The following is a 56756-nucleotide window of genomic DNA, read 5'->3' on the forward strand; positions in this document are numbered from 1 at the left end:
GGACGGGGCGGGACGGGAGCCCCGCTCTTTCAGATACCCAACCTACGAATCTCTCCCCCGCTCCCAGATCTTCCCGTGGTCGTCGAAAACGAATATCCCGCAAGCCTTCTCACCGCACTCCGTCTACACAGCACATCTCAGGAGATCACTCATGACCCGGATGGCAGAGCACACCCGTTCGTCCGTTGAAGCTGATCTGCTCTACCTCGCCGAGGGCTGGCCAGCATTGGTGCGACTAAAGATCCCCGGATCGAACCGTTCGTGGGTAGAGGCACCACGCAAGCAAGTTCTCTCGGAGTCCGACCTCGACCGCATGGGCAAGAAGGGTGTTCCGCGTCAGGCCCCGGCAGACGTCGGTGTCCTCGATCTCACGGCTCGAATCGCCACGGTCACACACGACGTGGCGCTGTCGGTCGTCTCGCTCGGCCCCGGTGCGTCAGCTCTGCATGATGCACTCGAACGGGGGGAACCGTGGGCGTGGACCGACGTCGACGCCTATAGGTTCGCGGCCGAGTACTTTGGCCGGCAGTTTCTGACGACGCGATCGCCGTCGGCTGATCCTCGTCCGTGGTTGATGACGATTCGGACGTGGCTCGGTTCGGCCAATGAAGCCGACCCGCATCTGGTTCCGTGGGTCGGTCGCAGGTTCGAGCCCATCGTCGAGCAGCTCAGTCGTCTGCTCGGTGACGTCCGTGACGGGCAGGCCATGAATGGTGTCTGCCCGTGGTGCGGTGGTCTCGTCGCCGAAGGCGTTGTGGGCGAGAAGACTATGCGAGTTCTCCACCCAGACCCGGACGACGAAACGGCTGAGCCGCTGATCGTGTGCTTCGGCCTCGACTGCGCACCACCGGACTCTGCTTGCGGACATCGGTGGGATGGCAAGCCCGCGTGGGGCAAACGAGAGTGGGAGTGGCTGGCTTCGCAACTGGTCGATCTCGGCGAGCTGGTTGCCGAGGCCGCCGAGGACTGGGCGTCGCCAGGTCTGCGAGCTGCCCACCGCGCGTACCGACATGGCGTTCGCACCGCAGTGGTCTGTGAGTCCGAGGCGGACTACCAACGTCTGGCGCAGCAGCGATTCCGCAAGCGCTCCAAGGAAGCGTTGATGTCGTCATGAGCAGCCGTCCCACACTGAACAGTGTGACGCTGGCTCGGCTGACGAAGGACACCCCTCACTGGCTGGTGCCGTGCGAGGGGTGTCGTCACATCAGTTACGTGCACGTCGAGCAGGCGGACGGCACCCGATCATGCTGGACCGGAGGGGCTTCCGGCTGGTGCGACTGCCCCGAGTATGTCGACCCACCCCACCTCCAACACGCACACACACCGTGACCAGTTGCGTTGCGGTTATCCACAGGCTACTGTCATCCCCGTCGAACCGTCATGCCCAAAGGCTGGCGGTTCGAGGTGTTTCCGGGGGTGTGCGACCCGCGGGTCATTGCGCAGACACCGCACCCTCCGGACAACACCACGCGGAGGTACAGCAGTGACCGACCGCTGGGCAACCTCCACTCGACGCGCTCGCCTGCCGAAGGACTGGAAGCAGCGAGTGTCAGCTACTCGACACCGAGCAGGCGGGCGGTGCGAGGCCCGCCTTCCTGACGGCACCCGTTGCACCGCAGCCGGTACCGACTGCGACCACGTCATCCCTAACGATGACCACAGGCTCTCGAACCTCCAGTGGTTGTGCGATCCACACCACGAGGACAAGACCAAGGGCGAAGCGGCCGCGGCTCGGCACAAGCACCGACGACAGCGACCGGCTCGACCCCACATTGGCCTACTGCCAACCACTGCACCTGCCGATCGGCAGACCTACTCGTGAGAGGAACCACGTCCATGCCCGAAGAGGTTGGATACTTCGCACTCGATGCCAATCAGCAGCTCGACGCCCCGATCGTGATCACCGAGGGCGGCATTGCCATTGGCGGCACTGCGGTACCGGGCATCATCCTCGACGGTGAGGTCGTCATCGATCCGGTGACGGACGATCCGTCCAAGCTGCGCACCGTGACAGTGAAGTTCGCGGCGGAAGGTGGCGTCGTTCTGAACCCCGCTCTCGGCCTGGACCCCCAGCCCGACGGATCGATCCGGATCAGGGCGAGCCGCCTGGTCTCGCACTTCGCGCCGGCCGTGGGGGGCGGGACCCCCTCCCCCTGACGTCTCGGAGACCTAGGGGCATAGTGACCGCCTGTATGTACGGGTTTCAGAATTTTTTACCAGGTCAGAGGGTATTTTCGAACTCGATCCACCATCTCAATCGAGACGGGTTTCCAGCGAAACCGAGGCATTTTCGGTGGTTCGCAGAAGCGCTTGTCTGACGGCAAATGAGCCGCCCTCCAATGAACGCCGTTCTGCTGCAACGTCATTCAATCTGCGCAGATTGACGGTCCGGCTGGGGCGTGACCACCTTTCAGAACTCGGAGGAACTGCCCAATGCAAAAACCGATCGTGTCGAATGACGACTTGGCGGCACCACGGCCCCACGAGCCGGGCCACCGGCTGTACTCGGAGCTGTGGAACGCAATCTCCGGCGTGCTCGGTCAGTACCACCAGGGCGACCATTTGCGATTCAGCGAACGCGACCGGATAGCGAAAGCTGCGTGGTTGCAGTACGTGCACGAGATCGGCCAGGCTGACAAGCTCCAGAATGCGTCCGCAAATGCGAGCACCTGAGCGCTATCCGGGGATGATCGGTCGCGGTGATCTGGTGGTCGACACGACCGAGCCGATGCGTAAGCGCGTCGTGTGGACGGTGCTGGCGATCGATCAGGACATGCTCTGGCTGAAAGATGCTGGCGCGTCGTTCCCGAAGTACCGGACGACGCATTCAGGGGATTGCTACATCGTCAGGGGGTGACGCTGGTGAGTGTGTGGGCAGAAATACTCGTCGGATTCGGCGCGGGTGTCGGCTTCTCGATCGCGGCACTCGTCGTAGTCAGCGTGGTCGTCGGTGATCCGCACATGATCCGCGACATGTGGGAGTGCCGGGCGCGCCCAATCAAGCGATTGCGTGATCGCCGTTCGCGACTGCGAGGCCGCTGATGGGCGAACGTGGTCCTGTACCGAAGCGCTCGGACAATCGGGTGCGCCGCAACGTCACTGACGAGAACGGCGTCTCGACGAAGATGGCCCCGGCCGCGATCAACGTCAAGCCTCCGGCCGAGGATCGGGCGTGGCATCCGGTGATCAAGGGCTGGTATCGGTCTCTGAAGGAGTCGGGCCAGTCGGTGTTCTACGAGCCGTCGGATTGGCAGGCGGCGCGGTTCCTGGCGCACTACGCGTCGAAGGTGCTGCGGGCTGCCGACGACAAGGATGACCCGACCCCATTGCGGGCGGCGTCCATCGGCCGCATCTGGTCGATGATGGGCGATCTCATGACCACGGAGACCTCGCGTCGTCGTGCTCGGGTGGAGCTGATTCGTCTCGGCCTCGATCCGGGCGAGGGCGACACGGGCGGTGACGAGCCAGGCACGGAGGTCGTTGATATCAGTGACTACCGGGCTGCTTACGAATGAGGCTCTAGCGCTCGAACAGGCCGAGATCCCTCCGGGGTACTACCTCGGCCCTACAGAACGCGATATGGGCGCGTGGCTGACGCTTCCGTGGCCCGGAGATCATGCTCTGCCGTTCGCTCACCCGTCGCGGCTGGAGCTGCTGCCCCTCTCGGTCGGTCCGCATCTGGTGCGGTGGGCCGAGCGGTGGTTGCAGCATCCGCTCACGGGCGGACCGTGGCGCTTCACAGTGGGCCAGCGGCGGTTCATGCACCTCTGGTACTCGATCGACGACGACGCTCGGAATCTGTACCGCTCAGGGGTCAAACGCGGCGCGAAGGGTACGGGTAAAGACCCGTTCGCGGCCGCGCTGGCGCTCTGCGAGCTGTGTGGGCCGGTTGAGGTCGCCGACATCGACGGATCGGTCGTCAAGGCGAAGCGGCGGCACTGGGCGTTGGTGCAGATCGGCGCGAACTCGCAGGATCAGGCAGCGAAGGTGCTGGCGGTCGCGAACGCGATGATCACACCGCGGATGCGGCTGGCGTACGGGCTCGATCCGGGCATCACCCGGACGGCGATGAGCAACGGCAGCAAGATCGAGCTGCTCAAGGCCTCGGAGAAGTCGTCCGAGGGTGATCCGCCGACGGCGTTGTTCCTCAACGAGTCTCACCACATGCTCGCCTCCAACGGTGGCCACAAGATCGCCAACGTGGCGCGGCGCAACGTCGGTAAGTCGCCGAAGGACATCGGCGCTCGACTGCTGGAGCTGACCAACGCGCACGCTCAGGGCGCAGACAGCGTCGCGGAGGGCTCGTACGACGCCTGGCAGACGCAGGTGTCCGGCAAGACCCGCAAGCGAGACATTCTCTACGACTCGCGGGAAGCTCCACCGGGACTGAACATGTGGGACGACGAGCACGTCATGCGCGGACTGCGCGCGGCGTACTCCGACGCCCCGTGGTCGGACCTCGAACGGCTCCGGGACGAAGCGCAGGACACGCGCACGCCGGTCTCCGAGTCGATCCGCTACTACTTCAACGGTCTCGCCACCGCCGAGGACGCGTGGGTCGATCCGGTGAAGCTGAAAGAGCTGGCGCGGCCGACGTGGATTATCGAGCCCCGCGATCGGGTGGCGTTGTTCCTGGACTGCTCGAAATCCGGTGACGCGACGTGCATCAGCGGATGCAGGCTGTCCGACGGTCACGTCTTCTCGCTCGGTGAGTGGTCACCGAAGCACGGCGAGAACCCGGAGGGCTGGCTCGCCCCTCGCGAGGAGGTCGAGGCCACCTGCCGGGAGAACCTGCTCAAGCTCAACGTCGCGTGGTTCGGGATCGACCCGTCCCCGGCGATGGACGACGAGAAGGAAACCAGTTACTGGATGCCGATGATCGACGACATTCACCGCGACTTCCGACATCGGTTGCCCCTGTGGGCAACTCCAGGGGCAGGAGGCCACTCGGTGCTGTTCGACATGAGGCTGTCCCAGAAGGGCGCGAAGGAGCGCAACCAGCTGTTCACCGAGGCGGCAATGCAGACCGCGCAGGACATCGACGAGGACGGCACGTTCACCTTCGACGGTGACCCGATCGCGATGCGGCACGCGATCAATGCTCGACGCCGGCCGAATCGCTGGGGTGTGTCGGTCGGCAAGATCTCGCGCTCGTCGACCAAACGGATCGACTACGCGGTCACCATGATCGGCGCTCGAATGGGTCGCCGAATCGCATTGAACTCGAACAAGGTTGGTTCGGGTTCGGGAACAGGACGAGGTGGTGTGTTGTGACCGTCAGCCAGATCACCGCTCCGGACCTGTCCGGGCAGGAACACGCCTATCTCATGCGAATGCTGACTCAGCTGGACGCGCGGCAGGCAACGAACAGGCGTCGTATCGAGTACTTCGGACGTGAGAAGCGGCTCCGCAAGTTTGGGTTCAGCGTTCCTCCGCAGCTACGCAAGCTCGCCCCGATCCTGGGATGGCCAGAGAAGGCCGTCACCGGTGCTGCGCTCCGAGTCAACTGGGAAGAGTTCGTCGTACCCGGTAAACCGAAGGGAGACGACCGCATTCGCCGCATTGTCGACGACAATGCTCTGGAAGTGGAGATCCCGCAGGCGCACGTGTCTGCGCTGCAGCTCGGTCCCGCATTCGCGTTCGTGACCGCGGGCGACCCGAGCCGCGGCGAACCTGCCGGGATGATCTCGTACCGGTCGGCGCAGACCGCGACGGCGCTGTGGGACAAGCGAAGTCGCAGGGCGATCGCGGGGCTGTCGATCGTCGATTGGTCGGACACCGGCCAGCCTGCGGTAATGAATATGTACCTGCCGCGTGTAGTGATCACGCTAACTCGCATGAACTCGGGTTGGAAGGTCACCAGGGTCGGTCACCCGATCAACGAGGCGCTCGTGACCCCCCTGGTGCACGATCCGTACCTCGATCGTGAGTTCGGTTCGTCGCGCATCACTCAAACGGTGATGGACCTGACGGACATGGCGGCGCGCACGATGCTGCGCGCCGAGGTGTCGGGCGAGTTCTTCTCGTCTCCGCAGCGCTACTTCCTCGACCTCACTCGGCAGCAGTACGACCGCATCGTCGAGGGCGGCGGGTGGCAGTCGATTCTGGGCAGCGTCTTCGCCACCGAGGTCGACGACTCGGGGCAGACGAATCCGACCGCCCCGCAGTCCAGGGTCGGGCAATTCCCGCAGCAGTCGCAGGAGCCGCACATCGCGCAGTTGCGTTCGATCGCAACGATGTTTGCGGCCGAGACGTCCCTTCCCCTCAATTCCCTGGGCATCGTGCAGGACAACCCGGCGTCGGCCGAGGCGATCCAGGAGGCCAAGGGCGACATGATCGGTATCGCAGAGCGTGCGTGCAAAGTGTTCGACTTCGGGCACCGTCGGACAATCCGACAAGCGCTCATGGTCGCCGAGGGTCTATCGCAGGTGCCGGACGATCTGCTCGGTATGCGGTCCCGCTGGACAAACCCGGCGACACCGACACTGGCCGCTCGCAGTCAGGCTGTCGTCGAGCAGGTGCGCGAGGGCATTCTGCCTCCGCATGATGCGATCACGTACGAGTTGCTCGGATACGACCAGATCACCATCGATCGTCTCGTCGAGGCTTGGGGTAATGCACAGCCTTCGGACGCTCAGCGGCTCGCTGACGCTCTGACACGGCAAACGCAGCCCACATTGCCCTCTGGCGGCGCGCAGACGGCGCTCACGGCCTGATGGCCGAGACGCGGCTAGGCGCGGCTCTGACGGACGCTCACCGGATCGCGCAGGTACAGCTCTCCGGTGAGGCGGTCGCTGCATCGCGATTGCTGTTCTCGACTCTCGACCCGAGTGACGTGCCGGGCACCAAGGCCGAGTGGTCGGCGTTGCAGATGACGCTGATGAAGTACTACGACGAGAAATCGGCCGGCCTCGCTGCGGCGTATCTGTCGGAGTATCGCAGCGCCGAGCTTGGAACCTCGGTGGGGCCGGTCGCGGGTGTCGATGAGTTCGACGCCGAGCGTGTTGCTCGGTCGATGGATGCGATGGGTCCGGGCAAGCTCGTGCAGTACTCGGGTCCCGACGTCGACCGGATGGGCGTTCGCTCGGCGGCGTTGGTGTCGGACAGGGCGTTCCCGCGGCTCGCGGGCGCTGTTCGGCGTCATGTGCTCGGTGGCGGTCGGCGCACTCTCGCAGAGTCCGCGCGGCGCGACAAGCGCGCTGGTGGCTGGCGGCGAGTCTCGGACGGTAAGCCGTGCGCGTTCTGCGCGATGCTCGTCACCCGCGGCCCGGTCTACTTCTCGGAAGAGACCGCGCTCGGGATGCGCAAGTACCACGACGACTGCGGCTGCGGTGCCGAGATCGTCTACGGCACCTGGACTCCGACGAAGCTCGAGCAGCAATTCATCGACGCGTACGACGACGCTGCGGACGCGGCGTCGGCCGGTGAAGGTATCCGGGTAGCGCCGACGGCGAGCGATCCTCGCGACACGGTGCTGCATCGGATGCGCCGGAATGATGCTGAGCTGTTCAGCGATTCGGTGATCCCGAAGCCTGAACCGTCGATCGTCGCAGCGCGGACTCTGACCGAGGATGAAGGTCGGGCGCTCGGCAAGCGCGTGTGGTTCGACTTCGCTGACAACGTCGAACCGGTTGACGCTCAGATGGTTCGGATCTACACCGGTAACTCGTACGGTGCGATCAACGGTGCCCTGCGTGAGGGCGACTTCGCATACCTGTCGCCCAATCAACGCGAATCGATCGACGCTCTCGATCGAGTGATCGACGCCGCGCCGCGTGTGCCGGAGAAGATCACGGTCTCGCGCGCGGTCGGTGCGGACGTGTTTGGGCTGAACAAGGACTCGGACCTGTCGACGGTGCTCGGTGTCCCGTTTCGTGACGATGCATTCGTCTCGACGGCGTTGCAGTCCAAGCTCACCTATCTCGAACGCAACGAGGTCGAGCTGCGACTCGACGTTCCTGCCGGGACGCAGGGCCTGTACGTCTCGGCGCACGAGCGCGGTGACAAGTCGCTCGCGGTGTTCGGGCCCGAAGAGAATGAACTCATCCTCGGCCGTGGTATCGAGTACGAGTTCGACGACGCGTTCGTCGAGGACGGCAAGCGTGTGCTCGTCGGTCGAATTCTGCGGCAGAACGGAGTCACTCGTGGGTAGTCTCAGCGATCCGTCGAACTTCGGTGCCGTACCGGTCGACCCGCTCGCCTACCGCTACTACGGCGGACAGCGGGTCGGCCGGGGCCGGTGGGCGCTCATTCCGGGGCTCGGAGTGCTGTGGACCGACGATGCCTCCGCATTGCAGCTGTCGCGGATCGACGGAGCGGATCTGGTGGCCGCGAATGCCCTCCGAAAGCTGCTCCACACACTCGCCCGTGACGGCATCACTGCCACAGCGGCTTTCGACTCGATCGTCGCAGACCGCGACGTCACGGTAACCAGCGGAGATCTCAGCACTCTGCAGTAGGCGCTGATCGATTCAGCGTCCCATTCTCCCCAGCCGGTGGCTACTCCGCGGCTGGGTTCGCTCACGGTCGGCGACAACAGACCGGCATCTCGCCCACGGCCAGCGATCAATGGCCGGACTTTGCCGACGGGCTCACGGAAAGAAGGAATCACGATGGGGATCAACACTCTTGCAGGCTCGACACCTCGCGCTCGACTCGTCCGCGGGATTGCGCCGCAGTGGTCGCAGCAACCACGACAGCAGCAGTTCGGGGCCGACGAAGGCGGCGCTGCTGGCGGCGCTGGCGGCGGTGAAGGTGGTGAGGGCGGCAAGAGCGGAGAGGCCGCGGGTGCTGCTGGCGGTGCGGGCGGCGGCGGTGAAGGCGGCAAGACGACCGAGTACACGCCACCTGCCACTCAGGCCGACCTGGACAAGATCATCCAGGAGCGAATCGAGCGGGCGAAGAAACCGTTCGCCGACTACGACCAGCAGAAGGCCGATGCCGAGAAGTGGCGACAGGCCGAGAAGGAAAAGTTGCCGGCCGAACAGCGAACCGCACAGGAGATCGAGGAACTCCGACGCGAGAACGAGACGTTGAGGTCGGCACAGATCCGGTCGGACGTCGCCACGGCCAAAGGCATTCCTGCACAGCTGCTCTCCGGCTCCACCAAGGAAGAACTCGAAGCGCACGCGGATGCACTGCTCGCGTTCCGAGGCCCGGTGGCAGGTAGTCCCCTCGTGAACAACGAGAACGCCGGTAACTCCGGCTCCGGCAAGACCAACTCCACTGACTGGCTCGGCGACGCACTGCGCGCATAGCCGTAAGCGAAAGGACAACTCTCATGGCGGGTTTCGCCAACATCCAGGGGCGCGCTGATATCGCCGAAGCGCACATGCCCGATCAGGTCATCCCCGAGATCATCCAGACGGCCGCGCAGTCGTCGGTCATCCTCGGCCGAGCACGGCGTATTCCGCTGTCGAAGAAAAAGGCCAAGCAGCCGGTGCTGGCGAGCCTGCCCGACGCCTACTGGGTCAACGGCGACACCGGTCTGAAGCAGACCACGAAGATGGGATGGAAGGACGCGTTCATCACGGCCGAGGAACTGGCCGCGATCGTTCCCATCCCCGACGCCCTGATCGACGACGCCGACATCCCGATCTGGGACCAGGTCAAGCCGTTGCTCGCCGAGGCCATCGGCCTGGCGATCGACCGGGCCGCGATGATGGGCATCAGCAAGCCCGACACATGGCCGACTGCAATCATCCCCGGCGCGATCGCCGCGGGCAACGTCGTCGCGGAAGGCTTCGGTGCCGACCTCGGTGTCGATGTCGCCGAACTCGGCCGCAAGGTCGCTCTCGACGGATTCGGTATCAACGGCTTCGCTGCCGAGCCGGGCCTGAACTGGCGACTGGTCGGACTGCGCAACGAGCAGGGAAACCCGATCTACGGACCGTCCATGGCACTCGGTCAGCCCTCCACCCTGTACGGGTACGGACTCAACGAGGTCACCAACGGATCGTGGGACCCCGCGGTCGCGACGCTGCTCGGCGCGGACTGGAGCAAGTTCGTTGTCGGTGTGCGCCAGGACATCACGTACGACCTGTTCAAGGAAGGCGTCATCTCCGACGCCGACGGCAAGGTCGTGCTCAACCTGATGCAGCAGGACACCAAGGCGCTCCGTGTGGTCATGCGCGTCGGTTTCCAGGTACAGAACCCGATGACCCGACTCAACAAGGTCGACGCCACCCGCTACCCCGCGGGCGTCCTCGTACCTGTCTAGGAGGCACGAGATGGCTCTCTACATCGATCCCGACGGCAACGAGGTCACCGTCACCCAGAAGGCGGGCAGGCGCTCGCTGGAGTTGCTCGGATACGTGCTGATCGAGGCCGATCCGGAGGACTGGGATGTCGACGACGAACCACCTATCGTGACGCCACCCGGTGCCGCCCCGGAGGCGCGCTACACCGACGTGCTCACCCGTGAGGATCTGCACGGCGCACCTCCGGCAGCGCCGGTCGTCAACGACACTGCCGAGCGCGGGGATCTCGACGGCGGTGTAGTCGAGGCCGAACAGGCACCACTCGGGGTGAAGCTGGACCCCGATCCGGAGCCGACCGGCGATCCCGCCCCGTGGGCCGACGACGTGGCCACCGAGACGGCTCCGGACGCTCCCGCCGATGACAGCGAGACGGCCGCTGTCGACGTGGAACCTGCTGTGACGGAACCGGAACCGAAGCCTGCTCCGGCGAAGCGCACGGGCGGGCGGCGTGGCAGCAAGGCTGCCTCGGACGACTAGAGCGGAGGCTGACTGTGGCTGACGACGACTCGAATCCGACGTACGCCACTCCGGTCTACGTGCTCGATCGGTGGATCGGCTCGGACAAGCCCACGTCGATAGAGCTGGTGCAGTTCTGGCTCACCGAGGCGCAGGATCTGCTGTTCTCCGATCGGGAGTTGGCCGACCTGGAGGATCGCCTCGCCGTCGACGTGAGCGGCAAGCTCGCGAAAATGGTGATGATCGCCGAACGGCGGATGGTGACTCGGGCGATGAAAAACCCGGACAACATCCGTCAGGTCAACTCCACCACCGGTCCGTACACCGACAGCAGCACATTGGCGACGGAGACGTTCACCGGGCTCGAAGTCACTGCCTCCGAACGGGATCTACTGTCCTCGTCGTCGGGGTCGCGTGCCGGTACCGCCAGCACGCTCCCGCACGACGTCCCGCTGCACCCGCTGGCCGGGGCATGGGTCAATGGCCCCGGCCAGTGGGCACCAGGAGAGCAGGACTGATGGGCCGGTTCCGACACCCGATCACGGTCGTGGCGTACGAGCCAGTCGTCACCGGGCGCAACGCCCACGGCGGCGAGATCGTCGGGTACCCCGTGGGCGAGGACATCGAGGACTGCGCGTTCGCTCCACTGCCGCAGTCCGAGGAGTCGCTCGAGCAGTTCCGCGACAAGGTCATCGACTACGGCCATCTATGGGGTCCGTTCGATGCTCGGATCGAGCGGCGCTGGAAGGTCGACGTGCCGGGGTACGGATCGTTCATCGTCTCCGACCAGGTGGAGCGGTGGAAGAACCCGCACAACGGCCGTGAGCCCGGTTTCGAGGCGCACCTGAAAGATGTGGAGGGATAACCGATGTCGCAGCAGCAGTCGATCGAAGATCAGCTCTTCCCGCCACAGGGGCCGCGCAAGCAACTGCTGGTGATGCACGCGCAGGGCGAAAGTCGGTACGACACCCGCAACTTCACCGTCGACGACAAGTCAGCGGTACTGCTGGTGCTGACCGACGGCCCGCCTGGCCGCGCGGAGACCATCGCGGCGTTCAATCGCGAGTTCTGGATTGCGGCGATGTTCGTCGATGCGGTCGAGGAGGTGGCTCACGATGCCGAGGGGCGGTGAGTTCGTACCTCACCCCGGCGCGTACGGCGAGATCCTGTCCTCGCCGGGGGTCCGCGACATGATCGACGGCGCGGCCGCGAGCGCGGCGCGGCGAGCCGGTTCGGGATTCGACTGGAACTCTCGGCAGGGCACGCGGCGGTGGCGAGCCATCGTGTATCCGGCGACGCACAGTGCACGCGCTCGCAATGCTCGGGACAACAGTCTGATCGTCGCTCTGAATGCGACGTCGGTGTGAGCGCCCTGGTGGTGCCTCACCCCGCTCAGGCGGTGGCGATCACGGCGGTGACGGAAAGGTTGCCGACCGAATACGCCAACGCGTGGGTAGCGGGTGAGATCCCGGACAAGCGTCGGCCGCTGATGGTGCGAATCACCCGCATTCCAGGTGGCGGTGTGCCGCACCACGGCGCGACCGATCACGCCAACTACATCGTGGAGTGCTGGGCCGCCGATGAACCTGCGGCCGAACGTTTCTCGACCTACATTGGCGCGCTCTGGCGGTCGCTGCCCGGTCAATGGGCTGCCGGTGCCTTCATCCGGTACGCGAAGTGCACGGCCGCGTACTCGTGGCCGGACCCCGACCAGTCCCGGCACGATCAAGCCCGGTGGCAGTTCACCGCGGAGCTGGACATCAAGGTCGACTGACTCGACCTGCTCGATCCTCTTTCCTCTTTCACGTGGCCCGGTGCAACGACGCCTGAAAGGGACCTGATTATGGTCAACGTTCGCAATTCCTTCGTAGCAACACCTCCCATCGACGGCGGTGTCGTTCACTCCGCAGCGCTCGGAGAAGCAGAATTCCCCGAGACCGCACTCACCGCACTCGACCCGATATTCAAGGCCAACGACCACGGCGCACTCAGCGACAGCGGTCTCTCGCTCAACAAGGCTCGATCGACTCAGAAGGTCCGCATGTTCGGTGGCGCGACGTTCCGCGAGCCGCAGACCGAGTACGACGAGACGCTGACGTTCGCGTTCCTCGAGGACGACAACATCGCCGTTCTCAACAGCGTGTTCGGAGAGGCCAACGTCGAGGTCGAGACGGCCACGGCCAACGGCCAGCACAAGACGATCTACCACACCTCGGAGCAGCTCCCGATTCGCCACTGGATCGCCACGGTGATCGACGGTGTCAAGACCAAGCGGTACCTGATCGAACACGGTCAGGTCACCACCACGGCCGAGGTCGTCGACGTGCACTCGAACGTCACCACGCACCAGGTCACGCTCACCACCTACGCCTCGACGAACCCGGATTTCAAGGGCGCGCATGTCGTCGAGCTGCGGCACGACGGCTCGATCGTCGCGGTCGCGGGCGGAAACCTGGTGCAGGGCATGCAGCTGCGCGCTGCCTCGGTCGACGAGAGCGGCGAGCCGGTTGCTCTCGACGCGCCCGACTCCGCGACCACGTCGGACTCCGACGAGGCCCCCGACACGGCGAAGGCGGCGACCACGGATACGACCGGCAGTGCTCAGGCCGCGTCGGTCGATCCCGCTGTGGCCGAGCCGAATTCGACGTCGAGCGCTCCCGCGCCGACGACCACGACCGCTACTGCTCCGAAGACGGCGACGGCGAAGTCCACCTCGACGTCGAGCAAGTAGCACGACTCACCCGGCAGGGGTGATCAGTCATCCCTTGCACCGGGCCTGCCCCTGTCGGGTGGGACCTAGTACGGGCTCGGTGCCCCCAATTTTTCGCTGTTCACAATCGATCGAGAGGCCTGGTGCACCATGGCATTTCAGTACACACCCAACAAGATTCCGATGTTTCCGGTGGAGGTTTTTCGCGAGGGCGTCAAAAAGCCTGTCGTGTTCGAGATCCCATTCCTCGGGTACGTCGCTCCGGAGATCCACGAGGAAGTCGACAGGGTCATCACCGACCGCATTTTCGAGGTGCAGAGGGTCCGCGACGAGCGCAACAAGAATCGCGAGCCGCTGCCGGAGATGGATAAGAGGATTCAGTACCCGCGCCAGACCGAGGTGATGCAGGAGCTGTTCAAGCGACTCAACCCGGAGCTGGCGGAGGAGACGGCGTCGTGGCCGATCACCCCGCTCAACGAGCTGTGGGATCAGTGGGAGAAGGCGTCCCTTCCGGCTGACCTGGAAAAATCCGAAGCCTCCGAGCCCTCCTCCGACGAGAAGGCGTAGCGGGGGCGATCCGCTCCGATCTGCTCCGCGCGGGCAGGTCACTCGACGAGGTCGGCCGCACACTTTCGTGGGCCGACCTCGACGCATTTCTGCAGAACCCCATCGGCGTCACGGCTTACGGGCTGCTCGACGAGCCGATGGCGAAGTTCGACGATCCGGTCATCGAGCGGCTGACGTCGATCGAGGATTGGCTCGAAATGCTGCACTGGCGTGAGATCGGTTCCCCCGAGAATCACACGCCGCTCGGAGCCCGTGGCTGGCATCGGCGTGTCTTGATGGCCGGTAAGGCCGATCCGGATGCACCGAAAAAGCCGACCGGCAACGACATTCGTGCCGAGATCGCGCGACGAGAGCAGCAGCACGCGGATGGCGTGGTGCCGATCACCGAGGCCAAGAGCAGCCGCAAGGGCAACCCGAAAGCGGCCGCGATCCGCGCCGAGATCAACCGCCGGATGGCAGCAGCGCAATAGCGAGTCCTACTGAAGGGGGCGAATCCCATTGACCGAGCTGGGCGTTGGATACATCAGCATCGTGGGCGAGACGTCCAAGCTCGGCCCCTCGATCTCGTCGGCTCTGAACTCCGCGCAGGCGGGCGCAGAGAAGTCTGGTCAGGGCATGGGATCGAAGCTCGCACGCGGCCTCGGTGCGTCGCTGAAAGTCGGTGCGCTGGCTGCCGGTTCGGTGGCGGGCGCGGTCATCGGTACCGCCCTGACTCAGGGTATGGGCCGTCTGGTCGCGATCGACGATGCCAAGGGCAAGCTCTCCGGTCTCGGCCACGACGCGCAGTCGGTGGCCACGATCATGGATTCGGCACTGGCCTCGGTCAAGGGCACCGCCTACGGCCTCGGTGACGCGGCGACCATCGCAGCGTCCGCTGTGGCTGCCGGTATCAAGCCCGGCGAAGAACTGCAGAAGTATCTCTCGCTGACCGGTGACGCGGCCACCATCGCCGGTACCTCTCTCGAAGAGATGGGGTCGGTCTTCAACAAGGTCCAGACCTCGGGAACGGCCTTCACCGACAACCTGAATCAGTTGTCCGACCGTGGAATTCCGATCTTCCAGTGGCTCCAGGACGAGTACGGCGTGTCGGCCGATGCCCTGTCGAAGATGGTCAAGGCCGGAGAGGTCGACTCGGAGACCTTCAAAAAGGTCATCGAAGAGAACATCGGCGGTGCTGCGCTCGAATCCGGTAAGACGCTGCGTGGTTCGTACGAGAACACCAAGGCCGCTCTCGGCCGCGCAGGCGCGAGCGCGATCGAGCCGTTCCTGCCGATGATCAAGGACGGCCTGAAGCAGGTCACCTCGTTCGCCGACAAGGTTGCGCCACAGGTGGAGGCCGGGGCGAAGGCTACGGCCGAGGGCCTGTCTCAGATGGGCACTGCCTTCGTCTCTTCCGGTGAGTCGATCGACGGTACGGGAACGAAGATGGAGCGGCTCGGTGCCCGGCTCCGGATGGTCACCGACGGCGTGCAGGGCGTGTGGTCGATCCTGGCCAAGGGTGACTTCGCGGGCTCGAAGATGACGTTCGGGCTCGAGGAGGACTCGAAGGCCGTCGACGTCTTGTTCGACATCCGCGAGGGCGCGATCTCGGCCTACGACGCATTGTCACGGTTCTTCTCGGGCTCGGCAGGCGAGCAGGTTGCATCGACGTTCGAGGCGATCCAATCAGCCGGCCAATCGGCGTCGACGTCGATCGACGACGTCGGCAGTGTCTCCGATCGCGTCGGCGGCATGGTCGACAAGCTAACGTCGTCGGCGGCGTCCCTCGGTGGATCTCTGATCGGTCTGGGCGGCGACACGGCCACCGTGGTCGCAGCCGGTGTCAACGTGCTCGGGTCCGCGATGGGCTTCGCGGCCGACAACGCCGATCTGCTCGGGGTCGCCCTCGGCGGTGTCGCAGTGTCCATGGCAGCGGCTCAGGTCATCGAGACCGGCTACCAGGCCGCTCGTATCGCCAACGCGATCATGATGCCCGCACAGATCGCGGCGCAGATGGCGCTGACGAGAGCGTTGATCAGCCATACGGCCGCACTCCGCGCCGATATCACCGCGAACGGTGGGTCTGTACCTGTCGAGCGAGCATCCATCGCTGCTCGCCTGCAATCCGCTGTGGCTACGAGATCGCAGGCCTTGGCCTCCGGCGTACGCACAGCGGCTCTACGAGGCGAGACGACTGCCCTGGGTGCCTTCGCGGCCGCGCAGCGCACAGCCGCAGCCTCGTCGACGGGGCTGGCTGGTGCTGCCCGGTCCTCGGTTGCCAGTGTTGCCACGCTTGGTGCGCGCGCTCAGGGTGTGGCCACCGGTGGGCTCTCAGCACTGCGCACAGGCGCGGGCAAGGTCTCATCCTTCATGGGTAGCGGCGGCGGGTTCATGATTGGCCTCGCCGTGGCTATCGGCGGCGTCATGGCATTCAAGTCGTCGTCGGACAAGATGTCGCAGGGCCTCGACGCCACCCGCTCTGCGGCGAGCAACTTCTCGAAGTCGATGGTCACGTTCCGCGAGGGACTCGACGACGCATTCGGCGAGTCCGGCGGTGTCGCGGACAAGGGCGTCAAGTCCGTCGTCACCGCTCAGATCGAGAAGATCGACGAGGAACTCGACGCGGCGGCGGATCGCCTACCGGGCAAGTGGGACAAGACGGTCGCGTTCTTCCAGGAGTCGTTCAGCTTCGGCCAGGGCAACCAGATCGGCGACCTCATGGAGGTCGGCGACTCTGCGAAACAGGCCGAGCGGGCGAAGTCTGCGCTCGACAAGCTCGGGCTCAGCAACCGCGATCTCGCGGCCGGTGTCACCGGCAGTGGCGCGGCGTGGCGTGATCTCGACCAGAAGTTGCGATCGGCCGGTGGGTCGAGCAACGGCCTGGTGGAGAAGTACTCGGCCATGCGGCGAGAACTCGTCGAGTCGCAATCCTCGGCCAGCCAGGTCAAGGATGCGTTCGCTGACATCGCGACGAGCTCGGTCGGAGCGGCCGGTGGCGTCGACGCACTGACGGGCGCGATGGGTCGGTTCCGCGGCGACCAGATGACAGCCGAGGAAACCCAGAAGCGGGTCAACGATGCGCTGCGCGGATTCACCGAGGCCTCGGCCGAAGGTGCTGCGGCAGTGGACGAGACGTCCGGCAAGATCGACACCACCACTGCGGCCGGTTCGCGTCTGTTCGACGCGATGAAGTCGGTCCAGGGTGCGTTCGATCAGGCCGGTGCGCAGGCTGCGCAGTCGGCGACCGAGCAGAAACTCTCGGCCGAGGATGCGGCGATCGCTGTCGAGCTGGCGGGCATGAAGGTCCGCGACGAGTTCATCCGTCAGCGCGTCGAGGCGGGTTGGACCGAAGAACGCGCAATCGCTCTGGCGGACGCGTACGGCCTGATCCCGATGGACAAGACCACCACGATCAAGATGATCGGCGATGACCAGATCCTCACTCGGATCGGTGTCATTCAAGGTGCGCTCGACAACCTCACTCGAACAACGCCGATCATCAATGCACCGCAGCCGAACATTCCGACTGCGGGCGGGATTCCGTTGCCGGGTGGGCGTGCGTCGGGTGGTCGGTTGCCGACCACAGGGCCGGGCACCGACAGGACCGATGGGTTCCTGGCGGTCTCCAGTGCCGGTGTGCCGGTGGCTCGGGTCGATGCTGGCGAGTGGGTCGTCAACGAACGCTCGTCGGACAAGTACGACCGCGAGCTGGCTCAGATCAATGCCGGCACTTTCCCGAAGCTTCCGGGCTACGAGGACGGTGGCAGGGTCGGTGTGAAGACCCAGCAGGAGCTGCTCGATTTCGTCAACGGCAGCGAGAGCGAGCCGCTGACGGGTGCGAAGTACGTCTTCGGTGGCATCAAGTGGGGTGACTGCTCGTCGGCGATGTCGGCGATCGCCCGGTTCGCTGTCGGCTTACCAGCGTTCGCCGCTCGCTTCGCGACGGCGACGATGGACACCGCCCTGGCATCGCTCGGGTTCTCTTCGGGCCGTGGCGGTCCGAACGATCTCCGGATGGGCTGGCGCAACGGCGGTCCGGGCGGCGGTCACGCGCTCGGCACGCTGCCCGGTGGGACGAACGTCGAGATGGGCGGCTCGTACGGCGGCGGCATGGTCGGCGGTGTCGACGGTGCGGACGCGGCCGAGAACACCGACTTCGCGTACCTGCCGATACCCGGTGGTGCCGGTCCGTCGTCGGGGTCGCTCTCGCGTAGCAGCAGTGGCTCGCGGAAGCGTCCGGAGTGGACCGACAAGCAGCAGTTGCAGCTCGAAGAGGCGGCGATTGCGATCACTCGCGCCGAGGAGGCGCGGGCGAAAGTCGAGGCCGAGTTCGCCGAGGGTAAGAAGTCCGAGGCCGATCTCGACATGGCGAACAAGAAAGTCGAGATCGCGCAGCAGAAGGTCACCGATCTCCAGGCCAAGAAGGACGAGGTGTCGACGTGGGTGGCCGAGGGTCCTGCTCCGCAGGCTCCGGAGCTGTCGCGGTCGTTCTCCGATGCGGAGAACGAGCGGATCGACGCTCAGGTGGCCCTCGATTCGGCGAACACTCGCCGCAACGAGGTCTACGACGATCCGGACTCCACCGACGTCGACAAGCTCAAGGCCGACGCCGAACTGGACAAGGCCCGTAAGGCTCTCGCGCTCGCGGGGACGAATACGGAGTCGGGTGACACCCCGTCGTCGTGGTCGGATCTCGCGGGTTCGTTCGCTCGGGACTTCATCTCCGGTCAGGTCGAGGAGGCCCTCGGGGTTCTGGGGATTCCGAACGAGCTGCCGTCTGCGGTGAAAGCCGCTCAGATGCTCGGTAAGGCCTTGGCCAATCGCGATGCGGTCGGTATGCCCTCGGAGCTGTCGTCGTCGATCGGTGCGTCGACTGCGGGGTCGCCGACGCGGCAGCAGATGCTGGCGGACTCCCCGGTTGTCTACGACCCGTCGAAGGGACCCGAGCAGTGGGTGCCGGTGGTCGACGAGGCGCTGCGGCGTGCGGGGTCGGCGTTGTCCACGACGGCGCGCACGGTCGAGCAGATCGGGGCTCGGTCGGGCGGTGATCCGGCGAACCTGTGGGCGCTCACCAACGAGGCGTTCGCGGCGAACCGTGATCCGTCGCTGCCGAACGATCCGCAGTTGCCGCTGTCGAATCTGGTGGCAGGTCTGCGGTCGACGAAGGGTGTGCGCGCCTACCACTTCGGTGGTGACGTCACCGGTCCGAGTGGCCGCGATCAAGTTCCGGCTCTGCTCGAAGCGAAGGAGTACGTGGTCAATTCACGATCGGCGAATGCGGCGGACAACCCGGCCATTCTCCGAGCGATGAACTCGGGCACTGACTTCCGGGTCGGGCAGCAGCAGTCGGCCCCTGAGCGTCCGTCGCCGATTTTCAACATCTACGCAGCTGATCAGGACGACGCAATTCGGAGGTGGAAGGTGGCGGAAATGGTGGCTTCGGCTGCGGCATGGGGGACCCTCTGATGACGGCGCAGGATCTGATCAAACTGGAGTGGCACGGCCACGACGGCTCGGTGTGGCCACTGTCCGGAGAAGGCGTGATGCCGGGGATCTCCCCGGTGTCACTCGGTCTCAGCCCGAAGGGCATCTGGGAGACGCCGCGGTCGACGATCTGGTCGCAGGGCGCATTTCAACAGTCGGCCACGTTCGACGGCGACAAGGTCGACATGATGACCGCCGTCCTCCGAGTCGACTTCGCGGCGACCACCGAGATGACCGTCCAGCAGGTCTATTCGCGGTTTCGGCGGGCGTGGTCGACGAGCAAGCAGGGAACGCTCGTCGCCACGACCGGCGAGGGTATCCGCAAGTTGAAACTTCAGTTGATCGAAAACCTCTCGTACGAGCCGGAATTCGATCCGAACTTCAACGGTTGGGGCTTCGTGGTCATCCAGGCACGGCCGACGTGGCCGTTCTGGGTCGAGGACGATGTGTACGACCTGTTCAAGGCCTCGGCCGAGAACCGAGTCAATCTCACGACGCCGATCGTGTTGCCGAACGGAAATGGCGGCACCACATCGTATTCGGTGGTCTACCGCGAGACGGTGCGGCTGTCGAACCCGACGGACTGGCCGAGCTTCCTGAAATGGACGATCGACAACCCGGCGTCCGGATCGACGGTCCGCGTTCAGATTCCGGATCTGTCGTGGGAGACGGACCCGGAGGAGGACGACTACGAATTCCGCAACCGCGCGATCTGGGTTCCCTCCCTCGCTCCCGGCGAGAACCTGGTGATCGACACGTATCCGGATCACGAAACGTGGCGGTCGAACCTCAACCCGATGTTCGTCGGACGTTCTAACGGAGTGGAATTCGACTTCCCGATACCCGAAGACACCAACGAGCCCGTCGACGTGCCGATCACGGCGACGGCCCTCGGTGTCTCGGTCATGGTCACGATGCGACGCAACTGGTCGTCGATGCTCGGAGGGTGGGTCTGATATGCCGGTAGCCGCCGATCCCACGAACCCGCTGTTGATGGACCCCGATCTGCTCGAACGGATGCAGCGGATCGCCGACGACGCGGACCGGGAGCAGGATCGGATCGCTCGGCGACGGCGCAAGCGCCCACTCGTGCGGCTGTGGGACGGCGACATGGTCTATCGCGGCCGCGTCACCAACGAGTACGAGGGCCACTTCCAGTGGCGAATGAACAACACCGGGTCGGCGAGACTGCTTCTCCCCGTGGGTCATTACCTCACCAACTGGGCGATCGACCCCTGGGGCCGCACGAAGCAGAACGTCCACCTGACGTTCGACAAGGACGGTGCACGGTGGGGTGGACGCTGCGCAGGTGACGCATCGACCCGCATCACTGTCGGCAAAGACGGCAAGCGGTACGTCGAGCTCAATTTTCTCGACGACTACGAAGAGCTGAAGAACCTGCTCGTCTGGTGCTCACCATACCTGCCAAGCATCATTCAGAAGAGAGCGTTCGTTCTCGCGGGCCCGTCCCGCTACATGCTCAAACTGGCGCTGTTCCTCAATATCATGCGCCTGGAGGGCAATTGGTTCTCCCTGCCCGACGACCCGATGGACCTCGCGCAGTGGGGCCAGGCGTTCAACATGTCGAACTGGAACATGGTCGTCAATCCACACAGTCTGCTATCGGACTCGTCGCCGTGGACGGTGCTGTCATCGCGGTTCGAGTACTGGCACGACATGGCCGAGGGCACTCTCGCCGACGCGCAGCTGATGGTCACCACTCGGCGATACCTTGCCGGTGACCCACCGCCGTGGCCCGGCGCGAACATTCGCCCCGGCGCGATCGTGTTCGACGTCGTCGACGTCTCCGGCTACTGGGACGAAACCTCGACCGGTGGCACGATCTGGGACGGACTCGTCCGGACTGTCGTGCAGCTCGCCGACAACCTGGTCGACGAGATCGTCACCACGGTCACCGGGTCGATCGACCCGTACCAGAACATCGTCGGCAAGTGGATCGGCACGTACCCCCGTCAGCCCTACGTCGTCTATCGCGACGGGCAGATATCGGGGATCGATGCGTTCGACTGGTCGTTCACCCCCGGCACCGTTGTTCAAGTCGTTGCGGGTGGCCACAGCGCCCCCGGAGTCAACGAGCTGATGAGCAACGGAATCGTGTTGGGCGGCAACTACCTTGGGCAGTTGATCGGACTGCCCACGGCCGGAGTCATCGCGGACACATTCCTGAAACCGATATATACCGACACCGTCGGGGCCTGGTGGACCATCAAAAGTCCGGTGCGTGCATTGCGCTACGGATGGTCGCATTACCAAGAGGGACGGTCGGATTCGGCGAAACGGGCCTACACCCTCTCGTCGCTGATGGATCTGCGGGACACATTCCACAAGACGCGGCCGCGCACCACGCACGCCGCGACACTCGGAGATGGCCGGCCGTATCGGATCGGCGATCAGGGCCAGGGGCATTGGTGGCTCGGGTCCCGCATCGGTGTGACGAACAAGGACTTCCCCCGCAAGGGCGTCGTGTTCGTCGAGCAGGCCAGCCAGATCGATTACGACTACGACCGCGACAGCCGCGGCTGGTCGGCAATCACAGGCGATCCGCGGGTCAACGAGGCCCCCGGCGAGAAGAACATTCGGTTGCTGCGATCGGCACTCGTGGCAGGACAACAGTTGGGAGTGATCTAGATGATTCCGACACAGGCGTACTGCGATCCGAACAAGCCGGAGGAGGCCGCACTGTGGGCCGTGGTGGGGATCGAAGAGACACCGGGCGTGCCGATGATCGCCCCGGAGGAATCTCTCCGAGGCCTGTCTCGGCAGCTCCACGACGCCGGTTTCCGGCACCACCCCGAGCTGCAGACCAAAAAGGCGATCATCGTCGGCGCACCCGAGCAAGAGGGCGTGTCGTGGATGGGCGTCGGCGAGATCAAATGGGTCCCGATCGATTACGAGGACTCCCCGGAGGTCCTGGCTGCGGCGGCTGCCGAGCAGGAGGAGCTGTTGACCGATGACGACCTCGATCAGGCGTCCGGTGCACAGCTGATGGCCTTCGCGCAGAAGTTGCAGGCCCGTGGGGTCATCCGTGCTCCGGAGGCCCCGACTGCGGCCGATGCGGGCGATCACGCGGTCGCATCGAGCCTTGGGGGTGATTGATGGGTATCGCTCCGGATAGGCCCCGTCCCGACGTCGCGTACGTCGGGACAGTCGGGGCGAGTGGCGTCAGCAACGTCCAGAACGAGACGCAGGCGAAGATCACTGCGGCACAGCGCGCCCCACTGGACGCTGCGTACGGCGACGCCCGAAACAACATGACCAACAACCTGTTCGGCGGATTCGGCAACGGCATCGGCGGACTGCTCGGGGTGCTCGTCCAAGGCGTGTTCGGCATCATCGGCGGCGGCATCGGCGACTTCATCGGTGGACTGCTCGGCCAACGAAACAAGCTCGACAATGTCGTCAACGTGGAGGTCCCTCGCCTCGACAACCGAATCGACCAGGTCGACGTCGGTGGCGGCGCGTCCGCGCAGCGCGCCTACTTCGGCATGGACGGAACCTGGACCAAACCCACCGGGTTCTCTCGCCACGTCGTCGAGATCATCGGCGGTGGCGGCGGCGGGGGCCGCTCTAACGGAGTGCAATTCGGCGGTAACGGCGGTGGCCTCGGCGGCTACTCGGGCGGGTGGAACGACGCCGAGTTCTTCGACGACGATCTACCTGCCACGGTTGCCGTCGTCCTGGGCAATGGTGGCGTCGGTGCCACGGCAGACAACACGATGGGCACCGGCGGCGGCAACAGCACCTTCGGAGCATTCCTCGCTGCGGGCGGCGCTTTGTCCACTGCTCACGGCTTCGGGTCGAAGACGCTCGACATTCGCGGTGGAGCTGGCGGCTACACCGTTTCAGCGGGCGGGTTCACCGTTCCGTACGCACCCACCGCGGGCACAGGTCATGCGTTCGCCAACGGCGGTGCTGCCGGAGCCGGTACGGGCGGCGCGGCTGGCGGCAATGGCAACTCTCCGTCACCACCGACCAAGCCGTATCCGGGCACAGGCGGTGGTGGCGGTGCGCGCAACTCGGGTACCGGAAACGGTGGCCGTGGCGGCAACGGCGGCAATCCGGGAGCTCCCGGTGGTGGTGGCGGTTCCTACAACATCTTCGGATTCGCGGGCAACGGCGGCAATGGCGCACCGGGTGCCTGCTGGATCACCTCATACAAGTAGCGAAAGAAGTCCCAATGCCAACCGCAACAATGACAATCGAGAACCTGTCCACGCTCCAGCCGACCAGTCACGTCTACGCGCTGTCCGAGCCCTACGGCTCCGGAGAGGTCACTCACGTCGCGGTCACCGTCGCCACTCTCCCGAACTGTCCGGACGAGGCCATCGTGCTCGCGGCCGACGAGACTGGCGCGATTCGCCAGGCCCCGACGCAGCCGAGCATGTGGGTTTTGCACCGGGCACCGGATCGAACTCACGCAGAAGCGCTGTGGGACATCGGATACGAGGTGGTGGACCCGACATGAGAAAGGTCACTCGCGAACAACTCGTCGAGCTGCTCGCTGCCGGTGCCCCCGATGACGCGATGTGGGTGATGGACGAGACCGGAGCCACTCGCATCGTGCAGGACGTAAGCGACGAGCAGCTGATCGAGATCCGCGCGCGCGATTCCTGGCCGGTCTACCTGATCCGCACGGGCAACGCCGAGAACTTGATCAAACTCCATGGTCTCGACGGCGCGGTGAAACTGCTCAACTTCATGTTCTCGCTCAACCCCGAGCCCGATTCGACCATCGTCCGCGCGGCCGCAATCACCGGACGATTTCTCAACCGCAGACGACGACAGGAGCAGCGATGACTTTCCGAACTATATACGGCAGAACGCATTCCGAGAACGGGTGGCGTAACTGCGACAGCAACGAGTGCATCACCTTGTTCTACGCGGGCAAGCCGGTTCTCGTCAGGTCCGGCGACGCGGCGACGGTTCTGGGGTGGTGGATGGACTGGTACAACGCCAACGTCGAGCCGATCAAGTCGCAGGTGTGGGGCTGGTCTGCGATCAACGACGTCGCATCCTCGAATCACTTGGCCGGTGTCGGCGTCGACCTCAATGCGCCGTGGCACCCGTGGACGGTCGACGCGTCGAAGAACTTCACTCCGGCGCAGATCGCGAAGTGCCGTGAGGGGCTGCGCCTGGCCGAGGGCAATATGTTTTGGGGCCAGGACTGGGGTCGCCGCGATCCGATGCACTGGCAACTCAACTCGGGCACAGCATCCGGCAACGGAGCCTCGCCGAAGCTGGCGGCGTTCGCGCAGAAGATCCGTGACGGCAAGCTCGGCACGGCCGGTCCGGTCTACGTGCCGCCGCCCCCGGCCGCTCCGAGCGGGCGTCCCACGATCCGGATCGGCGCGACCGGACAGGCTGTCCGCGATCTCCAGGCCCGCCTGAACCGGGATTACCCGCGGTACTCGAAGCTCGTCGTCGATGGCGACTTCGGCCCGGCCACGGACAGTGTGGTCCGTGAGTTCCAGGCGCGCGCCCGACTGGTCGTCGACGGCATCGTCGGACCTGCGACGTGGAATGCGTTGGGGCTGTGAACTACCGAGTCCCGTTCCTCGCGGCCGCAGTGATCGTTGCTGCGGGCGCGGCGTTCGTCGCGTACGTGCTCGCGGTCGACATTCAGACCGACGAGCAGACACTCACCGAAAAGTCCTGAACCGCAGGCACAAACAGAAGGGTAAGAATCATGGCTGCATCCGATTCCACAGTCAGCGTCGAGGTAGACCTCGCGAACGTCTCGGTCGACACCAAGGCATTCTGGCTCGACCTCGCCGACCGAGCATCGAAGACGTTCGTGCAGAACGTGCTCATCTTCCTCGGCGCGGGAGCGACGATCCTGTCGGTGTCGTGGCCGGCCGCGTTGTCGTCGGCAGGCCTCGCGACTCTCGCGTCGGTACTGCTGGCCCTGTCGACGGCGACGCTGCTCAGCTCCGGCAACTTCCTGATCGATCTCGCCGACCGTGCCGCGCGCACGTTCACGGGCACGCTCGTCGCAGCGATCCCGGTTGCGGGCGGGTTCGGTGATGTGCAGTGGGACAAGGCATTGACCCTCGCCGGGACCGCTGTCCTGGTCTCGATACTCACCTCGGTAGCCAGCATGAATCTCGGCTCGGCGAAGGGCCTGCCGTCGCTCGCACCGGTCGGGTCGACGATCGTGGATCTCGACGAGGACGAGTACTCCGACATCGCCAGCAACGAGTCGTTCTTCGACTCGAACGACCAGCGCCAGCCGTACGTGCGCTACACCGACGAGCAGAGTCCGGTCGTCGACGACCGTGATGGTGACGTGGCGCAGGGACGCAACACCGAGTCCAGCTGATGGTGCGCCGGGTGTGGCCGAAGATCGAACGCCTCCGGCTCGTCATCACCGAGGACATGGCGTTCGTGCTGCAGCTCAGTTTGCTGGCGGCTGCGGTCAGTCGTGGGATCGATTATGTGCGACTGCCGGTCGACGCCTACCCGGCCACTCTCTCGGACGTTGAGGCGCTGCTGCCGTTCCACGTGTGGGGATGGATCTTCATCGGAGCCGGGGTGGTGGGCCTGATCGGGGTCTACACGCCCCGGCTCCCGCTGGCGGCGCTCGCGCATGGTGTGCTCGCCGCCCTGTTCGTCGGGTTCGCCTACGGAGCCCTCGCGGAGGTGATGGGCAAAGAGGGCTGGTTCGGGTGGCGCACGGCAACGGGCTGGCTGTTCGGCGCGGTCGTCGTGCACGCGGTGCTGTTCAGTGCGAGCAAGACCGCGTTTCGGCGGTCGTGGGACCGGAGGTGTGCTGGTGCCGACTGACATTGCCGCTCTGATCCCCAGCAACCCGTGGCTGATCGGGCTGGTGATCGTCCTCGTCGTCGTCCGCTACGTCGGGCAGATCGTCTCCGAGGTCTCCGAGACCGGCGCGAAGATCTTCGGTCCGCTCGGCAAGCGGTGGCGTGAGCGGGCCGAGCGTGAACGAGCTCGCGAAGCGGCCGACATCGTCGATCTCAAGCGGCAGGTCGACGCGCTCGAACCACGGGTGAAGGCCCTCACCGAAAAGGTCGCTCTCTACGAGGGCTACCTGGAGTATGACGCCACCTGGCACCGCGACGACAGCCTGTATGGCATCTCACAGGGCTGGGTGCGCCGTCCACCGCAGCACCGATCGCTGTACGAGTTCACGCGCGACCGCGAGCGCGACCTCGGCCAGCAGAACTGACACAACGAAACGAGAGGGGACCGGACATGGTCATGGTGAATCTGGAGATCGATCTCGCCGACGTGGGTGGCCGTCCGGTCACCATGGCGCGTGCCGTGAGCGTCTACGCGCCGAAGCAGCGAGGCTCGGCAGTCACGCAGGATCGGGTCACGCTGACCGATCCTGTGTACGTCGATCTGGCAGCCGGGAAGGGCACGGTGCAAGTCGAGCCGGGGCCGCTGGTCGTACAGATCCGCGGCGGTATGACCGACGTGAAACCGAAGACGGTCGTCGTCCCGGACGACGGCCGGACCGAGATCTCGCTCCGCGAGGTACTCGACACGGCGTTCGTCTACGAACCGGCAGTCGTCAACGCGGCGCAGCAGGCCGCTGTGCGCGCCGAGGCTGCGGCTGTGCGAGCCGAGGAAGCCGCAGCCGGGGGCGGTGGTGGAGGCGGGCAGTCGCTCGTGCCCGATCCGAACGACCCCGACACGTTCATCGTCGTCTCCGGTGGAGGCCTCGAACCCGATCCGTCCGATCCGGACACCTTCGAACTTTCCTGAGAGGAACACCTGATGGCACGCTTTCCGACCCTCGGACCGGGTGACAAGGTCCGCGACAAGCACCTTCCCGACCGGCTGACCGAAGAGTCACTCGACTCCAGTTATGCACCCGTTTCTCGCGCGGCGAAGAACCCCGACGAGATCGCAGTCGGAGCGATCACCCGCTCCGCGAACGGCGCAGCCACCGGCTTCTCAGTCGTGTGGGACGACGGCGCGACCGGCGTTTTCGTCGGCACCGAATCGACCACCACTCCCGGCGCGATCGACAGCTACACGGTCACCCACGTCCTCGGTGGCGTGACCACCACCTACACCCAACCTGCCCTCACTCGGAACGCATCCGGCGCAGTGACGGCCCGACCCGCAATGACGGTGAGCTGACAATGGGAATCCTCGACGCACCCGGTGTTTCTCAGACGAAGGTGGACACCACCGTTCTCGCCGAGTCGACCATCACGCCTCGACTCGCAGCGTTTCATCGCCTGATGAAGCGCAAGGTCCGTGACGTCCACTTCCTCGTGCTGAGTGACTCGACCGGCGCGGGACCTACCCGGTTCCCGCGACTGCTCGCGAACTACTTCGCCGCTGCGTACCCCGACTGGACGATCATCTGGGCACCGTGGGACGACGCCACCAAGACCTACCCGGTCGGCAACCGCGTCACCGTGCAGACCGGCACGTCCGGGCGCACGCTGACGATCTGGAATGGCTCGGTATCGGGTGAGGTCATCAACTACGCCAGCGGCAATCGCGATGCCCTCACGGCCGGATTCACGCCGGACATCATCTACTTCAACTACATGCACAACAGCCCGCAGGTCGGTGATGCGTACCGGGCGATCACGGTTCCGATCTACAACCTCTACATCAACAATTTTCCCGGCGCGTGCGTCATCGTCGGCACCCAGAACCCCCGCGCTACCACCGACGCGGCGTACGACCGGGGGCAGACCAACAATCAGGTCAACTTCGAGATGGCCGCGGTCCTCTCCCTGACCTGCGTCGATGTCAACGCAATGTTCCTCGACTACAACGGCAACTACGCGACCGACCTGCTACTTCCTGACGGTCTGCACCCGAACGATTCTGTCGGTTCGCCGCTGTGGGCTGCGACGATCTGGGAGACCATCAAGCCAGGGCGACGCTCAGCCCGCGTCAGTCCACCGGTCGGGATGCCGACCCGGGTGTGGGTACCGGCAGCGAGCTTCACCGCTCTCGACGGCACGCCGCAGCTCGGCAACTACGGAGGCATTCCAGCGTGGGCGCTCGATCCGGCCGTCACCGAGTCCATCGTTGCAGTGATCGACTTCCCCCCGTCTTGGCGCACCATCAGCATCAACGGTTTTTGGATGACCGACGCGGCACAGTCCGGCAATGCACGAATCATCGGTAGTCACCAGTACCTCGGCAACCGAAACGGCATCACGTCCTCGCTGAACCTCGGCACCTGGGCCGATTCGGGTTCGTCCACCCAGTCGCTTCCGAATGCGGCGAAGCGCACGACGGTCGGATCGATCTGGGACCGTACGAGTCTCGGTGGTTTCCCGATGGCGCTCAAGATCGCCAGGCTCGGCGCTGACGCCTTGGATACGATGCCCGCCGACGCCCTTTTCCTCGGCCTACAGGTGATTCAGTCCTACTGAGGTAAAGCGAGGGCCGTCGACACGACCTGCTCCCACAGTTCCTCGCCGGCGCGGCTCGGGTGGAAGCGGTCCGGTTCCAGCAGGGGCGCAAGGTCGGGGGCCTGCTGGAACGCAGTCCACACGTCGATCAGGGCGGGCCGCGCCGCCTCGGACTCGAACTGTTTGCGTAGAGCAGCAACGGTTGCTGCCTGGCGGTCGGCTGCATCGTCGAGACGCGGGTTCTGCAAGATCACGGCAACCGCCGTGTCGGGCAGAGTGCGGCGAACCATCTGCGTGACGCCGCTGACTCCCTGCGAGACATCGGTCTGATTGTGAGCGTGGCTGAACACGACGAAGTTCGGCGTCTCGGGCACGAGCGCATCCCAGTTCGCCTGGGAGTAGACGGTGTTCTTCCCCGCCGCAGAGCCGTTCCAGATCGTGAGCGTCGGTACGCCCCCAGGGCCGAACTTGGATTCTGTCGTGTACTGATTCAGGTCTGGATCCCAGTCGTGGATGAGCACGGATCGTCCGAGCCGTGAAAGGTGCTGCGCGAGGATGTAGACCCATTCGGCTTCGCCGTTACCGGTGGAGTCTCCGACGACGGTCATCACGTAAGGCTCGGGTGCGAGCAGTGCTTGCCCGACTGCCGCCAGGTCGGTCTTGCCGCTGACTGGCGTCACGTCGTCGGGGACTTCATAGCCGACCGATTCGGTGGCTTCCGCTCCCGCAAGTCGGTTCTGGTCGTACGCCAGGCCGACGCCGACGGCGACGACCATCACCAGTCCGAGCACGCCAGCGATGATGAGATTCCGTTTGTGGGGGTCGCTCGGTGCTGACGGGAACGCACGGCCCCGCTTGCTGCTCTTAGCCATGCGCTGCATCATGCCGTACCGCTCGGTCGGGCCGCGATCTGAACGGGTGCATCACAGTGTCGCGATGTACTCCCGCAAGAACTCCGGCGTGACCTTATCCCGGTATCTGTTGATGATCAGTTGCACTTCCTCGGGCAGCTCTGCGAGGTCACCACCATCAAGAACGTGGCGGGCCTGCTTAGCCGTGAGGCCCGCAGCATCGAGGCCCTTGAAGAGAAGGGTGCGGTTGTCTGTCATGCGCAGGGACACTACAGAGTCGACCGATTGAATGACCCCTGCCGAACGGGTGCATAACGCGAGAAATGACTCCTCTGTGCGTTGGGGGATGACCGCGGCGACGGCACTATAACGAGGAGGGTGGCGGCAATTGGGACGAATCTGGAAGGGCTCATGCGCAGAGCCGGGGCCCTACGAGGCGCACTGCACCCAGAACCGATGGCATAGGTACAGCTGCTACGACGCAGGCGAAGACGTCTCGTTCAACGATCGGCAGGACTTCCGTCACGACTGCACCGATCCGGACTGCGACCGTCAGCACTTCACCAACGAAGGGGACTGACTATCGAGCACGGCCGTCGAAGCTGCTGTCTGTGCATTCGGCGGTCATCGCTGGTGTGTAGATCACAGCGTCGCACTCTCGGCAGGCATGAGTGCGGTGGTGGTGAATCTCGCAGGAGCACACCTGCGATCCGACGAGGACGCGCCCTGGTCCGAGACGGTGGCCCCGCGGGCAGAACTTCGGTGCCGGTTCTGCCCATTGGTCGCCACGGCGATACAAGTCCATCCGACAGACGATAAGTACCGACTCCGACACTGCGCTTGGAATCTATGCCCCCACCTCTTCGGAGGTGGGGGTCATTTTTCGTTGGCGGAGCTCTATCCGCCTTGCAGCCAATCGAGCAGTGGACTCTCGCGCGGGGCGAGCCCTGCGGTCCCGCGGCCGGGCATTGCCTGTCGCCGGTCTGGCTCGAAGTCGTCGACGCGAGGCGCGCGAGCTATCGCTGCCTCGAGCGCGTCGAGGAACGGCTCGACGGGTACGGCAGGCACCGTGGCGAAGATGTTCAGGTCGGTGTGGGGTTGCTCGACGGGCTGACCTCTAACGATCAAGTGGACGTAGTGCACGCCCATTGTCGGCGCGAAGGGGCGGTCCACCCCGTCGATCGCGCCGAGTGGAATGGTGCGAGGTGAAGCTCGGCGCTTACGTTTCGAGTGCGCGATTCCTGAGAACTCCAGAATCACGTTTTCGGAGGTGAGCGTGACGGTGCTTCCGGCGATGCCGTTGTAAACCATCGGCACAACAGGCGCGGCCTGCACCTCTGGTCGCCGAAGGCCTGGTCGTCTGCCTGCAACGTATCTCGCCATACCGTTCGCCTCTCCCCATGGTGGTGGAGAGGCGAACGATACCCGGCATGGTTAGACAGTTGCTTCGTTCCGCGAGGCTCGAAACGATGCGCCGAAGTCTTTGACCTCCCCGCTGTTCTGTTCCATGACGGTGATCAGTTGGGCAGGCCGGGCAACTGTTTCGCGCTGCGCTGTCGGGGCGCTGCGGGTGAACAGTAAGTAGGTGAGGTGTGTGACGGCGAGGAGTGACAGCGGCGGGACGGCCGCGACGAGGATGCGTACGGCGAGGGGAAGATCCCCGGTGTAGGTGGCGTGCAACGTGTTCCCGGCAAGTGAGATCGCCGCTCCGGTGGCAAGCAGCGACCAGGCATACCAGCGGTGTTCGTCGAGCGCGACTACAGCGACGGTGGCGACCAGGACCAGGCCGTCGACGATGAGCGGCCATACCCAGGATTGCGAGGTCGGTACGCCGGATCGGTCGGCCAGGTCTCGTAGTGCGGTGAAGCTGAGCCAGAATGCGCCTAGCGCAATGAGTGTCGTGCCGACGATGGAAGCGGCGGATGGAAAGCGTGACATGTGGTCCCCCCTGTAATGGTCTGTTACTGGCAGTGTTCTTCGGACTGCGCAAGCGAGCGTTTTGGCCGGCGTTTGTTCATGGTGCGGAGTCCGGCTCCGAGTTTGTCGACACTCTTCGCGCCACGTCTGACGTTGCCGCCCATGTAGATGGACGTGGTTGCGAGATCCTCGTGTCCCATGGCTTCCTGGATGTCGCGTGGGTCCGCCCCGAGGTCAGCGAGTTTGGTGGCGAATCGGTGACGCAACGTGTGAATTGTGTACGGCAGGCCGACGCCTTTGAGGTGCGCTGAGGCGGCACGCGTGACGCCGTTCGGGGTGAAGGCTTTACCGTCGCTCGGTCGACGGAAGATGCAGCCTTGACGGACCATGAACATCTGTAGCTCGTCGAAGACGTCGGGCGGTACGCGCACGATCCGCTCTTTGCCGCCCTTGCCGTGAACCGTGAGAAATGCTCCCCCGTTGTCGGCCTCCCGGAAGTCGCCCCGAGCCACCTTTGAGATCTCGGAGGCGCGCAGGCCGCAGTATCCGGCGAGCAAGAACCAGCCGTACAGCTGCGCGTCGTACTGGCTGGTGATCAGAGCGACCTCCAGATCCTTCTCGGGGATCGGACGCGGCAGACGGCGCTTGATGCGGGGCATCACGAGGTCTCTCGCCACGTCGCGGTCGAGTAGACCAGTGTCGTGTGCCCATGCATAGAACGCGCTCACGTGGGAGCTGTATGTCTGCACGCTCGACGCGCACACACGGAGACTGCACTGCCAACGCTCGAGGTCTTCCTCGGTGGCGTCGAGCAGCGGCTTGCCGAGAAACTGTGAGAGGCGGACTAGCTGGCCTCGACGGTGCGTGATGGTCGATTCTTGGGAGTTGCGACGCTTCAAGTAGCTGACATGTTTAACGATGCTTGAATCGGTCATGTCTCCACCTTTAGTTGAAGTCAAGACCGACACGCCGGTTTTCACCGAATATTTCCGTGATCGACCGGCAGCGACGTGCGGGGCCCTGACGTGCGCTTTTTACCCAGGATCCGCACGTTACGAGGAACATACTTCGGAGTAAGGTCGGCTCGCATGGCGAACTACATCGTGACCGGCGGTACCGGGTTTCTCGGGAAGAACGTCCTACCCCGATTGCTGGAGCGTGATACGAACTCCGTTGTCCACGTGCTGGTACGTCCGAACTCGGTGGCTCGCCTGGAACGACTGGCACAGCAACTCGACGGCGGCGATCGAATTCACCCGCTGGTCGGCGATCTCACCGAGCCGGAACTCGGACTCACCAAGGTGCCGTCCGACATCGGCCACATCCTCCATCTCGGGGCCGTCTACGACCTGACCGCAGGGGACGAGCAGGCACCGACCAATGTCGCCGGAACCGCCTCGGTGATTCGTCTCGCCGAGAAGACCGGCGCTCGGCTGCACCACATCTCGTCGATCGCCGTTGCCGGAGACTACCGAGGAACGTTCTCCGAGAACGATTTCGACCTCGGCCAGAGATTCCCGACGGCCTACCACCGCACCAAGTTCGAGTCCGAGAAATCGGTCCGCGACAGCACCGTGGACTGGCGGGTCTACCGGCCTGCCGCGATCATCGGCCACTCGGAGACCGGAGCCATCGACAAGATCGACGGGCCGTACTACTTCTTCCCGTTCTTCGCCCAACTGGCCAAGCTGCCTTCCGTACTGCCGATCACGGTGCCGAAGATGGGTGCTACCAACCTGGTTCCGGTCGACTACGTCGCTGACGCCATCGTCGAACTCGTACATCGAGACACCTCTCCCGGCAGCGTGTTCCATCTGGTCAATCCAACGCCTCAGTCGATGGCAGAGGTCTACGCCGCGTTCTCGTCGGCGGCCGGATCTCACGCGAGAATCGTCGACGTACCCGGGGCGCTGGTCGCTCCGGTCGTCTCCCCCAAGTCCAGGGCGGTACGAAAGCAGCGCAACGCCGCCCTCCGTGATCTCGGCGTCCCACCGGTCATGCTCGACCACCTGACATTGCCCACCGTGTTCGAGTCGGCAACAACCCAGAAAGCGTTGCAGGGCAGCTCGATTACGCCGCCGCCACTGCGTACGTACGCAGATCGCGTGTGGACGTACTGGCAGAAGAACTTCGATCCGAAGCGCAACCGCCGGAACGACCCACGCGGGCCGTTGTTCGGCCGTCACATCGTCGTCACCGGTGGCTCGTCCGGCATCGGCCGAGCCAGCGCCGAAGCAGCTGCCCGCAAGGGCGCGGTGGTCATTCTGCTCGCGCGCGGTCAGGATCAACTCGACGAGGTGGTCGAGCACATCCGTGAATCGGGCGGCACCGCATACGGTTACCCGTGCGATGTCACCGACAGCGAATCGGTGGATCAGACCGTGAAAACCGTTCTGAGCGAACACGGTCATGTCGACATGCTGGTGAACAGCGCCGGTCGATCCATCCGCCGGTCGCTCTATCGATCCACCGATCGGTTGCACGACTACGAACGCACCATGGCCGTCAATTACTTCGGGGCGATTCGATTGGTATTGGCGTTGCTGCCACATATGCGCGAACGTCAATTCGGGCACGTGGTCAATATCTCCAGCGCCGCGGTCCTGGGACACCCTCCTCGGTTCTCGGCCTACGTGGCCAGCAAGGCCGCGCTCGACGGCTTCACCGATGTTGCTGCCGCAGAAACACTCTCGGACGGAATCACCTACACCACCATCCACATGCCCCTGGTGGACACCCCGATGATCACCCCGACGGGTGACAAGAACGTCGGCCCTGTGTTCTCACCCGAAAAGGCCGGGGCGATGGTGATCCGCGCTCTGAGCGACAAGCCCAAACGCATCGATACACCACTGGGAACGCTCGGACAGTTCGGAGCCATCTTCGCCCCCAAAGGCAAAGACCGCACCATGCACCAGCACTACCGCACGTTCGCCGAATCCGCTGCCGCCAAAGGCGAGGCGGCGACACCCATCGAGGACGGGACGGTGCCCTACCGAGTCCGCCCATACGATCCGAAAGCTCCGACCGCACGCATCGGCAAAGTTGTCCGCCGTGTCGGCAGATTGGTGCCCGGCACGAGCTGGTGACGTGCCGGTCCCAGGTACCGCCAGTGTCCACAATTTCCATTCGCGATCGCGATCCCGTGTGTGGTCGCACAGAGTGGACACTCACGGTGGTGGCTATCGGGGGGCCACTGCGGTCCAGAAAGTCCAGCGATCGCGTTCGATCAACTCACCGGGGGTCAGGCGACCACGCAGATACTCGACCAGTGAGGCGAGTTCGACGTCGGAAAGTTCGTGCAGGATGGAGCGCCCAGTTCTGCCGGCGATCTCTGTCAGGTATTGCTCGCGATTTCCGTAGCGTCGACGAGTTTCCCAGAGTGGTTGCGTAGCAACATCGGTGAATCCTGCCCGAGCGAATGCGCCCTGTACGTCGTCGACGCCGTGTCGTCGCCGAGACTCGATGTCCGCCAATCGGGGAAACGCGTCGAAGAGGTATCCGCGCGGATTCGTCGGCGATCCTGCCAGTGTTGCATCCTCGCTCGTCCGATCCTGGACGATCGCGATACCACCCGGGCGCAGTAGCCGGAACATCTCTGTTGCCAGGGCGGATGCGTCGGACAGATGGTGGACGAGCGCGCGAGCGAACACGATATCTGCCAGGCGGTCGGGCAGGCCGGTGCGCTCGGCGGGTGCACACTCGAACACGATGTCCGCGGGCGACGATCGGCGGGCTGACTCCAGGATCGGTGTACTCGAATCGACAGCTGTGACATGCGCTCCCAGCGTGCGCCACGCACGCGCGTAGGTGCCCCCGCCGCACCCGAGATCGACGACGTGCGCGCCGACCGGATCGACGATATCGGTGATCGCGGCAACCCAGGAAGGGTCGGCCTCGCGGCCGGAATAGGTGTCGCCGTTGGCTGGATCTGCGAAGTCGATGGGCATACGGACAAGTACACCGAGCGTGGTTGCCGGTCGCCACCATTTAGTGTGGGACTACATGCTCGCACTTCACCTCCGAGCCGCCGACCTGGCGGAAACCTCGTTGACCGTCTCGCCGCTGTTCGAGACGGTCCTGAGCCTGCGTGCCTGGACCTCGCCGAATCGGCACCGTCTGCACGAGCCGTGGCGTCGACGTGTCCTGACGGCATGGCAGCAGTGTGACACCGAGATGCTGACCGCGTTGGTCTCTCCCGACGGCAGAATCCCGGACTTTCTCGCTCCCCGTCCGCCCACCGAATCCCCGGCCTTCGACGACGAGATCGCAGTTGTCGGGGCGACACCGGCAGTGGAGGTGCGACGCGATGTCTCCGCCGCTTTCTCCGCCGACGTTCCCTCGATCCTCAGCGGCCCGGCTCGAGCGGTGCGCACCCGTACGGTCCAGGCTCTCTCGCAGTATTGGGCCACGTGCCTCCAACCCGACTGGGCCCGGATCCGCGCGGTCCTGGACGGTGATGTGGACTACCGAGCACAACAGCTCTCGCACTTCGGGGCACGGAAGATGTTCGAGCACCTCGATTCCCGAGTTCGATGGGACGACGGTGTGCTGTGGGTCGATCGGCTGGAGGACCAGGTGTGGGTCGACGTCGACGGACGTGGACTTCCACTGATTCCGTCGGTCTTCGTGCACGGCGCGATCACTCAGATCAGCCCGACACGGGCTCCGTCTCTGGTGTATCCGGCCCGCGGGCGCGGCGCAGTGTGGAACATGGCACGGACAGCTCCGAACCGAGCGCTGATCAATCTTCTCGGCACCCAACGCGCAACGATTCTCACTCTGCTCGACGCGCCCACCACTACCGGGGAACTCGCTGCCGCACTGGGCGTTTCACCCAGCGCAGCGAGTCAGCATCTTCGCGTTCTGCGCGAAGCCGCAGCGGTGCGACGCGTCAGACAGGGACGATCGGTGCTGTACGTACGCACTCCCCTCGGGGAGGATTTGGTCGAACGACAGGGGTAGGGCTGTCGCGAGGTTCAGCGCAGTAGCGCCCTTCCCCACACGCGCAGAAATCCCTGACCGAGGTACGTCAGTGAGCCGATTGCCAGTATCCATTTGACGGTGCTGACCACGGTGGTAGCGCGGACGACGGTGTCGGTGATCTGTTCTCGGTTGTCCACCAGCATCAGTCCGACGATGTTCTCGATGTAGTCACCGGCAGCGGAGGCCACAGGTGCGACGGCCAGTGCCGTCGTCGCCGCAGGGCTCAGCGGCGTCTTGGCTGCGAGGCTCCTCGCACCCGCACGCAGCGCGATGGCATAGATCGCTGGATGCACGAAGTCCGGAAAATAGTGGCTGCGGAACCGGGCGATTTCGGTCTGATCCATGCTGGCGAGGATCTGCCGATAACGCTGGGCGGACCACGCCGTCTGCACGGCAAGTACTTTCGGGGCTGCGGGGCCGAGCAGCCGGGCAATGTTGGCCTGGGATACGACGAACAGTGCCGACCAGCTCAGCATTCTGCGATCGAGCGCACTCGGAGTCATGTCCGTGAACCCTAGTGTGTGAGGAACGGGAGGACGATGGCCTCGAACGCCGAGTAGCCGTCCCGATGGATGCTGTGTCCGGTGCGAAACGCCTCGACGCGGCAGGTCGGAATCTCGGCGACCATCGCGTCCAGTCGATCCGGATCGACCATTCCTCCCGGACCTCCTCGAAGCACCAACGTCGGAGCCGTGATGTCGGCCAACGACTCCCACCACTGTGGATTGGGCCGACGGAACTGCTCGAGAGCAGTGGCGGTCATCGACCGATCGAACGCGAGGACCGCACGGGGATGCAGAACGACACTGGTCGCGGCGTGCCAGAGCTCGGTGACCGACGGCATCCTGCCGGTCAGCGTCGGAGGGGCGTCCCCCGGCCGGATCGGTATCGGAAGTTCCTCGAGTACCAGACGCCGAACGAGCTGCGGGCGACGTTGTGCGACGAGCGAGACCGCGTATCCGCCCAGGGAATGCCCGACGAGATCGATTTCGGTGAGCCCGAGGTGATCGACCAGGGCCAGCAGGTCTGCCCCGAAGGAATCGAACTGGTACGTGGACGTGTGCGCGCTCTTGCCGTGTCCGCGCAGGTCGACGGTGATCACTCGGCGACCGTGCGTGGTCAGTGCGCGGGTGAACCGATCCCAGGTTGTGCTGTCACCGCCCATGCCGTGCACCAGCATCACCGGTGCCGAATCCGAGTTCGCATGCCCCAGCGGGGTGAACGATCGATAGGCGATGTCGACACCATCGAGGTCGACCGTCTTCGACATCATCTGCATTCCCTCGACGGTAGCGGTGCCGCTATTCGTAGATTCCCTCCACCCGCCACCGACCCTCGTCGAACACCAGCAGTAAGGCCCTTTCGTCGTCGAGCACCACCTGGGCCCGCGCCGTCGGCCCCCTCGATACGTGTCCGCTGTCCCACCACCGCTCGTCCACCGGCCACGGTCCGGCCAGACCCGTCAGTTCCCATTCCTTGGTTCCCCAGCGCAATCGTGTCGGTGGCGCGTCGAACACACCGCGGTCGGTGACGCCGATTCCCGAGCCCGCCCGATTCATCAGCGTCACCGTCGGACGGGTCTCTATCACTGCCGCCGGAGCAGGCTCGGGTAACCGTCCGGGCCAGGGATGGGATGGATCGGACATCGGTACCAACTCGTCTCCGAGAGGACGGAGCGTGATCCGTTCGGCCGGCCCGCGTCCACCACTGAGCACACCACCGAGGACCGATTCGCCACCGAGCAGACCCTGTACACGCACCAATGCCCGACGCGCTCTCTCGTCCTCGTCGCCGACACTGCCCCACAATCCCAGTTGCAGCTCCCCTGCTGCCACCACTTCGATCGGTTCGAGCCGCAGCACGGTGATCGCGGACGTCGGCTTGTTCTCGCTGCGCCCGGTGATCCAGCCGTCCAATTGCCATCGCACACGATCGGCTGTTCCCTCCGGCGTCAACGGCTCGGCGCAGCGCCAGATCCGCGACAGATTCTCGCCGTTGCCGGTACTGGCATGCACCAGCAGCCGAGTACATGCAACGGCAGCGGCAGCAAGCTTGGTGTGCAACTGCTCGGCCAATCCGCGGCCGGCGAATGCAGCGGCGTCGACCCGATCGATCGGCGGATCGCACCGGTACTCCACATCGAGATCCGGCGGTAGCGCCCGGGCCGAGGGCGGACGCTCGGGCTCGCCCCGAGCACTGCGATGCGCCAGCACCGCATCGGTACCGAACCGGGACGCGACATCGCCCGGAGACAGCGCAGCGAAGTCGCCGATGGTTCGTAAACCCAAGCGCCGCAACAGGTCCACCAGCTCACCGCGATCGGCAGCGGACATGCTCGGTTCGGCCGAGAGTTCTGCCACCGGCAACGGCGCGAGAAAGCCTGCACCGCCACCGCGAGGCACCACCTGCGCATACCGCGCGGCAACGACTGCAGTGGACAACTCGTCGGCGATACCGATCTGACACTCCACACCGGCAGCCGATGCTTGGTCTATCAACCGTTCCGCAGCCCGATGCTCGGTACCGAAATACCGTCCGACACCGCGGGCAGAGAGAACCAACAGACCCGGCCGCAGCACTTCGACTCCCGGCGCGATGGCGGCGACGGCCGAAACCACGGGCTCGAACAGTCGCGCATCACGATCGGTATCGGCGAGAGCGACATGCACATCCGGGCACCGCGCCTGCGCTTCCCGACGCCGCAGGCCACGCTTGATACCCGACGCACGTGCCGTCGCCGAGCACGCGACGACCCGATTGGCCGAGGTGACGACCACCGGATGCGTCGCAGGCAGATCGGCCTGAGCCGCTGCTGCAACGGCGGGCCAATCGGGACACCATAGAGCCAGTACACGGCTGGAACGATCGATGCTCATGTCGAGACCGCGATCGACAATGGATTCTGCTCCTGCTGTTCGGCATGCCACTCGATGCGGCCGTTCTCCGAACGCAGGTCGAGTCGAACGGTGCGTGGCCGCATCGCCTTGCCACGTGCGCACACCGACAATCGAACGCCGCGGAGCCGGCCGCGCCCCAGTTCCCGACCCGTACCGAGACCGTCGTAACCGTGCACCGATGCGTCGAGACGTAGTTCTGCGCCGCCCCAATGTCCATCGGTCACCAGCAGCGTCGATCCTTTGCTCCGTGCCCTGGCCACCACCGCCCTGGCCCGAGTGGGCGATACGGACATGCCACCGAGGCCGAGAACGACGAGGTCGACACCGTCGAGCAGGATTGCCGCCACTTCCACCGGGTCGGGCCCAGGATCGGGAATCAGAGCCAGTTTGCTCAGCTGTGCACCCATCTCCACCGCGGCGAGAATTCCGAAACGAGGCTGCCCGACGACGGCGACATGCCCACCGGAAGCGGTCACTGCAGCCACCAAACCGATCAGCAGCGAGCCTGCACCGGACACCGAGGCCACCGTTCCACGCACCAACCCACCGTGTGGCAGCACCTCGACCAGCGCGGACGGCACCGGAAGAACCGCCCGCTGACGGACCGCGCGTACCGGCTCGGCCTCGCCGAAATCGGAGCGAACGGGGACGGGGACGGGGTCGGAATTCTCGATGCGCACCGACGCCGTTTCGCCCCGAGACGGCACGGCAGCCATCCGGCTACGCAGCAACGCGACGCGCTCCGGCAGCGACAACCCGTCGAGCACATCAGGCGTGACAGAAGCTCCCGATACAGTCATGTCACTCCCCTTCGCGGTGCAAGAAAATCGAGTCGAAACATCGGTGCTCGACGAACGCGGGAAGTGGCGTATTCGAACACAGTTTCGATCTGCACTCAGTAAAGCCGCTCGGACGGCAACTCGTCAAGGTGATGCCGAAGCCGCTGGTAGATGCCCCCGTTCCGCGGCCGCAGGCACGTCCCGCCATCGTCAACTAACCTGTGGACGTGACAGATCAGCAGCGTGTTCGACGGGGCGTCGGACCCGACTACCTCCTGGCCGGAAGATACCGCCTTGCCGGCAAACTCGGTGGTGGCGGAATGGGCGCAGTATGGCTCGCCACCGACACACTTCTGCATCGCCAGGTGGCCGTCAAACAGGTCACATCCACCACTGCACTGAGCCCTCAGCAAGCCGTCGAGGTGCGCAATCGGGCCATGCGCGAGGGTCGCATCGCTGCCCGGCTCTCGAGCCCGCACGCCATCGCGATGCACGACGTCGCTCTGGTCGACGGAGAGCCATGGTTGGTCATGGAATACCTGTCCTCGCGCAGTCTCGCGCAGGCACTCGGCACCACCGATTCGCTGCCACCGTTCGAGGTCGCCCAGATCGGAGCGCAGATCGCCGACGCACTGACCGAGGCACACGAGGCAGGAATAGTGCACCGCGACATCAAGCCGGGCAACATTCTGATCGCCGATCGCGGCAAGGATTTAGGCATCGTCAAGATCAGCGATTTCGGTATCTCCCGAGCCAAGGGCGACGTCGAAGAGTCCGATGACAGCGTGATCACCGGCACCCCTGCATATTTCGCACCCGAGGTCGCACGCGGGCAGGATCCCACCGCAGCCAGCGACGTGTTCTCCCTCGGGGCAACGCTGTACACCGCCATCGAAGGCAAGCCACCGTTCGACATCGATCACGATTCGATCGCACTGCTGCACCGAGTCGCCAAGGGGCAGATCATCGCTCCCACCCGCAGCGGAGATCTCACCGGACCGCTACTGCACATGCTCGAGCCCGATCCTGCCCGGCGTCCCACCATGGCGCAGGCCCGCGACGAGATCATTCTCGGTGCGATCAGCAAGCGCGGCACCATAGCTCAGCTACGCGGCGTCCCTCTGACGTCCGCGGACGGTGTCGTTCCGGCATGGGCGAGACGCTCGACACCGGTGTCCGAATCTCGCCGTCCGTCCCGAGAATTCGGCAGCACCGTCGCCGGCCTACCCGCCGTGCAACCCGGTGAGAGCGCAGCGAATCCGGTTCCTTCGACCTACTCTCCCCCACCGTTCGACGTGCCGCGGAAGAAAAAGAACCCGATCGACGACGTCCTGATGCGCATCGAGGACATCATCGGCGACCGAACCTCGATGCCGTCGACCGTCGTCCTCGCGGCACTCGTGCTCGCCGTCGTGATCGTTCTGTTTCTGGTGATCGCCCTTCTGCTGTAGTCGAGCACTCAACGCGACTCGTGCACGATGATCGCTATCTGAACCCTGTTGCTGCACTCCAGTTTCGTCAGAATCCGTGAGACGTAGGTCTTCACGGTAGCGACACTCATGTACAGCTCCGCACTGATCTCCGCGTTGGACTTTCCCGATCCGACGGCAACGGCCACCTCACGTTCGCGATCGGACAGCGCATCGAGCAGCGCCCGCGCACGTTCGGTGGCGGCATCGTGCGATCGGGCATCCTGCTCGCGCCAGTGCGCAACCAAGCGTCCGACGGCCGTCGGCGACAGCATCGACTCTCCGGATCCGACGCGATGCACCGCGTCGATGATGTCCCGCGGCGGAGTGTCCTTGAGCAAGAACCCGTTTGCGCCCGCCCGCAGTGCCCGCAGCAGATACTCGTCGGTGTCGAAGGTGGTCAACACCAGTATCGCCGCTGTAATTCCTTCTGCGCGAAGCATTTCGGTGGCCGCGAGTCCGTCCACCACCGGCATCCGCACATCCATCAGAACCACGTCGGGAGACAGCGCGTGCACTGCCTCCATTCCGCTGCGCCCGTCCGACGCCTCACCGACCACCGTGATACCCGGATCCGAACTCAAGATCAGCGACAACCCCGCCCGCACCAACGCGTCGTCGTCGACCAGCAACACCTCGAGCACATCGGCTGCCTCGAGATCATCGGTCAGTTCGGGCACGGTAACCACGCTTCCAAACGGTAGACCACTCCGACGCTGCTACGGGCGATACCGTACTCGATTCGTCCGCCTGCCAGCTCGATTCGCTCGGTGAGGCCGATCATCCCCGAGCGAGAACCGGGGACTGTAGCGAATCTCTCTGCACTGATACCGTTTTCGAGCCACACCCTGATCTCGCTGCCCGTCGGAGCAATTCCGCAGCGAACCGGTAAACCCGGCGCATGCTTTCTCGCATTGGTGAGCCCCTCCTGAATGACACGGTGAACGGTGCGAGAGGCCGAGGCAGGCAGCGTGAGGTCCGCGGGCATCTCGTCGAGAAACGTCACCTGCGTACCGGCTTTCTCCGAATCCTCGATCAGCGCAGCTATATCGTCCACACCCGGTTGTGGACGCGGCACGTTCACGTCGCCCGATCGGAGTACTCCCAGTATCTCCCGCAGATCCTCCAGGGCACCGTGCGCATTGGATCTGATGGTCGACGCGAGTGCTTCGACCTCCCGCGCACCGACATCCGGCCGGACCTCGAGCGCACCCGCATGAAGACTGACCAACGAGATCCGATGTGCGAGAGCGTCGTGCATCTCCCGTGCGATCCGCTCACGTTCGAGTCCGCGAACGGTCTCGGCTCGCAGATTCGACTCCGACTCTGCTCGTTCGGCCCGCTCACGTAGCGAATCGATCACCTCGCGACGCGACTTGACGACGATGCCCCATGCCGCCGGGATACTCAGAAAGGCAAGGCTGGTCATCGCGACGTACAGGATCGACTGCTCGGCCCACACGGTCGTCCAGATCATCGACGCCAGCACGTGCAGAACCACCACCGCAGAGGTGACCCGCCACGACTTTCGAGAAGCCACCGTGAAGACGGCCACCAATTCGGCACCGCCCACTGCATCGGTGAGAACAGCACACACAGCCAGCGCTACGGCGATCTCGATCGGCCACCTGCGACGCCACCACAGCAGCACGGCACCGAGAACGCCCACGACGATCGAGACGACCGTTCGGGTGGTGGTCATACCCTCGGTGCCTGCGGCTACCGACAGCACCAGCAACAGCGCGAACGCGATGGCGGCGACATCCCATGCGCGTTCTCGATGCCGTCGCAGCACAGTCATGATCCGACCGTCACGATCGAACCAGGGGGCGCCAGTACTGGCTGGTCTTCTTGTCGCGCACTACTACGCCGAGTCTGTCCAGCTCCGAACGCAATTCGCGTGCATCGGAACCCGCCTTCTTCTTCAGTGCCATGTCCCGAGCTTTGAGCACCGCATTCACCTCCGGTGCCAGACCCGGAGTCTCGGGCACCCACAGGTGATAGAGATCGTCATGGGGATCACCGGGCACAACCGAGTAGCCCCGCTCCTCGAATGCCGCCTCGATCGCCTCACGCTTCTCCTCGCTCGGCACCCGCACCAACTGACGCGACGCCGCGTCGAGCAATACCAATTCCTTGCCGTCGACGAACACCGTGCTTACCTGCGATCCGGACACGGTGACGGTCTCGCCCCTCTCGGTGATGCGTACGACTGCCTCCGACACCGCCACTCGTGCCGTGTCGTAGAACGCGGCGGCCACCAACGCCAGCCCGAGCAGTACCCCCACCCCGATGCAGACGTACCGCACCCACCACTGCGACCACGACGCGATCAATTCCAACGGACCCTGGAACGGTATCCAGGTGAGCGACGCTCCCCACTCCGCCACGTACGGCACCGCGAATCCCAGCAACCCACCGATCATCACGGCACCGGCGATCAGGAAGAGCCGATCGCCGCGGGAGAACCACAGCACCGCCGGTGGCGTCTCCCCGAGCATCTTGTCGTCCATACCCTCACGGTATCGAGTGTGGGAGCTGGTACCCAGTCATCGAAAGTCGACACTTCTCCGACTTTCGACGACAGGAGCACTCGATCAGCCGAGAACCGGCATCACCAGTGTCGTCAGAGCGCCGTCGACCGCGGAACGCACCAGCATCGGGTGATCCGGTGCAGCGATATCGAGCATCAGGTCGGGTCCGACAGCCGACTCGACGGCCGCCTGCAGAACGGCCGCGTCGAAGAACACCACGCTCTCCGAACCGGTGACCTGTGCGGGGATCGCAACACCACCGACCCGGACGCCGTTCGGTCCGGCCTCGATCCGAAGGGTGCCGCCGCCGAGCGGAACGAAATCTCGTTGCAGCACAACCCTCGTCACGGTCGGAGCCAATCCGTCCATGATCGTCCGCCAATCGGGGAACTCGCCGTCGACCGGATCCACCGTTGCCCGAGCACCGTCGGAGTCGATCACCATCGAGTCGTCGGTTGCCGTGAGCACGAGGGTGCCGGTTGCGGTCACCGACCCGAGGGAGCCGACCGATGCGATTCTCGACCAGGCTGCGCCGGGCGAGCACTGCGCGACAAGACTGCGCGTGGAGAGTCGATACCGATCCGTCGCAGTGAGCGTGACGCTGCTGCCGTCCACCTCGATCAGCACGCCTCGCAACACCGGGAAGTCGTCACTCGTCCCGGCCGCCGACGAGACCTGCGCTACGGCCGAGGCAAATTCGGCAACAGATACCGTTGCAGTGCAATACGTTTCGTCGAACAACCGGCGGATCGACACCGCAGCCTCGGCTGCCGCGCGCGCATGCGCGGCAAGGTCCTCGACATGTCGATCCACGATCTCGACCGCTGCAGCTCCGTCGCCGTCGAGAGCGGACGCCACCTTGTCGAGCGGCATACCGATCTCGCGCAATTGTCGAATGATGTTCGCCCGCTTCGACTGTGCACGGGTGTAGTAGCGGTAACCGGACTTCGCGTCGATGGATGCCGGCACGAGCAACCCACAGTCGTCGTAGAAGCGAAGGGCACTGGGAGTGAGCCCGCTGGTGCGAGCGAACACACCGATGGTCAGGAATTCTTCGTCCGAATCAGTCATGGTGAAATCCTGAGGCTTCGGGTTGGTCGAAGGTCAAGCGTGATCGGGATGGCTAGTCGATCCGGCGCTTGTGCGCCCACCGAGTGAGCGCGTTCCTGTTGGACTGCTGGGTCTTTCGGAGAACATTCGATGCATGCGTCTCGACTGTCTTGACCGAGATGAACAGATCCTCGGCGATCTCGCGGTAGGTGTAGCCACGCGCCAACAACCGCAGCACCTCGAGTTCACGGGGCGTCAGCGAATCGAGTTCCGGATCCAGCGGTGGCTCAGGAACGGCGCTGCGACCGGTGAACGAGTCGAGGACGAATCCGGCCAGACGCGGGCTGAAGACGGCGTCTCCCCCGGCGACGCGTCGAACACCGTCGGCGAGCTCCGCGCCGGAGATGGTCTTGGTGACATAACCCCTGGCCCCGGCGCGGATCACGGCAATGACGTCCTCGGCCGCGTCGGACACACTCAGAGCCAGACACACCGGCCCCTCGGCGATGCGATTCAGTACGGCAACGCCACCGCCGTCGGGCATGTGCACGTCGAGCAACACCACATCGGGCTTCGTCGAGTCGATTCCCGATACCGCGTCGGCGACGCCTCCAGCTTCTCCGACGACGTCGATGTCCACCTCACGGCCGAGCTCGGCCCGCACGCCGGAGCGGAACACCGCGTGGTCGTCGACCAGAAAAACGCGGAAGGGGTCGGTCACGTCGGCTGCTCCTGATGATCGGGTTCGGACGGTTCGGGGGTGACGGTACTGCCGTTGCGGGGCATGAAGATGCGCACTTCGGTTCCCTTGCCGACGGTCGACCGTACCTGGACCGTGCCGCCCCGACGTTCGATACGACCCCGAATGGACTTCGCAAGGCCCCGTCGATCCTCGGGGACCTCGGATTCGTCGAATCCGATACCGCGGTCGCGCACGAAGATACTGACCTGTTCCGGTTCGGTTTCCGCATAGAGATCGATATTGGTCTCACCGGAATGCTTGGCTGCGTTGACCAGTGCCTCTCGCGTGGCACCCAGCAGTGCAGTGAAACTCTCTCTGGACAGGCCGGACTCCACGTCGTCGGGCAGCAGGTGCACGTCACCGACCGTGATGGGCCTGACGGTCACTCCGTGCTGATCCTCGACCTCGCCCGAGATGGTCCCGAGCGCGTCGGACAAGCTGGAGTTGTCGGTGGAGCCGCCGTCGAACAACCATCTGCGGAGTTCCCGCTCTTGCCCGCGGGCCAACCGCATCACCTCCTGAGGCCGATCTGACTGCTTCTGGATCAACGCAAGCGTCTGCAACACCGAATCGTGCAGGTGCGACGCGATTTCCTCGCGTTCGTCGTTGCGAATGCGTGCAGATCGCTCTGCACCGAGCGCCCGCCACATTCGCAACCAGATGGGTACGGTCAGCAAGCCGACGCCGACGAGGGTGACCACCACCGCCAGCAGAGACGATCGCAGTGCGGCCAGGTCGACGCGGGCGAGCACCACCACCCCCAATCCCAGGACGATCAACGTTGCTCCGCCGACCACCCGCGCCCAACTCAACACGGTCGGATGCTTGGGGAGCCCGAGAGCCGTTCGCGGACCCTCCGAATCGAATTCGCGCCACACCAGGGCGGCACCGACCACCACGACGATCACCGGCACGATGACCGACGCCGCAGTGCCGCTGAGCAGCCACGCAAGACCCACTGCCAGGCCGAGACCGATGGCCGCCAACCCCAACGCTCGCTGACGTTCCGCGGCACTCGGGTGGGCCGTGTCGTCGCCCGCAGGCGTGAACATCCAGATCAGGCCGTAAGCGGCGATGCCGGCACCGGCGGACGCGGCGAGCAGTGCAAATGCGACCCGAACCTTGAACACGTCGACGCCGAGATGGTCGGCGAGCCCGCCCGCGACGCCGCCTACGATACGTCCGCCCCCGCGTCGCTGATAGGGGGCAGGAGCGGAGCCTGCAGGAGTGACCGGAAAAGCGGGACCGGAGCCTGCAGAAGCGACCGGAAAGGCAGGAGCGGACCCTGCAGGAGTGACCGGAAAAGCAGGAGCGGAGCCTGCAGGAGCGACCGGAAAGGCAGGAGCGGTCGCCGGCGCGTCGCCGGCCACGGGTGGTGTGGTGCGGGCGGCGTCAACGGGTGGATTGTCGACAGGGTGCACGCCTTCGATCCTGGCACGGATTCGGTGGTTGTCGCATCAGGGTTCGCCCTGATGTTTCGCAGGTCCATCGAGGTGTGGCCGAGTTCGGGGGTGAAGATCAGGGGTATCCCTGATGTGTTTCGTGGTCCAGGTCGCCACGATTGTTGTCATGAGCAACGTGACCGTCTCGGATCAACTTCAGCAGATGTGGCGCACTCGTCCGCACCGCTTGCCGCAGCGCGGGCATGTGGCGGGTGTCGCAGCCGGTATCGGCTATCGCTACGACGTCGACCCCGTTCTGATTCGGATCGCGTTCGTCGTGTCCACCTTGTTCGGCGGTACCGGCATCGTGCTGTACCTGGCGGCGTGGCTGGTGCTCAGCCGGGCCGGTGAGGCAGCGTCGGGCGTGGAGTCACTGGTCGGCCGAGGCAACAGTTCCGACTCGACCACCAAGATGGTGGTCGTTGCGGTGGCGTTGGTGATCGCGCTGTCGACGATCGGCCCTGTGGGTGTCGGACTCGGTGGGTCGGGGTTGATCTCACTGCTGGCCATGTTCGGCGGCCTGTGGTTGCTGCATCAGCGTTGCCCGGAACCTCCGCCGTACATGCGGACGGCGGAGTTCTCCCGAAACCAGTACGCACCTTCGCCTTTCGGCTCGTACTCCACGTCGGCGGAGCAGTGGACGGCGGCACAGTATCGGCCGCCGCAGTTCCAGCACGAGCGCTACACCCCGTACACGACGTTGCCGAAGAGTTACGTTCCGACACCGAAGACCACCGAGGACTCCACCAGCGAGGACTCCGATGCCGCGCAGACGGTGAACCTGAGCAAGAGAACCGAGTCCATCGAAAAACCGACCGCTACACCCACCGTGACGCCTCCGTCGTGGGATCCGCTCGGTGTGGCACCGTTCGCCTGGGATCTTCCCGAACCTGCCGGTACCTTTCCGCCGGCGGCCATCGATCGCAAGCGCCGGTCCCGATGGACGGCAAGCTTTCTCGGCTTGGCTCTTCTCGCTGCTGCCCTCACCGCGGCGGTAGGTGCGGCCACCGGCGGAGACTGGGCATCACCGGGCCGCGTCGGAGCAGTCGCTCTGGCAGTGATCGCGGTGGGACTCGTCCTGGGCGCGTTCCTGCGCAAGGGCTACGGACTGTTGGTGGTCGCTGCGCCCTTGGCGGGATTCGTCGTCCTGGCATCGGCGGTCGGGCCGGTGGACCTGGACAACAGCACATCCGGATCCCAGCGGATCGCTCCGCTCACCGTCGCCGACCTTGCGCCCACCTATGACGTCGGTCTCGGTGAGCTGACGCTCGACCTCACGGGCCTCGACCTCACCGAGAACCGCACCATCGAGATCGATGTGGCGCTGGGTAGTGCGGTCGTGACGGTACCGAACACGATGAACCTCGACACCAAGTGCGACACCGTCCTGGGCTCGGCCGAATGCGGCTCCCCCGGTCTGCGGATCGGAAGTGCCGCTCGACCCGACGCACCGGTGCTGACCATCGAGGGTGATGTGGCACTCGGAGACTTGAAAGTGGTGCACCAGTGAAGAAGAACAAGACCGATCGCCGCGGCCACGACTACGGCGACAGCGATTCCGACACCGAAACGCAGAACTCGAATCGCCGGGGACCGTCGGCGCTGCTGTTGCTCGCCGGACTGATCGCCATGGTCGTGTCGGTCGCGGCCATCATCGGCCAGGGCGCGATCGCGGCCCTGGGCGACGTCCAGTTCCGCTGGGTGTTCGTCGTCGCTGCGGTGGTCGTAGGCCTAGTGCTTCTACTGGGGCCCAGCAGAAAAAGCTGAGTCCCGCGTCACTCCCACTCGATGGTGCCCGGCGGCTTGCTCGTCACGTCGAGAACGACTCGGTTGACCTCCGGAACCTCGTTGGTCACCCGAGTCGAGATCGTTTCCAGCACGTCGTACGGCAGCCTGGTCCAGTCCGCGGTCATCGCGTCCTCGCTCGAGACCGGACGCAGCACGATCGGGTGTCCGTAAGTGCGGCCGTCGCCCTGCACACCGACACTGCGCACATCGGCCAGCAGCACCACCGGGCACTGCCAGATCTGCTGATCCAGGCCGGCGACCGTAAGTTCTTCTCGGACAATCGAATCGGCGTGACGCAGCGTGTTCAGACGGTCGCGGGTGATCTCACCGACGATGCGGATAGCGAGCCCGGGTCCGGGGAACGGTTGCCTGCCGACGATGTCCTCGGGCAGGCCCAGCTCACGACCGACCGCGCGCACCTCGTCCTTGAAGAGGGCACGAAGCGGCTCGACCAGGGCGAACTGCAGATCGTCCGGTAGCCCGCCGACGTTGTGGTGGCTCTTGATGTTCGCGGTACCCGACCCACCGCCCGACTCGACGACATCCGGGTACAACGTGCCCTGCACCAGGAATTCGACAGCATCGCCGTGCTCGGCGTTCTCGCCCAGCACCTCGGCGACGGCACCTTCGAAGCTACGGATGAACTCGCGCCCGATGATCTTGCGCTTCTCCTCCGGGTCGGAGACGCCTTCGAGCGCGCCGAGGAAGGTATCGACCGCGTCGACGGTGACGAGCTTGGCACCGGTGGCGGCCACGAAATCCTGCTGCACCTGCTCGCGCTCGCCGGCCCGCAGCAGTCCGTGATCGACGAAGACACAGGTCAGGCGATCACCGATGGCTCGCTGCACCAGAGCCGCCGCCACCGCGGAGTCGACGCCACCGGACAGACCACAGATGGCCTTACCCGTAGGACCGACCTGCTCCTGCACTGCGTCGACCAGAGCGTCGGCGATGTTGGCTGCCGTCCAGTCCGGAGCGATGCCTGCGGTCTCGTGCAGGAACCGACTGAGCACCTGCTGCCCGTGCGGGGAGTGCAGAACCTCGGGGTGATACTGCACCCCCGCCATGCGCTTGCCCTCGTTCTCGAAAGCAGCGACCGGCGCGCCTGCGCTGGTAGCGGTGACGGTGAAGCCCTCCGGGGCCGCGGTGACCGCGTCGCCGTGACTCATCCAGACCGGCTGCGTGGCGGGCAGGCCGTCGTGCAGGCGACCGCCGTCGACACTGAGTTGGGTGCGTCCGTACTCCCGCGTCCCGGTGTGCTCGACGGTTCCGCCCAGGGCCTGGGCCATGGCCTGGAATCCGTAGCAGATGCCGAACACGGGGATGCCGAGGTCCAGGAGCGCGGAATCGAGCTCGGGCGCACCGTCCGCGTAGACGCTGGATGGTCCCCCCGAGAGCACCAGCGCAACCGGGTCCTTGGCTGCGATCTCCTCGGCGGTCGCGGTATGCGAGATCACCTCGGAGTACACGTTGGCCTCGCGCACACGGCGGGCGATCAACTGCGCGTACTGGGCTCCGAAGTCGACGACCAGAACCGGGCGTGCGTGTGCGGGATCGTGTGCAGAGGAGTCGGTCACCGGGTCAGTCTAGTGGGACTGCTGGGGCGCTCACGCAACCCCCGAATGCTCGACGGGCCTCGCCGAGGAACCGGACCGAATCTCGACGATCGGCAACCGCAGACCGCCGGGCGCGTCCACCGGGACGACCGGGGAGTTCGGGGCGATCGGGTCGAGACGCTGGTACGGCAACCCCTGTGCCGGACGGAGATCCAGCTCGCCCTTGTTCGGCCACAGCGCCGCCGACCGCTCGGCCTGCGCGCTGATCGTCAGCGACGGGTTCACTCCGAGGTTGGCCGATACGGCAGCCCCGTCGACCACACTGAGCGTCGGGTAGCCGTGGACGCGGTGGTACGGATCGATGACGCCGTGATCGGAGTCCGAGGCGATCGCGCATCCACCGAGGAAGTGGGCCGTGAGCGGGATGTTGAACAGTTCGCCCCAGGTACCGCCTGCAACGCCGCCGATCTTCTTGGCGATACGGCGGGTGGCGTCGTTGCCCTCGGGAATCCACGTCGGGTTGGGTTCACCGTGACCTTGCCTGCTCGAGATCTTGCGGCCGAAGGGCCCACGCTTGGTGAACGTGGTGATCGAGTTGTCCAGATTCTGCATGACCAGCGCGATGATCGTGCGCTCGCTCCAGTGCCGGACGTTGACGACTCGGACGAACTGAACCGGATGAGCGATCATCGCGAACACGAACTTGAGCCACCGCGGAATCTTTCCGCCGCCGTCGGTCATCAGGGTCTGCAGCATTCCCATCGCGTTCGAGCCCTTGCCGTACCGGACCGGTTCTATGTGCGTGTTGGGGCTGGGGTGGAACGAGGACGTGATGGCGACACCGTGCGTGAGGTCCATGTTCGGATCGACCGCCAGTTTCGCGGCTCCGACGATCGACTCGGAATTGGTGCGGGTCAGTTCGCCGAGTGTGTCCGACAGACGGGGCAGCGCGCCCGTGTCCTTCATCTTGTGCAGCAGGTTCTGGGTACCCCAGGTGCCCGCGGCGAGAACGACATTGGCCGCACTGTAGGACTTGCGGCCCTTGCGCAGTCGAGCGCCGGTGCGTTCGGTGTCGACGTCCCAGGTGCCGTCGGCGCGGGGACGAAGACCGGTCACCGTCGTCATCGGCACGATCTCGGCCCCTGCGCGCTCGGCCAGGCCGAGGTAGTTCTTCAGCAGGGTGTTCTTGGCTCCGTGGCGGCACCCGGTCATGCACTCACCGCATTCGATGCATCCGGTCCGCGCTGGACCCGCGCCGCCGAAATACGGATCCGGGACGGTCTTGCCTGGTTCGTCTCCGAAGAACACCCCGACCGGAGTCTGAATGAAGGTATCGGCGACACCCATGTCCTCGGCGACCGACTTCATCACCTCGTCGGCGGGGGTCATGTGCGGATTACGAACCACGCCGAGCATGCGGGTGGCCTGGTCGTAGAACGGGGAGAGCTCACTGCTCCAGTCGGTGATGTGGGCCCACTGCTTGTCCTCGAAGAACGGCGCTTGTGGCTTGTAGAGGGTGTTCGCGTAGTTCAGCGAGCCACCGCCGACGCCTGCACCGGCAAGAATGAGGCAGTCACGCAACAGGTGCACACGCTGGATTCCGTAGAGGCCCAGCTTCGGTGCCCACAGGAAGCGCTTGAGATCCCAGCTGTTCTTCGCGAAGTCCTTGTCCTCGAAGCGTTGCCCGGCTTCCAGGATCCCGACGCGGTACCCCTTCTCCACCAGCCGAAGCGCGGTGACGCTCCCACCGAAGCCAGAACCGACGATCAGAACGTCGTAATCCGTGGCGCGAACAGCTGAACCCATGGTGACCTCCGCTACATCCGTTGCTGTCGAACAGTATGCACACCCCTATGTGACTACCGCCACAAGCGATTCTAGCTGTTACTGAAGGTATCACCAACCCAGGGTCGGCTTACGTGGACGCCGAGCAACAGAAAAGGCGCGCACCCCGGTGTGAAAGGAGTGCGCGCCCTGCTGGAACAGACTTGATCAGGCCCTGACGTTCAGGCCCACCTTCTGGAATTCCTTGAGATCGGAGTACCCCGACTTCGCCATCGACCGACGCAGTCCGCCGACGAGGTTGATCGAGCCGTACGACTCGCGTGACGGTCCGTGCAGCACCTGATCCAGGCTGGGGCGTTCACCTGCAGACATCGGCAACAACGCACCGCGTGGCATCGACGGATGCGCCGCCGCGGACGGCCAGTACCAGCCGCCGCCGGGAGCCTCCGCGGCGACGGCCAGCGGAGCGCCGAGAACCGCAGCGTCGGCCCCACAGGCGATGGCCTTGGCGAGCGCCCCGGAGGTGGTGATGTCGCCGTCGGCGATGACGTGCACGTACCGTCCACCGGTCTCGTCCAGGTAGTCCCGCCGCGCTGCGGCCGCATCGGCGATCGCGGTGGCCATCGGGACGCCGATACCGAGCACCTCGCCGGTGGTCGTACCGCCTTCGACCGAGCCGTAGCCGACGATGACGCCTGCCGCACCGGTACGCATCAAGTGCAGTGCGGTGCGGTGATCGCTGACGCCGCCCGCGATGACGGGGACGTCGAGTTCGGCGATGAACGTCTTGAGGTTGAGCGGCTCCTCGTCGCCGTGCGCCACATGCTCGGCCGAGATGATCGTGCCCTGAATGACCAGCAGATCCAGTCCTGCCGCCACCAGGGCGGGCGTCAACGCACGGGCGTTCTGCGGGCTCACCCGCACGGCGACGGTCACACCGGAATCGCGCACCTGGCCGACCGCGGCCGCCAGGAGATCCGGCTGCAGCGGCGCGGAGTGCAACTCCTGCAGAAAAGCGATGGGCGCATCGGGATCGAGATCGGTCTCGGCGATATGGATCAGCTGATCGAGCTTGGCCTGCACGTCCGCGTGACGCGCCCACAAGCCCTCACCGTTGACGACCCCGAGCCCACCCTGGCGACCGAGCTCGATCGCGAATGCAGGCGAGACCAGCGCATCGGTCGGATGCGCGAGCACCGGGATGTCGAAGCGGTATGCGTCGAGCTGCCACGCCGTCGACACCTCCTTCGAAGACCGGGTACGACGGGACGGCACGATGTCGACGTCGTCCAGTTGGTACGTGCGGCGGGCTTCTCTGCCCATGCCGATTTCAACGAGGTCGCGCACGCGCGCACCTTTCTACTTCGAGAGCGAATCGATTCGGCCGAAGAAGGCCGATCGACTATCGGGTGGTGTAGTTGGGGGCCTCTGCGGTCATCGTGATGTCGTGCGGGTGGCTCTCCTTGAGTCCGGCCGCAGTGATCTGCACGAACTGGGCCTTCTGCAGGTCCTCGATCGAGTTGGACCCGGTGTAACCCATCGCGGCCCGCAGGCCACCGGTGAGCTGATGAATGACCTGGTTCAGCGGTCCGCGATACGGGACACGACCTTCGATGCCCTCGGGCACCAACTTGTCCTCGGCCAGCACGTCGTCCTGGAAGTAGCGGTCCTTGGAGAACGACTTCGCTCCCCCGCGTCCCTGCATCGCGCCGAGCGAACCCATGCCGCGGTAGCTCTTGAACTGCTTGCCTCCCACCAGAATCAGCTCACCCGGGGACTCTGCGGTTCCGGCCAGCAACGATCCGAGCATGGCGGTCGACGCGCCGGCGGCGAGCGCCTTGGCGATGTCACCGGAGAACTGCAGACCGCCGTCGGCGATGACGGGCACACCGTGCGGCTTGCACGCGGCCACGGCTTCGAGGATGGCGGTGATCTGCGGAGCGCCGACGCCGGCGACCACTCGCGTGGTGCAGATCGAACCCGGTCCGACGCCCACCTTGACCGCGTCCGCCCCTGCCTCGACGAGCGCGAGTGCGCCTGCGCGGGTGGCGACGTTGCCGCCGACGACCTGTACGCGGTCGCCCACCTCGGCCTTGAGCTTGCTGACCATCTCGAGAACCTGCGAATTGTGGCCGTGCGCGGTGTCGACGATGATGACGTCCACCCCGGCGTCGGTCAGAGCCATCGATCGTGCCCAAGCGTCCTGCCCGACGCCCACAGCGGCACCGACCAGCAGGCGACCGTCACGGTCCTTGGTGGCGTTGGGATGCTGCTCGGTCTTGACGAAGTCCTTCACGGTGATCAGGCCGGTCAGCGCGCCCTTGCCGTCCACGATCGGCAGCTTCTCGATCTTGTGGCGGCGCAGCAACCCGAGGGCCGCTTCGGCGGTGACACCCTCCTGCGCGGTGATCAACGGTGCCTTGGTCATGACATCGGCGACGCGCCGGTTCTGATCGACCTCGAAGCGCATGTCACGGTTGGTGATGATGCCGACGAGCGCGCCGGTCTCGTCGGTCACCGGCAGTCCCGAAATGCGGAAGCGCGCGCACATGGCGTCGACCTCGGCGAGCGAATCGGTGGGCTTGCAGGTGACCGGATCGGTGACCATCCCGGCCTCCGAGCGCTTGACGGTTTCCACCTGCGACGCCTGATCCTGCAGAGAGAGGTTGCGGTGCAGCACGCCCATCCCGCCTGCACGCGCCATCGCGATGGCCATCCGAGCCTCGGTGACGGTGTCCATGGCCGAGCTGACCAGAGGCACCCGCAACCTGATCTCGCGCGTGATCTGACTGGACGTGTCGACCGAGCTGGGAATCAGGTCCGAAGCGGCCGGCAGCAGCAGGACGTCGTCGAACGTGAGGCCGAGCATCGCGACCTTGTTGGGATCGTCGCCGCCTGTGCGGACGTGGGCTCCGGGACTACTCATGCGAATCTGGCCCTCCCTAGAGCCTGGTTGCACGTGGGCGCGGCGTGCGGCCGGTGAGAGCTCGCAGGCGCACCGCAGTGCGGGATTGGAGAACGGATGGAGTTTCGGCACCTGCACTCATCTGTTCAGCGCCGTGGACCATGGTATCGGCTCGGGCACAACCAGTGCGAACGCCTCCCGTCACAGCCTGCCCGCGACCCCGAAATATCGACCGTGCGATGGAGCACGAAGCGGGTACGTCCGGCATGTCGCGTTCGAACGGCTGGCGCAGACCCACCAATCCTGCGTACCGTGGAGGCGTGCGCGATCAACTGCCTCCCGGTCTACCCCCGGATCCCTTCGCCGGAGACCCAGCCGACCCGTCGGCCGCCCTCGACGCTATCGAGCCCGGCCAGCCTCTCGATCCCCAGGAGCGTCTGGCCGTCGAAGAGGACTTGGCGGACCTCGCCGTCTACGAGGCACTGCTCGGCCACCGCGGAATCCGCGGCCTGGTCGTGTGCTGCGAGGACTGCCAGCAGGACCACTATCACGACTGGGACATGCTGCGCGCCAACCTGCTGCAGCTCCTGGTCGACGGAACCGTTCGGCCGCACGAGCCGGCCTACGATCCGGTCCCCGACGCCTACGTGACCTGGGACTACTGCCGCGGTTTCGCGGACGCCTCGATGAACGACGCCTTGCACGGCGACGGTTTCGACAGCTGATCTCCGACGCAACTCCGCATCACGAAGAAGCCCGACACGATGATCGTGTCGGGCTTCTTCGTCTCGCCTGATCCGACAACGCTGCCGTAGGACAGCGCTGTCGGTGTATTCGCTCAGCTACCGCCGGACGGAACCGACATACGATCGCGATTCTCGGGCGCGCTGCTGCCGCCTGCAGTGGCCGTCGGCTGGTTCGGCTCGAAGAGCACCGTCGGCGTGACATCCGTCGTCGTCGGACTCGGAGTCGTCGTGGACGGCGGACTTTCCGGAGTCGTCGTGGACGGGCTCGGTGTGACCGGTGCCGCGCTGGTGTCCGGCGTGATCGGATCCACGGGAGCCTGCGGGGCGACGGCCTCGGAGCTAGGTGCGGGAGCAGGCACACCCGGCACGGGTGCCGGTGGTGGCGGCGCGGGCACGGTCAGTGCCTGCAATTCCTGCAACAGACGTGCCAGCCATTCGTCGAGCTCGGCGCGCTGCGCGTCGTCGAGCACAGCCGATGTGCCG

The 56756-nt window shown here is 65.1% G+C and carries 63 protein-coding genes (1 of these 63 running past the window's edge); 42 read left to right on the forward strand and 21 right to left on the reverse strand.

Features of this window, described 5'->3' with window-relative positions; all coding sequences use genetic code 11:
• Positions 1–151: 151 nt before the first annotated feature.
• The 36 genes from CH275_RS15895 (at position 152) to CH275_RS16070 (ending at position 28847) form a co-directional block, all read left to right on the forward strand.
• Positions 152–1114, forward strand: a complete 963-nt coding sequence (locus CH275_RS15895) for a hypothetical protein (RefSeq protein WP_094679321.1) — start codon at positions 152–154, stop codon at positions 1112–1114.
• Between the two features lie 722 nt (positions 1115–1836).
• Positions 1837–2157, forward strand: a complete 321-nt coding sequence (locus tag CH275_RS15905; protein ID WP_094679322.1) for a hypothetical protein — start codon at positions 1837–1839, stop codon at positions 2155–2157.
• Positions 2158–2448: 291 nt separating this feature from the next.
• Positions 2449–2673: a hypothetical protein gene (locus tag CH275_RS15910; RefSeq protein WP_143546783.1), complete on the forward strand. Its 225-nt coding sequence runs from the start codon at positions 2449–2451 to the stop codon at positions 2671–2673.
• Positions 2660–2857, forward strand: coding sequence for a hypothetical protein (locus tag CH275_RS15915; RefSeq protein WP_094679324.1), 198 nt, complete (start codon positions 2660–2662; stop codon positions 2855–2857). Before CH275_RS15910 ends, CH275_RS15915 begins: the two co-directional genes overlap by 14 nt.
• Positions 2854–3042, forward strand: coding sequence for a hypothetical protein (locus tag CH275_RS15920; protein ID WP_094679325.1), 189 nt, complete (start codon positions 2854–2856; stop codon positions 3040–3042). Before CH275_RS15915 ends, CH275_RS15920 begins: the two co-directional genes overlap by 4 nt.
• The gene (locus tag CH275_RS15925) at positions 3042–3515 is read left to right on the forward strand and encodes a phage terminase small subunit (RefSeq protein ID WP_094679326.1); all 474 of its coding nucleotides are present in this window, start codon (positions 3042–3044) and stop codon (positions 3513–3515) included. Before CH275_RS15920 ends, CH275_RS15925 begins: the two co-directional genes overlap by 1 nt.
• A 64-nt stretch (positions 3516–3579) precedes the next feature.
• Entirely contained in the window at positions 3580–5274 is a 1695-nt protein-coding gene (locus CH275_RS15930; protein ID WP_256991056.1) for a terminase, read from the forward strand.
• Positions 5271–6716: a phage portal protein gene (locus CH275_RS15935; protein ID WP_094679327.1), complete on the forward strand. Its 1446-nt coding sequence runs from the start codon at positions 5271–5273 to the stop codon at positions 6714–6716. The genes CH275_RS15930 and CH275_RS15935 overlap by 4 nt, the downstream gene beginning before the upstream one ends.
• The gene (locus tag CH275_RS15940) at positions 6716–8152 is read left to right on the forward strand and encodes a VG15 protein (RefSeq protein ID WP_094679328.1); all 1437 of its coding nucleotides are present in this window, start codon (positions 6716–6718) and stop codon (positions 8150–8152) included. Before CH275_RS15935 ends, CH275_RS15940 begins: the two co-directional genes overlap by 1 nt.
• The gene (locus tag CH275_RS15945; RefSeq protein ID WP_094679329.1) at positions 8145–8459 is read left to right on the forward strand and encodes a hypothetical protein; all 315 of its coding nucleotides are present in this window, start codon (positions 8145–8147) and stop codon (positions 8457–8459) included. Before CH275_RS15940 ends, CH275_RS15945 begins: the two co-directional genes overlap by 8 nt.
• A gap of 153 nt (positions 8460–8612) precedes the next feature.
• Positions 8613–9257 carry a hypothetical protein gene (locus CH275_RS15950; protein ID WP_094679330.1) on the forward strand — a complete coding sequence of 215 codons (645 nt, stop codon included), beginning with the start codon at positions 8613–8615 and terminating at the stop codon, positions 9255–9257.
• A 23-nt stretch (positions 9258–9280) separates the two neighbouring features.
• Positions 9281–10219: a phage major capsid protein gene (locus tag CH275_RS15955; protein WP_094679331.1), complete on the forward strand. Its 939-nt coding sequence runs from the start codon at positions 9281–9283 to the stop codon at positions 10217–10219.
• A gap of 10 nt (positions 10220–10229) precedes the next feature.
• Positions 10230–10736, forward strand: a complete 507-nt coding sequence (locus tag CH275_RS15960) for a hypothetical protein (protein WP_094679332.1) — start codon at positions 10230–10232, stop codon at positions 10734–10736.
• Between the two features lie 14 nt (positions 10737–10750).
• Positions 10751–11233, forward strand: coding sequence for a hypothetical protein (locus CH275_RS15965; protein ID WP_094679333.1), 483 nt, complete (start codon positions 10751–10753; stop codon positions 11231–11233).
• Entirely contained in the window at positions 11233–11580 is a 348-nt protein-coding gene (locus tag CH275_RS15970) for a hypothetical protein (RefSeq protein ID WP_094651759.1), read from the forward strand. The genes CH275_RS15965 and CH275_RS15970 overlap by 1 nt, the downstream gene beginning before the upstream one ends.
• Positions 11581–11583: 3 nt before the next feature.
• On the forward strand, positions 11584–11847 hold the full coding sequence (locus tag CH275_RS15975; RefSeq protein WP_094679334.1) for a hypothetical protein: 264 nt from the start codon (positions 11584–11586) through the stop codon (positions 11845–11847).
• Positions 11831–12082, forward strand: coding sequence for a hypothetical protein (locus CH275_RS15980; protein WP_094651761.1), 252 nt, complete (start codon positions 11831–11833; stop codon positions 12080–12082). The genes CH275_RS15975 and CH275_RS15980 overlap by 17 nt, the downstream gene beginning before the upstream one ends.
• Positions 12079–12489: a hypothetical protein gene (locus CH275_RS15985; RefSeq protein ID WP_094679335.1), complete on the forward strand. Its 411-nt coding sequence runs from the start codon at positions 12079–12081 to the stop codon at positions 12487–12489. The genes CH275_RS15980 and CH275_RS15985 overlap by 4 nt, the downstream gene beginning before the upstream one ends.
• Positions 12490–12558: 69 nt before the next feature.
• Complete coding sequence (locus tag CH275_RS15990; protein WP_094679336.1) at positions 12559–13446, forward strand: hypothetical protein; 888 nt, start codon at positions 12559–12561, stop codon at positions 13444–13446.
• Positions 13447–13575: 129 nt separating this feature from the next.
• The gene (locus tag CH275_RS15995; RefSeq protein WP_094679337.1) at positions 13576–13992 is read left to right on the forward strand and encodes a hypothetical protein; all 417 of its coding nucleotides are present in this window, start codon (positions 13576–13578) and stop codon (positions 13990–13992) included.
• 137 nt (positions 13993–14129) lie between these two features.
• Positions 14130–14462, forward strand: a complete 333-nt coding sequence (locus CH275_RS16000; protein WP_094679338.1) for a hypothetical protein — start codon at positions 14130–14132, stop codon at positions 14460–14462.
• A gap of 28 nt (positions 14463–14490) precedes the next feature.
• Entirely contained in the window at positions 14491–19437 is a 4947-nt protein-coding gene (locus tag CH275_RS16005) for a tape measure protein (RefSeq protein WP_094679339.1), read from the forward strand.
• On the forward strand, positions 19422–20411 hold the full coding sequence (locus CH275_RS16010) for a hypothetical protein (RefSeq protein ID WP_143546784.1): 990 nt from the start codon (positions 19422–19424) through the stop codon (positions 20409–20411). Before CH275_RS16005 ends, CH275_RS16010 begins: the two co-directional genes overlap by 16 nt.
• A gap of 1 nt (position 20412) precedes the next feature.
• On the forward strand, positions 20413–22104 hold the full coding sequence (locus CH275_RS16015; protein ID WP_094679341.1) for a Gp37-like protein: 1692 nt from the start codon (positions 20413–20415) through the stop codon (positions 22102–22104).
• Positions 22105–22572 (forward strand): phage gene 29 protein family protein, encoded by a 468-nt coding sequence (locus CH275_RS16020; protein ID WP_094679342.1) that lies wholly within the window; start codon positions 22105–22107, stop codon positions 22570–22572.
• Positions 22572–23639 carry a glycine-rich domain-containing protein gene (locus CH275_RS16025; RefSeq protein ID WP_094679343.1) on the forward strand — a complete coding sequence of 356 codons (1068 nt, stop codon included), beginning with the start codon at positions 22572–22574 and terminating at the stop codon, positions 23637–23639. Before CH275_RS16020 ends, CH275_RS16025 begins: the two co-directional genes overlap by 1 nt.
• A 14-nt stretch (positions 23640–23653) precedes the next feature.
• Positions 23654–23941, forward strand: a complete 288-nt coding sequence (locus CH275_RS16030; protein ID WP_143546785.1) for a hypothetical protein — start codon at positions 23654–23656, stop codon at positions 23939–23941.
• The gene (locus tag CH275_RS16035; RefSeq protein ID WP_094679345.1) at positions 23938–24273 is read left to right on the forward strand and encodes a hypothetical protein; all 336 of its coding nucleotides are present in this window, start codon (positions 23938–23940) and stop codon (positions 24271–24273) included. The genes CH275_RS16030 and CH275_RS16035 overlap by 4 nt, the downstream gene beginning before the upstream one ends.
• Entirely contained in the window at positions 24270–25013 is a 744-nt protein-coding gene (locus CH275_RS29785; protein WP_094679346.1) for a peptidoglycan-binding domain-containing protein, read from the forward strand. Before CH275_RS16035 ends, CH275_RS29785 begins: the two co-directional genes overlap by 4 nt.
• Positions 25010–25132, forward strand: a complete 123-nt coding sequence (locus CH275_RS30015; protein ID WP_256991057.1) for a hypothetical protein — start codon at positions 25010–25012, stop codon at positions 25130–25132. Before CH275_RS29785 ends, CH275_RS30015 begins: the two co-directional genes overlap by 4 nt.
• 30 nt (positions 25133–25162) lie before the next feature.
• On the forward strand, positions 25163–25795 hold the full coding sequence (locus tag CH275_RS16045) for a holin (RefSeq protein ID WP_094679347.1): 633 nt from the start codon (positions 25163–25165) through the stop codon (positions 25793–25795).
• Positions 25796–25806: 11 nt separating this feature from the next.
• Positions 25807–26259, forward strand: coding sequence for a hypothetical protein (locus CH275_RS16050; RefSeq protein WP_218828798.1), 453 nt, complete (start codon positions 25807–25809; stop codon positions 26257–26259).
• Complete coding sequence (locus CH275_RS16055) at positions 26249–26662, forward strand: hypothetical protein (RefSeq protein ID WP_143546786.1); 414 nt, start codon at positions 26249–26251, stop codon at positions 26660–26662. The genes CH275_RS16050 and CH275_RS16055 overlap by 11 nt, the downstream gene beginning before the upstream one ends.
• A gap of 26 nt (positions 26663–26688) precedes the next feature.
• The gene (locus CH275_RS16060) at positions 26689–27204 is read left to right on the forward strand and encodes a hypothetical protein (protein ID WP_094679350.1); all 516 of its coding nucleotides are present in this window, start codon (positions 26689–26691) and stop codon (positions 27202–27204) included.
• A gap of 12 nt (positions 27205–27216) precedes the next feature.
• Complete coding sequence (locus CH275_RS16065; protein WP_094679351.1) at positions 27217–27585, forward strand: hypothetical protein; 369 nt, start codon at positions 27217–27219, stop codon at positions 27583–27585.
• A gap of 2 nt (positions 27586–27587) precedes the next feature.
• Positions 27588–28847: an SGNH/GDSL hydrolase family protein gene (locus tag CH275_RS16070; protein WP_094679352.1), complete on the forward strand. Its 1260-nt coding sequence runs from the start codon at positions 27588–27590 to the stop codon at positions 28845–28847.
• On the opposite strand, the gene CH275_RS16075 is transcribed toward CH275_RS16070, so the two are convergent.
• The 5 genes from CH275_RS16075 to CH275_RS16095 all read right to left on the reverse strand — a co-directional run bounded on the left by CH275_RS16075 (position 28841) and on the right by CH275_RS16095 (position 32529).
• Positions 28841–29698: an SGNH/GDSL hydrolase family protein gene (locus CH275_RS16075; protein WP_143546787.1), complete on the reverse strand. Its 858-nt coding sequence runs from the start codon at positions 29696–29698 to the stop codon at positions 28841–28843. The genes CH275_RS16070 and CH275_RS16075 overlap by 7 nt on opposite strands.
• A 51-nt stretch (positions 29699–29749) precedes the next feature.
• Complete coding sequence (locus tag CH275_RS16080) at positions 29750–29935, reverse strand: hypothetical protein (RefSeq protein WP_094679354.1); 186 nt, start codon at positions 29933–29935, stop codon at positions 29750–29752.
• Between the two features lie 639 nt (positions 29936–30574).
• On the reverse strand, positions 30575–30988 hold the full coding sequence (locus tag CH275_RS16085) for a DUF4429 domain-containing protein (protein ID WP_094679355.1): 414 nt from the start codon (positions 30986–30988) through the stop codon (positions 30575–30577).
• 123 nt (positions 30989–31111) lie between these two features.
• A complete protein-coding gene (locus CH275_RS16090) occupies positions 31112–31615 on the reverse strand; it encodes a DUF2637 domain-containing protein (protein ID WP_094679356.1) in 504 nt (167 codons plus the stop codon).
• 23 nt (positions 31616–31638) lie between these two features.
• Positions 31639–32529: a tyrosine-type recombinase/integrase gene (locus tag CH275_RS16095; protein ID WP_094679357.1), complete on the reverse strand. Its 891-nt coding sequence runs from the start codon at positions 32527–32529 to the stop codon at positions 31639–31641.
• Between the two features lie 153 nt (positions 32530–32682).
• Between CH275_RS16095 and CH275_RS16100 the strand changes: the two genes are divergently transcribed.
• Positions 32683–34683 carry an SDR family oxidoreductase gene (locus CH275_RS16100; RefSeq protein ID WP_094679358.1) on the forward strand — a complete coding sequence of 667 codons (2001 nt, stop codon included), beginning with the start codon at positions 32683–32685 and terminating at the stop codon, positions 34681–34683.
• 93 nt (positions 34684–34776) lie between these two features.
• On the opposite strand, the gene CH275_RS16105 is transcribed toward CH275_RS16100, so the two are convergent.
• Complete coding sequence (locus tag CH275_RS16105; RefSeq protein ID WP_094679359.1) at positions 34777–35544, reverse strand: class I SAM-dependent methyltransferase; 768 nt, start codon at positions 35542–35544, stop codon at positions 34777–34779.
• A gap of 55 nt (positions 35545–35599) precedes the next feature.
• On the opposite strand from CH275_RS16105, the gene CH275_RS16110 reads away from it, so the two are divergent.
• Positions 35600–36559, forward strand: a complete 960-nt coding sequence (locus CH275_RS16110) for an ArsR/SmtB family transcription factor (RefSeq protein ID WP_179276174.1) — start codon at positions 35600–35602, stop codon at positions 36557–36559.
• 14 nt (positions 36560–36573) lie between these two features.
• Here CH275_RS16110 and CH275_RS16115 read toward each other — a convergent pair whose 3' ends face one another.
• Genes CH275_RS16115 through CH275_RS16130 form a run of 4 tightly spaced genes read right to left on the reverse strand, consistent with a single transcriptional unit; the run spans position 36574 to position 40277 of the window.
• A complete protein-coding gene (locus CH275_RS16115) occupies positions 36574–37083 on the reverse strand; it encodes a hypothetical protein (protein ID WP_094679361.1) in 510 nt (169 codons plus the stop codon).
• Positions 37084–37094: 11 nt separating this feature from the next.
• On the reverse strand, positions 37095–37859 hold the full coding sequence (locus CH275_RS16120) for an alpha/beta fold hydrolase (protein WP_373453718.1): 765 nt from the start codon (positions 37857–37859) through the stop codon (positions 37095–37097).
• Positions 37860–37881: 22 nt separating this feature from the next.
• Positions 37882–39456 carry a DNA polymerase Y family protein gene (locus CH275_RS16125; protein ID WP_094679362.1) on the reverse strand — a complete coding sequence of 525 codons (1575 nt, stop codon included), beginning with the start codon at positions 39454–39456 and terminating at the stop codon, positions 37882–37884.
• Positions 39453–40277: a hypothetical protein gene (locus tag CH275_RS16130; protein WP_094679363.1), complete on the reverse strand. Its 825-nt coding sequence runs from the start codon at positions 40275–40277 to the stop codon at positions 39453–39455. The genes CH275_RS16125 and CH275_RS16130 overlap by 4 nt, the downstream gene beginning before the upstream one ends.
• A 206-nt stretch (positions 40278–40483) precedes the next feature.
• Here CH275_RS16130 and CH275_RS16135 point away from each other — a divergent pair, with 206 nt between their 5' ends.
• Entirely contained in the window at positions 40484–41707 is a 1224-nt protein-coding gene (locus tag CH275_RS16135; RefSeq protein WP_256991058.1) for a serine/threonine-protein kinase, read from the forward strand.
• 8 nt (positions 41708–41715) lie between these two features.
• Here the strand turns inward: CH275_RS16135 and CH275_RS16140 are convergent, their stop codons facing one another.
• The 6 genes from CH275_RS16140 to CH275_RS16165 all read right to left on the reverse strand — a co-directional run bounded on the left by CH275_RS16140 (position 41716) and on the right by CH275_RS16165 (position 47472).
• Positions 41716–42405 (reverse strand): response regulator transcription factor, encoded by a 690-nt coding sequence (locus CH275_RS16140; RefSeq protein ID WP_256991059.1) that lies wholly within the window; start codon positions 42403–42405, stop codon positions 41716–41718.
• The gene (locus CH275_RS16145) at positions 42393–43526 is read right to left on the reverse strand and encodes a sensor histidine kinase (RefSeq protein ID WP_094679365.1); all 1134 of its coding nucleotides are present in this window, start codon (positions 43524–43526) and stop codon (positions 42393–42395) included. Before CH275_RS16145 ends, CH275_RS16140 begins: the two co-directional genes overlap by 13 nt.
• A gap of 10 nt (positions 43527–43536) precedes the next feature.
• A complete protein-coding gene (locus tag CH275_RS16150) occupies positions 43537–44238 on the reverse strand; it encodes a YqeB family protein (RefSeq protein ID WP_256991060.1) in 702 nt (233 codons plus the stop codon).
• 84 nt (positions 44239–44322) lie between these two features.
• Positions 44323–45330, reverse strand: a complete 1008-nt coding sequence (locus CH275_RS16155; RefSeq protein WP_094679366.1) for a MerR family transcriptional regulator — start codon at positions 45328–45330, stop codon at positions 44323–44325.
• A gap of 52 nt (positions 45331–45382) precedes the next feature.
• Entirely contained in the window at positions 45383–46030 is a 648-nt protein-coding gene (locus CH275_RS16160) for a response regulator (RefSeq protein ID WP_094679367.1), read from the reverse strand.
• Positions 46027–47472, reverse strand: a complete 1446-nt coding sequence (locus CH275_RS16165) for a PspC domain-containing protein (RefSeq protein WP_094679368.1) — start codon at positions 47470–47472, stop codon at positions 46027–46029. Before CH275_RS16165 ends, CH275_RS16160 begins: the two co-directional genes overlap by 4 nt.
• Before the next feature lie 148 nt (positions 47473–47620).
• On the opposite strand from CH275_RS16165, the gene CH275_RS16170 reads away from it, so the two are divergent.
• Entirely contained in the window at positions 47621–49003 is a 1383-nt protein-coding gene (locus CH275_RS16170; protein ID WP_256991061.1) for a PspC domain-containing protein, read from the forward strand.
• Positions 49000–49260: a hypothetical protein gene (locus tag CH275_RS16175; protein ID WP_094679370.1), complete on the forward strand. Its 261-nt coding sequence runs from the start codon at positions 49000–49002 to the stop codon at positions 49258–49260. The genes CH275_RS16170 and CH275_RS16175 overlap by 4 nt, the downstream gene beginning before the upstream one ends.
• An 8-nt stretch (positions 49261–49268) precedes the next feature.
• Here the strand turns inward: CH275_RS16175 and guaA are convergent, their stop codons facing one another.
• The 4 genes from guaA to guaB all read right to left on the reverse strand — a co-directional run bounded on the left by guaA (position 49269) and on the right by guaB (position 55548).
• On the reverse strand, positions 49269–50858 hold the full coding sequence (guaA, locus tag CH275_RS16180) for a glutamine-hydrolyzing GMP synthase (protein ID WP_094679371.1): 1590 nt from the start codon (positions 50856–50858) through the stop codon (positions 49269–49271).
• Between the two features lie 30 nt (positions 50859–50888).
• Positions 50889–52643 (reverse strand): FAD-dependent oxidoreductase, encoded by a 1755-nt coding sequence (locus CH275_RS16185; RefSeq protein ID WP_094679372.1) that lies wholly within the window; start codon positions 52641–52643, stop codon positions 50889–50891.
• A gap of 186 nt (positions 52644–52829) precedes the next feature.
• A complete protein-coding gene (locus CH275_RS16190) occupies positions 52830–53969 on the reverse strand; it encodes a GuaB3 family IMP dehydrogenase-related protein (RefSeq protein ID WP_094679373.1) in 1140 nt (379 codons plus the stop codon).
• Positions 53970–54024: 55 nt separating this feature from the next.
• Positions 54025–55548: an IMP dehydrogenase gene (guaB, locus tag CH275_RS16195; protein WP_179276175.1), complete on the reverse strand. Its 1524-nt coding sequence runs from the start codon at positions 55546–55548 to the stop codon at positions 54025–54027.
• 299 nt (positions 55549–55847) lie between these two features.
• Between guaB and CH275_RS16200 the strand changes: the two genes are divergently transcribed.
• On the forward strand, positions 55848–56252 hold the full coding sequence (locus CH275_RS16200; RefSeq protein ID WP_032378069.1) for a DUF5319 domain-containing protein: 405 nt from the start codon (positions 55848–55850) through the stop codon (positions 56250–56252).
• Between the two features lie 113 nt (positions 56253–56365).
• Here CH275_RS16200 and CH275_RS16205 read toward each other — a convergent pair whose 3' ends face one another.
• On the reverse strand, positions 56366–56756 hold the 3' portion of the coding sequence (locus CH275_RS16205; protein ID WP_094679374.1) for an anti-sigma-D factor RsdA. It continues 626 nt past the right edge of the window; the window shows 391 of its 1017 coding nt (coding positions 627–1017); its start codon lies off the right edge, out of view; it ends in the stop codon at positions 56366–56368.

The organism is Rhodococcus sp. 06-235-1A (assembly GCF_002258785.1).
Classification (GTDB): Bacteria; Actinomycetota; Actinomycetes; order Mycobacteriales; family Mycobacteriaceae; genus Rhodococcoides.

Bases quoted from the DNA above. Each gene is read 5' to 3' on its own strand.
- CH275_RS15895 (WP_094679321.1), top strand. From the start codon at position 152: ATGACCCGGATGGCAGAGCACACCCGTTCGTCCGTTGAAGCTGATCTG.
- CH275_RS15905 (WP_094679322.1), top strand. From the start codon at position 1,837: ATGCCCGAAGAGGTTGGATACTTCGCACTCGATGCCAATCAGCAGCTC.
- CH275_RS15915 (WP_094679324.1), top strand. From the start codon at position 2,660: ATGCGAGCACCTGAGCGCTATCCGGGGATGATCGGTCGCGGTGATCTG.
- CH275_RS15925 (WP_094679326.1), top strand. From the start codon at position 3,042: ATGGGCGAACGTGGTCCTGTACCGAAGCGCTCGGACAATCGGGTGCGC.
- CH275_RS15930 (WP_256991056.1), top strand. From the start codon at position 3,580: ATGGGCGCGTGGCTGACGCTTCCGTGGCCCGGAGATCATGCTCTGCCG.
- CH275_RS15940 (WP_094679328.1), top strand. From the start codon at position 6,716: ATGGCCGAGACGCGGCTAGGCGCGGCTCTGACGGACGCTCACCGGATC.
- CH275_RS15950 (WP_094679330.1), top strand. From the start codon at position 8,613: ATGGGGATCAACACTCTTGCAGGCTCGACACCTCGCGCTCGACTCGTC.
- CH275_RS15955 (WP_094679331.1), top strand. From the start codon at position 9,281: ATGGCGGGTTTCGCCAACATCCAGGGGCGCGCTGATATCGCCGAAGCG.
- CH275_RS15960 (WP_094679332.1), top strand. From the start codon at position 10,230: ATGGCTCTCTACATCGATCCCGACGGCAACGAGGTCACCGTCACCCAG.
- CH275_RS15970 (WP_094651759.1), top strand. From the start codon at position 11,233: ATGGGCCGGTTCCGACACCCGATCACGGTCGTGGCGTACGAGCCAGTC.
- CH275_RS15975 (WP_094679334.1), top strand. From the start codon at position 11,584: ATGTCGCAGCAGCAGTCGATCGAAGATCAGCTCTTCCCGCCACAGGGG.
- CH275_RS15980 (WP_094651761.1), top strand. From the start codon at position 11,831: ATGCCGAGGGGCGGTGAGTTCGTACCTCACCCCGGCGCGTACGGCGAG.
- CH275_RS15990 (WP_094679336.1), top strand. From the start codon at position 12,559: ATGGTCAACGTTCGCAATTCCTTCGTAGCAACACCTCCCATCGACGGC.
- CH275_RS15995 (WP_094679337.1), top strand. From the start codon at position 13,576: ATGGCATTTCAGTACACACCCAACAAGATTCCGATGTTTCCGGTGGAG.
- CH275_RS16000 (WP_094679338.1), top strand. From the start codon at position 14,130: ATGGCGAAGTTCGACGATCCGGTCATCGAGCGGCTGACGTCGATCGAG.
- CH275_RS16010 (WP_143546784.1), top strand. From the start codon at position 19,422: ATGGGGGACCCTCTGATGACGGCGCAGGATCTGATCAAACTGGAGTGG.
- CH275_RS16015 (WP_094679341.1), top strand. From the start codon at position 20,413: ATGCCGGTAGCCGCCGATCCCACGAACCCGCTGTTGATGGACCCCGAT.
- CH275_RS16020 (WP_094679342.1), top strand. From the start codon at position 22,105: ATGATTCCGACACAGGCGTACTGCGATCCGAACAAGCCGGAGGAGGCC.
- CH275_RS16025 (WP_094679343.1), top strand. From the start codon at position 22,572: ATGGGTATCGCTCCGGATAGGCCCCGTCCCGACGTCGCGTACGTCGGG.
- CH275_RS16030 (WP_143546785.1), top strand. From the start codon at position 23,654: ATGCCAACCGCAACAATGACAATCGAGAACCTGTCCACGCTCCAGCCG.
- CH275_RS16035 (WP_094679345.1), top strand. From the start codon at position 23,938: ATGAGAAAGGTCACTCGCGAACAACTCGTCGAGCTGCTCGCTGCCGGT.
- CH275_RS29785 (WP_094679346.1), top strand. From the start codon at position 24,270: ATGACTTTCCGAACTATATACGGCAGAACGCATTCCGAGAACGGGTGG.
- CH275_RS16045 (WP_094679347.1), top strand. From the start codon at position 25,163: ATGGCTGCATCCGATTCCACAGTCAGCGTCGAGGTAGACCTCGCGAAC.
- CH275_RS16060 (WP_094679350.1), top strand. From the start codon at position 26,689: ATGGTCATGGTGAATCTGGAGATCGATCTCGCCGACGTGGGTGGCCGT.
- CH275_RS16065 (WP_094679351.1), top strand. From the start codon at position 27,217: ATGGCACGCTTTCCGACCCTCGGACCGGGTGACAAGGTCCGCGACAAG.
- CH275_RS16070 (WP_094679352.1), top strand. From the start codon at position 27,588: ATGGGAATCCTCGACGCACCCGGTGTTTCTCAGACGAAGGTGGACACC.
- CH275_RS16075 (WP_143546787.1), bottom strand. From the start codon at position 29,698: ATGGCTAAGAGCAGCAAGCGGGGCCGTGCGTTCCCGTCAGCACCGAGC.
- CH275_RS16080 (WP_094679354.1), bottom strand. From the start codon at position 29,935: ATGACAGACAACCGCACCCTTCTCTTCAAGGGCCTCGATGCTGCGGGC.
- CH275_RS16085 (WP_094679355.1), bottom strand. From the start codon at position 30,988: ATGGTTTACAACGGCATCGCCGGAAGCACCGTCACGCTCACCTCCGAA.
- CH275_RS16090 (WP_094679356.1), bottom strand. From the start codon at position 31,615: ATGTCACGCTTTCCATCCGCCGCTTCCATCGTCGGCACGACACTCATT.
- CH275_RS16095 (WP_094679357.1), bottom strand. From the start codon at position 32,529: ATGACCGATTCAAGCATCGTTAAACATGTCAGCTACTTGAAGCGTCGC.
- CH275_RS16100 (WP_094679358.1), top strand. From the start codon at position 32,683: ATGGCGAACTACATCGTGACCGGCGGTACCGGGTTTCTCGGGAAGAAC.
- CH275_RS16105 (WP_094679359.1), bottom strand. From the start codon at position 35,544: ATGCCCATCGACTTCGCAGATCCAGCCAACGGCGACACCTATTCCGGC.
- CH275_RS16110 (WP_179276174.1), top strand. From the start codon at position 35,600: ATGCTCGCACTTCACCTCCGAGCCGCCGACCTGGCGGAAACCTCGTTG.
- CH275_RS16115 (WP_094679361.1), bottom strand. From the start codon at position 37,083: ATGACTCCGAGTGCGCTCGATCGCAGAATGCTGAGCTGGTCGGCACTG.
- CH275_RS16120 (WP_373453718.1), bottom strand. From the start codon at position 37,859: ATGCAGATGATGTCGAAGACGGTCGACCTCGATGGTGTCGACATCGCC.
- CH275_RS16125 (WP_094679362.1), bottom strand. From the start codon at position 39,456: ATGAGCATCGATCGTTCCAGCCGTGTACTGGCTCTATGGTGTCCCGAT.
- CH275_RS16130 (WP_094679363.1), bottom strand. From the start codon at position 40,277: ATGACTGTATCGGGAGCTTCTGTCACGCCTGATGTGCTCGACGGGTTG.
- CH275_RS16145 (WP_094679365.1), bottom strand. From the start codon at position 43,526: ATGACTGTGCTGCGACGGCATCGAGAACGCGCATGGGATGTCGCCGCC.
- CH275_RS16150 (WP_256991060.1), bottom strand. From the start codon at position 44,238: ATGGACGACAAGATGCTCGGGGAGACGCCACCGGCGGTGCTGTGGTTC.
- CH275_RS16155 (WP_094679366.1), bottom strand. From the start codon at position 45,330: ATGACTGATTCGGACGAAGAATTCCTGACCATCGGTGTGTTCGCTCGC.
- CH275_RS16170 (WP_256991061.1), top strand. From the start codon at position 47,621: ATGAGCAACGTGACCGTCTCGGATCAACTTCAGCAGATGTGGCGCACT.
- CH275_RS16185 (WP_094679372.1), bottom strand. From the start codon at position 52,643: ATGGGTTCAGCTGTTCGCGCCACGGATTACGACGTTCTGATCGTCGGT.
- guaB (WP_179276175.1), bottom strand. From the start codon at position 55,548: ATGAGTAGTCCCGGAGCCCACGTCCGCACAGGCGGCGACGATCCCAAC.